The 56787-nt window shown below is 69.0% G+C and carries 55 protein-coding genes (2 of these 55 running past the window's edge); 38 read left to right on the forward strand and 17 right to left on the reverse strand.

Going from position 1 to position 56787, the window contains the following annotated elements; all coding sequences use genetic code 11:
* On the reverse strand, nt 1-781 hold the 5' portion of the coding sequence (locus tag ACQP1O_RS34235) for a class I SAM-dependent methyltransferase (protein ID WP_433562494.1). Its footprint begins 32 nt before the window's first position; the window shows 781 of its 813 coding nt (coding positions 1-781); it begins with the start codon at nt 779-781; its stop codon lies off the left edge, out of view.
* 121 nt (nt 782-902) lie between these two features.
* On the opposite strand from ACQP1O_RS34235, the gene ACQP1O_RS34240 reads away from it, so the two are divergent.
* Together ACQP1O_RS34240 and ACQP1O_RS34245 are read left to right on the forward strand one after the other, a co-directional pair.
* Entirely contained in the window at nt 903-1526 is a 624-nt protein-coding gene (locus ACQP1O_RS34240; protein ID WP_433562495.1) for a TetR/AcrR family transcriptional regulator, read from the forward strand.
* Between the two features lie 14 nt (nt 1527-1540).
* Entirely contained in the window at nt 1541-2950 is a 1410-nt protein-coding gene (locus ACQP1O_RS34245) for a sensor histidine kinase (RefSeq protein ID WP_433562496.1), read from the forward strand.
* Here ACQP1O_RS34245 and ACQP1O_RS34250 read toward each other — a convergent pair.
* Entirely contained in the window at nt 2864-3586 is a 723-nt protein-coding gene (locus tag ACQP1O_RS34250) for a response regulator transcription factor (RefSeq protein WP_433567888.1), read from the reverse strand. The genes ACQP1O_RS34245 and ACQP1O_RS34250 overlap by 87 nt on opposite strands.
* A gap of 120 nt (nt 3587-3706) precedes the next feature.
* Here ACQP1O_RS34250 and ACQP1O_RS34255 point away from each other — a divergent pair, with 120 nt between their 5' ends.
* Nucleotides 3707-4420: a phosphatase PAP2 family protein gene (locus ACQP1O_RS34255; protein ID WP_433562497.1), complete on the forward strand. Its 714-nt coding sequence runs from the start codon at nt 3707-3709 to the stop codon at nt 4418-4420.
* Between the two features lie 19 nt (nt 4421-4439).
* On the opposite strand, the gene ACQP1O_RS34260 is transcribed toward ACQP1O_RS34255, so the two are convergent.
* On the reverse strand, nt 4440-5618 hold the full coding sequence (locus ACQP1O_RS34260) for a cytochrome P450 (protein ID WP_433562498.1): 1179 nt from the start codon (nt 5616-5618) through the stop codon (nt 4440-4442).
* A gap of 120 nt (nt 5619-5738) precedes the next feature.
* Here ACQP1O_RS34260 and ACQP1O_RS34265 point away from each other — a divergent pair, with 120 nt between their 5' ends.
* Nucleotides 5739-6560, forward strand: coding sequence for an SAM-dependent methyltransferase (locus ACQP1O_RS34265; RefSeq protein WP_433562499.1), 822 nt, complete (start codon nt 5739-5741; stop codon nt 6558-6560).
* Nucleotides 6561-6584: 24 nt separating this feature from the next.
* On the opposite strand, the gene ACQP1O_RS34270 is transcribed toward ACQP1O_RS34265, so the two are convergent.
* The 4 genes from ACQP1O_RS34270 to ACQP1O_RS34285 form a co-directional block, all read right to left on the reverse strand.
* A complete protein-coding gene (locus ACQP1O_RS34270; protein WP_433562500.1) occupies nt 6585-7025 on the reverse strand; it encodes a hypothetical protein in 441 nt (146 codons plus the stop codon).
* A gap of 16 nt (nt 7026-7041) precedes the next feature.
* Nucleotides 7042-7374, reverse strand: a complete 333-nt coding sequence (locus tag ACQP1O_RS34275) for a hypothetical protein (RefSeq protein WP_433562501.1) — start codon at nt 7372-7374, stop codon at nt 7042-7044.
* A gap of 311 nt (nt 7375-7685) precedes the next feature.
* Complete coding sequence (locus tag ACQP1O_RS34280; protein ID WP_433562502.1) at nt 7686-7979, reverse strand: polyprenyl synthetase family protein; 294 nt, start codon at nt 7977-7979, stop codon at nt 7686-7688.
* Between the two features lie 46 nt (nt 7980-8025).
* Nucleotides 8026-10188, reverse strand: coding sequence for a terpene synthase family protein (locus tag ACQP1O_RS34285; protein WP_433562503.1), 2163 nt, complete (start codon nt 10186-10188; stop codon nt 8026-8028).
* Nucleotides 10189-10468: 280 nt separating this feature from the next.
* Here ACQP1O_RS34285 and ACQP1O_RS34290 point away from each other — a divergent pair, with 280 nt between their 5' ends.
* Together ACQP1O_RS34290 and ACQP1O_RS34295 are read left to right on the forward strand one after the other, a co-directional pair.
* Nucleotides 10469-11677 (forward strand): UDP-N-acetylglucosamine--N-acetylmuramyl-(pentapeptide) pyrophosphoryl-undecaprenol N-acetylglucosamine transferase, encoded by a 1209-nt coding sequence (locus tag ACQP1O_RS34290; protein ID WP_433562504.1) that lies wholly within the window; start codon nt 10469-10471, stop codon nt 11675-11677.
* A 136-nt stretch (nt 11678-11813) separates the two neighbouring features.
* Nucleotides 11814-12164: a ribosomal subunit interface protein gene (locus tag ACQP1O_RS34295; RefSeq protein WP_433562505.1), complete on the forward strand. Its 351-nt coding sequence runs from the start codon at nt 11814-11816 to the stop codon at nt 12162-12164.
* A gap of 52 nt (nt 12165-12216) precedes the next feature.
* On the opposite strand, the gene ACQP1O_RS34300 is transcribed toward ACQP1O_RS34295, so the two are convergent.
* Nucleotides 12217-13098, reverse strand: a complete 882-nt coding sequence (locus ACQP1O_RS34300) for a response regulator transcription factor (RefSeq protein WP_433562506.1) — start codon at nt 13096-13098, stop codon at nt 12217-12219.
* A 55-nt stretch (nt 13099-13153) separates the two neighbouring features.
* On the opposite strand from ACQP1O_RS34300, the gene ACQP1O_RS34305 reads away from it, so the two are divergent.
* The 7 genes from ACQP1O_RS34305 (at nt 13154) to ACQP1O_RS34335 (ending at nt 20182) form a co-directional block, all read left to right on the forward strand.
* Nucleotides 13154-14791 carry an AMP-binding protein gene (locus tag ACQP1O_RS34305; protein WP_433562507.1) on the forward strand — a complete coding sequence of 546 codons (1638 nt, stop codon included), beginning with the start codon at nt 13154-13156 and terminating at the stop codon, nt 14789-14791.
* Nucleotides 14788-16488, forward strand: coding sequence for an AMP-binding protein (locus tag ACQP1O_RS34310; protein ID WP_433562508.1), 1701 nt, complete (start codon nt 14788-14790; stop codon nt 16486-16488). The genes ACQP1O_RS34305 and ACQP1O_RS34310 overlap by 4 nt, the downstream gene beginning before the upstream one ends.
* A gap of 41 nt (nt 16489-16529) precedes the next feature.
* Nucleotides 16530-16721, forward strand: a complete 192-nt coding sequence (locus tag ACQP1O_RS34315; RefSeq protein ID WP_433562509.1) for a hypothetical protein — start codon at nt 16530-16532, stop codon at nt 16719-16721.
* 124 nt (nt 16722-16845) lie between these two features.
* Entirely contained in the window at nt 16846-17766 is a 921-nt protein-coding gene (locus ACQP1O_RS34320) for an AraC family transcriptional regulator ligand-binding domain-containing protein (protein ID WP_433562510.1), read from the forward strand.
* Between the two features lie 91 nt (nt 17767-17857).
* Nucleotides 17858-18730 (forward strand): AraC family transcriptional regulator ligand-binding domain-containing protein, encoded by an 873-nt coding sequence (locus ACQP1O_RS34325; RefSeq protein WP_433562511.1) that lies wholly within the window; start codon nt 17858-17860, stop codon nt 18728-18730.
* Nucleotides 18731-18739: 9 nt separating this feature from the next.
* Nucleotides 18740-19732, forward strand: coding sequence for an AraC family transcriptional regulator ligand-binding domain-containing protein (locus ACQP1O_RS34330; RefSeq protein WP_433562512.1), 993 nt, complete (start codon nt 18740-18742; stop codon nt 19730-19732).
* Nucleotides 19733-19990: 258 nt separating this feature from the next.
* Nucleotides 19991-20182 (forward strand): hypothetical protein, encoded by a 192-nt coding sequence (locus ACQP1O_RS34335; RefSeq protein WP_433562513.1) that lies wholly within the window; start codon nt 19991-19993, stop codon nt 20180-20182.
* A gap of 13 nt (nt 20183-20195) precedes the next feature.
* Here the strand turns inward: ACQP1O_RS34335 and ACQP1O_RS34340 are convergent, their stop codons facing one another.
* The 8 genes from ACQP1O_RS34340 to ACQP1O_RS34375 all read right to left on the reverse strand — a co-directional run bounded on the left by ACQP1O_RS34340 (nt 20196) and on the right by ACQP1O_RS34375 (nt 29791).
* Nucleotides 20196-20705 (reverse strand): DUF3558 domain-containing protein, encoded by a 510-nt coding sequence (locus ACQP1O_RS34340; protein WP_433562514.1) that lies wholly within the window; start codon nt 20703-20705, stop codon nt 20196-20198.
* Nucleotides 20705-21214 (reverse strand): DUF3558 family protein, encoded by a 510-nt coding sequence (locus tag ACQP1O_RS34345; RefSeq protein WP_433567889.1) that lies wholly within the window; start codon nt 21212-21214, stop codon nt 20705-20707. The genes ACQP1O_RS34340 and ACQP1O_RS34345 overlap by 1 nt, the downstream gene beginning before the upstream one ends.
* A gap of 127 nt (nt 21215-21341) precedes the next feature.
* A complete protein-coding gene (locus ACQP1O_RS34350) occupies nt 21342-22304 on the reverse strand; it encodes a DNA polymerase domain-containing protein (RefSeq protein WP_433562515.1) in 963 nt (320 codons plus the stop codon).
* Nucleotides 22305-22366: 62 nt separating this feature from the next.
* The gene (locus tag ACQP1O_RS34355) at nt 22367-23596 is read right to left on the reverse strand and encodes a vWA domain-containing protein (protein ID WP_433562516.1); all 1230 of its coding nucleotides are present in this window, start codon (nt 23594-23596) and stop codon (nt 22367-22369) included.
* The gene (locus tag ACQP1O_RS34360; RefSeq protein WP_433562517.1) at nt 23593-24840 is read right to left on the reverse strand and encodes an AAA family ATPase; all 1248 of its coding nucleotides are present in this window, start codon (nt 24838-24840) and stop codon (nt 23593-23595) included. Before ACQP1O_RS34360 ends, ACQP1O_RS34355 begins: the two co-directional genes overlap by 4 nt.
* 39 nt (nt 24841-24879) lie before the next feature.
* Nucleotides 24880-26286 (reverse strand): hypothetical protein, encoded by a 1407-nt coding sequence (locus ACQP1O_RS34365; protein WP_433562518.1) that lies wholly within the window; start codon nt 26284-26286, stop codon nt 24880-24882.
* A gap of 145 nt (nt 26287-26431) precedes the next feature.
* The gene (locus ACQP1O_RS34370; RefSeq protein WP_433562519.1) at nt 26432-27703 is read right to left on the reverse strand and encodes a glycosyltransferase 87 family protein; all 1272 of its coding nucleotides are present in this window, start codon (nt 27701-27703) and stop codon (nt 26432-26434) included.
* 144 nt (nt 27704-27847) lie between these two features.
* The gene (locus ACQP1O_RS34375; protein WP_433562520.1) at nt 27848-29791 is read right to left on the reverse strand and encodes a serine/threonine-protein kinase; all 1944 of its coding nucleotides are present in this window, start codon (nt 29789-29791) and stop codon (nt 27848-27850) included.
* Between the two features lie 597 nt (nt 29792-30388).
* On the opposite strand from ACQP1O_RS34375, the gene ACQP1O_RS34380 reads away from it, so the two are divergent.
* The 6 genes from ACQP1O_RS34380 (at nt 30389) to ACQP1O_RS34405 (ending at nt 38376) form a co-directional block, all read left to right on the forward strand.
* Nucleotides 30389-30790, forward strand: a complete 402-nt coding sequence (locus ACQP1O_RS34380) for a hypothetical protein (protein WP_433562521.1) — start codon at nt 30389-30391, stop codon at nt 30788-30790.
* Complete coding sequence (locus ACQP1O_RS34385) at nt 30790-32166, forward strand: hypothetical protein (RefSeq protein ID WP_433562522.1); 1377 nt, start codon at nt 30790-30792, stop codon at nt 32164-32166. Before ACQP1O_RS34380 ends, ACQP1O_RS34385 begins: the two co-directional genes overlap by 1 nt.
* Complete coding sequence (locus ACQP1O_RS34390) at nt 32163-33503, forward strand: vWA domain-containing protein (RefSeq protein WP_433562523.1); 1341 nt, start codon at nt 32163-32165, stop codon at nt 33501-33503. Before ACQP1O_RS34385 ends, ACQP1O_RS34390 begins: the two co-directional genes overlap by 4 nt.
* Before the next feature lie 13 nt (nt 33504-33516).
* Nucleotides 33517-34635, forward strand: coding sequence for an ATP-binding protein (locus ACQP1O_RS34395; RefSeq protein ID WP_354835976.1), 1119 nt, complete (start codon nt 33517-33519; stop codon nt 34633-34635).
* A gap of 158 nt (nt 34636-34793) precedes the next feature.
* Nucleotides 34794-37589, forward strand: coding sequence for a DUF5682 family protein (locus tag ACQP1O_RS34400; RefSeq protein ID WP_433562524.1), 2796 nt, complete (start codon nt 34794-34796; stop codon nt 37587-37589).
* 157 nt (nt 37590-37746) lie between these two features.
* Nucleotides 37747-38376 (forward strand): hypothetical protein, encoded by a 630-nt coding sequence (locus tag ACQP1O_RS34405; protein WP_433562525.1) that lies wholly within the window; start codon nt 37747-37749, stop codon nt 38374-38376.
* Between the two features lie 82 nt (nt 38377-38458).
* On the opposite strand, the gene ACQP1O_RS34410 is transcribed toward ACQP1O_RS34405, so the two are convergent.
* Nucleotides 38459-39328: an AfsR/SARP family transcriptional regulator gene (locus tag ACQP1O_RS34410; protein ID WP_433562526.1), complete on the reverse strand. Its 870-nt coding sequence runs from the start codon at nt 39326-39328 to the stop codon at nt 38459-38461.
* A gap of 255 nt (nt 39329-39583) precedes the next feature.
* On the opposite strand from ACQP1O_RS34410, the gene ACQP1O_RS34415 reads away from it, so the two are divergent.
* From ACQP1O_RS34415 to ACQP1O_RS34505, 19 genes are all read left to right on the forward strand, one after another.
* On the forward strand, nt 39584-40180 hold the full coding sequence (locus ACQP1O_RS34415) for a TetR/AcrR family transcriptional regulator (protein ID WP_433562527.1): 597 nt from the start codon (nt 39584-39586) through the stop codon (nt 40178-40180).
* A gap of 241 nt (nt 40181-40421) precedes the next feature.
* The gene (fabD, locus tag ACQP1O_RS34420) at nt 40422-41354 is read left to right on the forward strand and encodes an ACP S-malonyltransferase (RefSeq protein WP_433562528.1); all 933 of its coding nucleotides are present in this window, start codon (nt 40422-40424) and stop codon (nt 41352-41354) included.
* Between the two features lie 99 nt (nt 41355-41453).
* Entirely contained in the window at nt 41454-41879 is a 426-nt protein-coding gene (locus ACQP1O_RS34425; protein WP_354840754.1) for an acyl carrier protein, read from the forward strand.
* Nucleotides 41879-42658 (forward strand): SDR family NAD(P)-dependent oxidoreductase, encoded by a 780-nt coding sequence (locus ACQP1O_RS34430; RefSeq protein WP_433562529.1) that lies wholly within the window; start codon nt 41879-41881, stop codon nt 42656-42658. The genes ACQP1O_RS34425 and ACQP1O_RS34430 overlap by 1 nt, the downstream gene beginning before the upstream one ends.
* A gap of 21 nt (nt 42659-42679) precedes the next feature.
* A complete protein-coding gene (locus tag ACQP1O_RS34435; protein ID WP_433562530.1) occupies nt 42680-43129 on the forward strand; it encodes a hypothetical protein in 450 nt (149 codons plus the stop codon).
* The gene (locus tag ACQP1O_RS34440; RefSeq protein ID WP_433562531.1) at nt 43129-44433 is read left to right on the forward strand and encodes a beta-ketoacyl-[acyl-carrier-protein] synthase family protein; all 1305 of its coding nucleotides are present in this window, start codon (nt 43129-43131) and stop codon (nt 44431-44433) included. The genes ACQP1O_RS34435 and ACQP1O_RS34440 overlap by 1 nt, the downstream gene beginning before the upstream one ends.
* Nucleotides 44430-44948 carry a 3-hydroxyacyl-ACP dehydratase FabZ family protein gene (locus ACQP1O_RS34445; protein WP_433562532.1) on the forward strand — a complete coding sequence of 173 codons (519 nt, stop codon included), beginning with the start codon at nt 44430-44432 and terminating at the stop codon, nt 44946-44948. The genes ACQP1O_RS34440 and ACQP1O_RS34445 overlap by 4 nt, the downstream gene beginning before the upstream one ends.
* Nucleotides 44945-46219, forward strand: a complete 1275-nt coding sequence (locus ACQP1O_RS34450; RefSeq protein WP_433562533.1) for a beta-ketoacyl-[acyl-carrier-protein] synthase family protein — start codon at nt 44945-44947, stop codon at nt 46217-46219. Before ACQP1O_RS34445 ends, ACQP1O_RS34450 begins: the two co-directional genes overlap by 4 nt.
* Before the next feature lie 18 nt (nt 46220-46237).
* The gene (locus tag ACQP1O_RS34455; RefSeq protein WP_433562534.1) at nt 46238-48643 is read left to right on the forward strand and encodes a beta-ketoacyl synthase N-terminal-like domain-containing protein; all 2406 of its coding nucleotides are present in this window, start codon (nt 46238-46240) and stop codon (nt 48641-48643) included.
* A gap of 13 nt (nt 48644-48656) precedes the next feature.
* Complete coding sequence (locus tag ACQP1O_RS34460; protein WP_433562535.1) at nt 48657-49787, forward strand: 3-oxoacyl-[acyl-carrier-protein] synthase III C-terminal domain-containing protein; 1131 nt, start codon at nt 48657-48659, stop codon at nt 49785-49787.
* Nucleotides 49774-50313: an ester cyclase gene (locus ACQP1O_RS34465; protein WP_433562536.1), complete on the forward strand. Its 540-nt coding sequence runs from the start codon at nt 49774-49776 to the stop codon at nt 50311-50313. Before ACQP1O_RS34460 ends, ACQP1O_RS34465 begins: the two co-directional genes overlap by 14 nt.
* The gene (locus ACQP1O_RS34470) at nt 50310-51533 is read left to right on the forward strand and encodes an FAD-dependent oxidoreductase (protein WP_433562537.1); all 1224 of its coding nucleotides are present in this window, start codon (nt 50310-50312) and stop codon (nt 51531-51533) included. The genes ACQP1O_RS34465 and ACQP1O_RS34470 overlap by 4 nt, the downstream gene beginning before the upstream one ends.
* Before the next feature lies 1 nt (nt 51534).
* Nucleotides 51535-52242 (forward strand): bifunctional 2-polyprenyl-6-hydroxyphenol methylase/3-demethylubiquinol 3-O-methyltransferase UbiG, encoded by a 708-nt coding sequence (ubiG, locus tag ACQP1O_RS34475; RefSeq protein ID WP_433562538.1) that lies wholly within the window; start codon nt 51535-51537, stop codon nt 52240-52242.
* Complete coding sequence (locus ACQP1O_RS34480; RefSeq protein ID WP_433562539.1) at nt 52239-53204, forward strand: NADP-dependent oxidoreductase; 966 nt, start codon at nt 52239-52241, stop codon at nt 53202-53204. The genes ubiG and ACQP1O_RS34480 overlap by 4 nt, the downstream gene beginning before the upstream one ends.
* The gene (locus ACQP1O_RS34485; RefSeq protein WP_433562540.1) at nt 53194-53601 is read left to right on the forward strand and encodes a hypothetical protein; all 408 of its coding nucleotides are present in this window, start codon (nt 53194-53196) and stop codon (nt 53599-53601) included. The genes ACQP1O_RS34480 and ACQP1O_RS34485 overlap by 11 nt, the downstream gene beginning before the upstream one ends.
* Nucleotides 53602-53794: 193 nt before the next feature.
* Nucleotides 53795-54229: a DUF1772 domain-containing protein gene (locus ACQP1O_RS34490; RefSeq protein WP_433562541.1), complete on the forward strand. Its 435-nt coding sequence runs from the start codon at nt 53795-53797 to the stop codon at nt 54227-54229.
* A gap of 66 nt (nt 54230-54295) precedes the next feature.
* The gene (locus ACQP1O_RS34495; protein WP_433562542.1) at nt 54296-56104 is read left to right on the forward strand and encodes a BTAD domain-containing putative transcriptional regulator; all 1809 of its coding nucleotides are present in this window, start codon (nt 54296-54298) and stop codon (nt 56102-56104) included.
* A 2-nt stretch (nt 56105-56106) separates the two neighbouring features.
* Complete coding sequence (locus ACQP1O_RS34500; protein WP_433562543.1) at nt 56107-56610, forward strand: DUF2505 domain-containing protein; 504 nt, start codon at nt 56107-56109, stop codon at nt 56608-56610.
* On the forward strand, nt 56607-56787 hold the 5' end (the start) of the coding sequence (locus ACQP1O_RS34505; protein WP_433562544.1) for an SDR family NAD(P)-dependent oxidoreductase. 749 nt of this gene lie beyond the right edge of the window; the window shows 181 of its 930 coding nt (coding positions 1-181); its start codon is at nt 56607-56609; its stop codon lies beyond the right edge, outside the window. The genes ACQP1O_RS34500 and ACQP1O_RS34505 overlap by 4 nt, the downstream gene beginning before the upstream one ends.

Here is a 56787-nt window from a genome sequence, read left to right on the forward strand (position 1 = left end):
CACGCAGCCGGCCGTCGGCGAGTTCCCGGGTCAGGTTCTCGATCTTCTCCGGGAAGTTCGGCACGAAGGCCTGCAGCCCAACGGGATTCGGCGGGGCGGCCAGCACCGCCCGCATGATCGTGGCCGCCTGGTCGGTGAGGTCGTCCCAGTGGTCGAGGGCGAAACCGGACCGCTCCAGGGTGGCACGCAGGTGGTCCGGGGTCACCAGGTGGCTCTGCTCGGAGCGGTCGGCCCACGGGAGGGGGAAGTCGGGGCGGTCGCCGGCAGCGGTGGTGACGTCCCAGATGGCCAGCAGGCCATCGGGATTCAGCAGCCGCCGCGCTTCCCGATACAGCGCGTCCTTGTCGGCGATGTTCATCTGCACGTGCTGGCTGAACACCACGTCGAAGGCGCCGTCGGCGAAGGGTAGCGCGGTGACGTCGCCCTGCCGCACGGAGATCCGGTCATCCAGTCCGACCAGGCGATTGAGCCAGCGCGACGTCTCGCAGTAGTCCTCGGTCAGATCCACCGCGGTGACCCGGCATCCGTAGGTTTCCGCGACATACCGTGCGGTGCCGCCGATTCCGCTGCCGGCATCGAGCACCCGGGACGCCGGGGTGAGACCGGCCAGTTCCGCCAGCGCACCCGTGGCGATCCGGCCCATGGTGTGGAAGTCCTCGACCAGCGCCAGGTCGGCGAGCCGCAGCCGATCGAGGTCGTACCCGGCCGCGATCAGGGCCTTTTCGATATCCGTCCGGGAGTTGCCGGAGGAGTACGGGGTATCGATGGAAATGTCGTTCATATCAGCACTTTCATTCGAAGGCTGGGTGGCGGACCACGATGTTTCCATTGGTCACATCTACGAGTATGTGAGCTCATGTGACCGACGTCAACATCTCCGCCGAATGTGCAATCCTGACGTTATGAGTCGAGCCGCCCCCGACCGCCGCACCACCTATCACCACGGCGCCCTGCGCGCGGCGCTGGTCGACGCCGGGCTCGCACTGGCCGACGACGGCGGACCCGACCGAGTGGTCCTGCGCGAGGTCGCCCGCACCGCCGGAGTGTCGCATTCGGCCGCCTACCGGCACTTCGCCGATCGTGAGGCCCTGCTCGCCGAGGTGTCCCGTCGCGCCCGCGCCGCACTCGCGGCGGAGATGCGCCGGCGCATTGCCCGCACCGACGATCCGCGCGGCCGCCTGCACGCGGTCGGTACGGCCTACATCGATTTCGCGCTCACCCACACCGGCCTGTTCCGCACCGCCTTCGGCGCACACTCACCCACCGCCTCCGATGCCGCGGACGAGCCGGCCGACGACCCGCACCACATCCTCGGCCAGGTCCTCGACGAGACGCAGGCCGCCGGACTCCTCGACCCGAAGCTGCGGCCCGGCGCGGATATCGCCGCCTGGTCGGCGGTCCACGGCCTGGCCGCCCTGCTACTGGACGGGTCACTGCCCACCACCCGCGCCGACATCGATTTCGCGGTCGATCAGGTACTCGGTCTGGTCAACCGCGGCCTGTTGGACGACCCGGCGCGCGGGTGACCCATGATGGGTGCGTGAATCGGATCCGGGAATGGTTGCGGCCCGCGCACTGGGGGTTGCGGATTCGGTCGGCCGTCGCGGCCGCGCTGACAGTGGGGGCGGTCCTGCTGCTGGCGGCGGGAGCCATGCTCGGACTGCTGAATCGGTCGCTGCTGCGCGAGATCGATGCGGCGGCCGGCACGCGGGCCGAGGCCATCGCCAGTGAGCTCACCCGGAATTCGGCAGCGGAGCTGCCGGATTCGCTGTTCGAGGCGACCGGGCAGATCGGGGTGGTGCAGGTCATCGACGCGCAGGGGCGGATCGCGCGGGAGTCCAACGCGAAGCTGTCGGCACCGCTGCTGGACCCGGGGACCGTGGGCGCGCGAGAGACCGCGCGCCGGCCGGTCTCCGCGTACGACGAGGACCTGCGGGTGTCGGCCCGCACCCTGTCCGCACCGGACGGCCGGTACCTCGTGCTGGTCGCGGGCGACAGCGAATCGGCCGAGCACGCGGTGAAGCGGGTCGCGGTCCTGGTCGCGGTGGGCGGGCCCATGGTGGTCGCGGCGGCCGCGCTGGCCACCTACCTGCTGGTGGGGCGGTCACTGCGATCGGTCGAGGAGATCCGCAGCCGGGTGGCGGGCATCGGCGCGGCCGGACTGTCGGAGCGGGTGCCGGTGCCGGTGGCGCGCGACGAGATCGCCCGGCTGGCCGAGACCATGAACGACATGCTCGCCCGCATCGAGGCCGGGCACGCGGCCCAGCGGCGCTTCGTCGGCGACGCCTCACACGAACTGCGCAGCCCGCTCGCCGCGGTGACGGCCGCCCTCGAGCTCGCCCGGGACCGGCCCGAGGTGCTGGACGCCGAATTGATCGGCGGCACACTGCTGCCCGAGACCGAGCGCATGCGGCACCTCATCGAGGATCTGCTGACCCTGGCCGCCGCCGACGAGAGCGGGCTCGACATGCGCACCGGCGATGTGGATCTCGACGATCTGGCCGGCGAGCAGGCCGCTGCCCTGCGGGCCCGGGGCGGCCCGACGGTGCGCACGGCCATCGAGCCGGTGCGCATCCGGGGCGATCAGCCGAAACTGGCTCGGGCACTGCGCAATATCGTCGACAATGCCGCCGCGCATGCCCGCACCACGGTGGCGGTGACCGTCCTGCGCGACGGTGACACCGCCCGGGTACTGGTGGACGACGACGGTCCCGGCATCCCCGTCGCCGACCGCGAGCGCGTCTTCGGCCGCTTCGTGCGGCTGGAGGCCGACCGCGCCCGCGCCACCGGTGGCTCCGGGCTCGGCCTGGCCATCGTCGCGGAAATCGTGGCCGCACACGGCGGTTCGGTCACGATTAGCGAATCACCGTGGGGCGGAGCCCGATTCGTCATCGACCTGCCCGTCGCCGGAACAGTCGGGGTCGACCATCCGGTAGCCGACACCCCGTAGCGTCTCGATGCTGGTGCTGCCGAACGGTGCGTCGATCTTCTTGCGCAGGTAGCCGATGTACACCTCGACCACGTTCTCCGGGCCGTCGTAGTGGGCGTCCCACACATTGCGCAGGATCTCGGTCTTGGTCAGCGCCAAACCCTTGTGCCGCAACAGGAATTCCAGCAGCCCGAATTCGCGCGGGGTCAGCGTCAGCGCGGTCTCGCCGCGCCGCACGGTGCGCCGCGCCGGGTCCAGGACGAGATCGCCCGCCGTCAGCAGTACCGGCTGCTGCGGTGCGCGCCGGCGCAGCAGCGCGCGCAGCCGCGCGATGAGCACCACGAAGGAGAAGGGCTTGGTCAGGTAGTCGTCCGCGCCGAGATCCAGCGCGTCGGCCTGCTCGTAGTCGCCGTCCTTGGCGGTCAGCATGAGCACCGGCGTGGTCACGTCCCGGGCGCGCAGCCGGCGCAGCACCTCGTAGCCGCTCAGCCCCGGCAGCATGATGTCCAGCACGATCACATCGAAGCTGTCCTCGACCGCCGCCCACAGCCCGTCGGTCCCGGTGTGGGCGAGCTGCACCACGAAACCCTCCAGCTCGAGCCCGCGCTGCACCGTCCGCGCCAGCCGCTCCTCGTCCTCGACCACCAGCACCCGCACGGGCACCAGCATGCCCGACGGTCCGGTCCCCGGTGGCCCGCCCCCGTCGTGCGCCGGGCGCGAAGCCGCCCGTCGCGCCTCTCAACATTCTCTCAGCGATGCCATGGCAACCTCGGTGGCATGCTGTCCTCACCGCCCGTACCGAAGGAAGCGCCCACCACGAATCCACCGACGGAAGTCACCGGCCACAGCCGGGCCGGCGTGTTCATCGCGCTGGCGCTGGCGGCCGCGATCGGCGTCCTCACCTGTTTCGTGGCCTGGGCGAATGGCCCGGCGGGACCGGATTCCTCCTGGTTGCAGTGGTTCATCGAGCAGCGCACCCACACCTGGACCACGCTCGCCAAGGCGGTCAGCGCGGCCGGGGACACCACCTCGGTGGCGATCTACTCGATGCTGGCGTGCGTCGTGCTGGCGTGGCGGAAGTACTGGGATCAGGTGGTCCTCGTCGCCGTGGCGGCGGCCGGCGCTGGGTTGCTCGTATTTTTCGGCAAACTTCTGATCGGCCGCGATCGGCCGCCGGTGATCGACCATCTGGTCACCGAGACCAACCACTCGTATCCGTCCGGACACGCCCTCGGTTCGGCCGTCGTGATCGGGATTCTGGTGGCCGTCCTGCTGCCCGCTGCGGCCCACCGCGTGATCCGTGTCCTCGTGATCACCGTCGCCACCCTGTTCGTCGTGGCGGTCGGCCTGTCCCGGCTCTACCTCGGCGTGCACTGGCCGACCGATGTGCTCGCCGGGTGGCTCATCGGCGCGTGCTGGCTCTCGCTCTGCCTGAGCCTGCGCCCCTACACCCGCCTGGTGACCGACCGGCTGCCCGACTCGGTGCGCTGAGCCGGGCAGACGGCACCGCTCAGCGCAGCGTGACCGTAGTGGGCAGGCTGGCGAAGCCGCGATTGTTGGAGGCGTGGATGCGCTGCAGCCCCGCCGGGTCGACCTCGAAATCTGCTACGCGCGAAGCGATTTCCTGCAGGGCGGTGCGCAGTTCCAGCAGCGCCAGGTTGGAGCCGAGGCAGTGGTGGCGGCCGCTGCCGAAAACCAGGGAGGCGGAGGTGTCGCGGTCCAGGTCGAAGGTGTCCGGATCGGCGAAAACCTCCGGGTCGCGGTTGGCAGCGCCGGTGAGGAGCAGGATGCGGGCATCGGCGGGAATCGACACGCCGTGCAGTTCGACCGGTTCGGTGGTGGTGCGCAGCTGGGTCTGCGTGGCCGGGTCCCAGCGCATGGCCTCGCCGATCCAGTCGTCGATGCGACCGTCGAGGGCCTGCCGGCGCTGATCGGCGTGCAGCCAGGCGGCATGCCAGGCATTGCCGAAGGTGAGCATGCTGGTCTCGATGCCTGCTCCGACCAGCAGGATCAGGACGCCGACGATTTCCTCGGGGGTGAGCCGGTCATCGCCGTCGGCGGCATCGAGCAGACCCGAGAGCAGATCCTCCTGCCGGGACTTGCTGCGCTCGATGGTGAGTTCGGTGTAGTAGCCCACCAGCGCGCCGATGGCCTGCATCGCCTCCGGCCGCAGATCGGTGGACTCCTCCTCGGTGTACATGATCTCCATGCCGAGCTTGCGCAGCATCTCCCGATCGTTCTCGGGCACGCCGACCAGTTCGGAGATCACCTCGGTCGGGAAGGGCCCGGCGAATTCGGCCATGAGGTCGAAGCTGCCGCGCTCCAGCAGCGGTTCCAGCAGGCCGATCGCGATCTCGCGTAGCCGCGGCTGCAGCGACTGCACCCGGTGCGCGGTGAACGCGCGCGTCACCAGGCCGCGCAGCCGGGTGTGCTTGGGCGGGTCCATGGCGACGAAGGAGAAGAACCGTTCGGCCTGCGGCCCCCAGAAGGCCGGTTCCATACGCAGGCCGTTCACGCTGGAGAAACGGTCCGAATCGCGGAGTGCGGCGAGGACGTCGGCGTGGCGCGAGAAGGCCCAGAAGTCATCGGTGTCGTTCCGGTAGACCGGGGCCTCGCTGCGCAACCTGGCATAGTAAGGGTACGGATCGGCATGGACATCGAAATCGAACGGGCTGTAGCGCAACTGCATGACGAACCTTCCGGCAATGCTGCGGGGGCGGGCGCACGGCTCTGCCGGTTTCCGAAGGTACAGAGTCGCTACCGATCCGCAACTGGAGCTGACAGATTCAGACAGTAGCCGAAAAGGATTGTGAGCGTTTTGAACTCGGAATCAGCGGCGGACCGCGTCGACACCACCAAACCGCATCCGGCGCGCCGGTACGACTACTGGCTGGGTGGCAAAGACAACTTCCCCGCCGATCGCGAGTCCGCCGACGCGGTGGCCGAGGCGTTCCCGACGGTACAGCTGTCCGCGGTGGAGAACCGCAACTTCCTGCGCCGCACGGTCGCCTATCTGACCGGTGAGGCGGGCATCCGCCAGTTCCTCGATATCGGCACCGGCCTGCCCACCGCCGGGAACGTGCACGAGATCGCACAGGGCATCGCCCCCGAGTCCCGCATCGTCTATGTCGACAACGACCCCATCGTGCTGATGCACGCGCGCGATCTGCTCAACAGCTCCCCCGAGGGCCGGACCGCCTATCTGGACGCCGACCTCCGCGACCCGCAGCACATCCTGACCCATCCCGACCTGCTGGCCACCATCGACCTGAGCAAGCCGGTCGCGCTCATGGTGGTCGCGGTCGCGCACTTCATGACCGACGAGCTACGGCCCTACGAACTCCTCCGGCAGCTCACCGACGCCCTGGCCCCCGGCAGCTACCTGGTCATGTCGCACGCCACCAACGACTACCTCGACGAATACGACCTGGCCCGCTCCGCGGAGGCCAATGCCCGCAGCGGCGTGCCGTTCCAATTGCGTTCCAGCGCCGAATTCGCCAAGTTCTTCGACGGATTCACCCTGATCCCGCCGGGCATCACCGCGGTCACCCTCTGGCGCCCCGAGGAGTACCGGCCGCATCCGCGTCCCGAGGCGGTGTCCGTGCTGGGCGCGGTGGGCCGCATTCCCTGATCCGGCGACCCGCCCCGCGCACGGTCAGAGCCTGCCGGCGTCCTCGAGCACCCGCCGGGTCTGGGCGAACAGCATGCCCACATTGACCGACTTGCGGCACACCACCACCACGACCACGTCCTCGTGACTCTCGGCGCGCACGAACAGGTGGGTGAGGTTGTCGCTGTTGACCAGGATCTCCTGGAAGTAGTGGCGCTCCAACCGGATTCCGCGCCGCTCCTTCCAGATGTTCTCGATCTTCACCACACTGCGGCCCTGGAACAGCTCCAGAGTGGCAGCGGCCAGCAGATCGAGGACCTCCTGGGGATGATTGTCGACGGTCTCCACCGCCAGCAGCATCCCGGTGGCCATGTCGATGGCGCCCGCGGCAATGCATTCGGGCACCTCCGAGCGCACGACCTTCACCAGCGTCGACACCCGGTCGGTCATGCTGCCGGGGGCACCGGCATTGCTCGATGTGTTCATTGCGTCCTCTCTGGTTTCATCGGGGTGAGGGTTCGTTGACCGCATACAGGCCGCGGCACAACAGCTTCGCGATATCGCGGCAGCTGCGCCGGCCATTGGCCCAGGGCAGAATCTCCCGGCGCTGGCCGCCGCCCGGACCGCTGAGCAGCACCGGCCCGCGCTCGGTGCGCAGCAGGTAGTTGCGATGCGCCCGGCTCCCCGGTCCCCGCAGCACTCGGGTACGCGTGGCGACCGCGGCCTGCGTCGATTCCTGGGCCAATTCCCTGGCGGATTCGCGGCCCAGCGCCGGCAGTCGCCAGGGGCGGCGACGACGCCCGTAGTCATGCTCGAACTCCTGGGAAATAGGCACGGCGAAATGAGGCGTATCGCAGCCGGAAAGCACCCGAATGTGAAAGTTGCACGCCTGATCGACAATTCGACGGCGAATCGCACCGAACCCGCTCACCGCGTGTGGGATATCGTGACAGCCCAGCAGTTTTGGAGCAATGGATTCCGGTGAATTGATTACCAAAGTCCCACGGCATTGCGCAACCCAGCGCCCAGGGAAACCAGCATCACCAGCGCAAGCGATCCGCTACGTGCGCCAAGGATGGGTTAAGCGCACTTGACGGTTACATCACGGAAAGATATTTCCGTGCAATATGAACCGTCCGGTCGAATTCATTTGTCCGAATTCAATTTATCCCTGCCCGGCACAACCGGCCAGCGCCGGCAGATCCTCGGCGGACCACCCGGCGAGCATGGCCCGGCGGAGCGTACATGCCGCAGGGATTCCGCTTGCGCCCACGCCTTTCCACCGGCCCGGATGATGAGATCGGCGGCCCAGGCCGCGCAGACCGTCCCCAACCAGGGCCGCGTCATCGATGCCCCCAGCCGCCACGCCACCGGGCGGCCGCGGCGCAGCGGGTCACCGTCCATGACGTCGTCGTGAATCATGGTCAAGTTGTGCACCATTTCGACCGCCGCGGCCGCGCGGTGTGCGGCTCTGGGCCGCCGCAGGTCAGCGCCGGCCCGCCCGATCGGCGAGCACGCTGACGAACGGGCCGAGCGGACCGGCGATGACCGGCCTGGGACGGGAGGCCCGCAGGGCCCGCTCGGAATAGCGGGCGGTGCCGGTGTGCCAGTGCAGATTTCCGGCCATGTGATCCCGCAGCCGGTCGACATGGCCGAGCAGCGCCGCACGCACCTCGCCGGGCAGCTCGTGGTCGGCGAAGAACTCGGGAAGCCGTTCGCGCGCAACGAGTTCGAACTGCGTCAACCGTTCATTGGCGAGATCGACGACGATATCGGCCGCGTGCTCACGGGAACAGCCCAGGAACGACTGGGTGAGATACACGAGATTGTGGATCTCCTCATCGTATTCGATCTCCTTCTGATAGGAATAGAGATCGTTGACGAGTGCCGCATAGTCGTGGGCCGAATTCTGCAGCTGCCGAACAATACTGGACTCAGATATTTCCGAAATACGTGGGTCGGCAGCGATTTCAGGCGAATACAGTGCGTCCAGTGCGCAGAACAGCGGCCCGCCCGAGGTGAGGCGACGCTGCTCGAGATAGTCGACGGGATCGGGCAGCCGGTGCCGAATCTCGTTCTCCAGCACGCACTCCCAGCCCTCGAACAGCTCGATCAGGGCCGTCCGCAGGCGCTCACGCCCCGCCTCGTCACAGCCGGCGGCGGTATCGCGCCACAGCGCGGCCAAGCCGTACTCGAGTGCGGTGAGCGGTGCGGGCGGACTCCCCGAGAGCTGAAGCGGCAAGCGCCGCAACTGGTCTCGGCCGGATACCGGTTCGACCCGGAACACCCGGGTGGCGAGGTCGTCGGCGTAGGTGCCCCAGGTACACCAGCGGGTACGCAGCATCAGCGCGGCCGCGTCGGCCCCGGGATCGAGCATGGCCATCAGTCCCGCGAAATCGGCGGCGGCCACGGTCTCGGCCGTCCAGCCGACCCGCGGATCCAGTAGTCCCACGGCCGCGGCCCATCTCGGCCCGTCCGCGCGAGCCGGCGCCACCTGCGGATTCATCGACACCGGATACGGCATCACCAGCCCGCGCACCGGCAGCCGTCCGGGTGTTCGCGGCGGCGGAACGTGCTGCTCGAGCTGGATTCGCAACCCCGGCGCGAGCCGGGCGGCCGCGCTGCCCAACCCGGTCGGACCGCGATCGACGCCGCTGTTCATGTAGCGGCTCGACCGCAGATGCCACTCGTGCCCGCCGGACTGCCAGTCCTGCAGGCCCCCGGTGTACCGCGCGACGGCCAGCTGTTCGGCCGGGGTGGCCGCGCGTTCCACGAACAGCTGCGGAACCTCGACCGACGCGGTGTCCTCGAACTGCTTCAGCCGCGAGGTCAGCATGTCATTGGTCAGCTCCGCGGCCGCCTGCGTGGGCAGGCCCAGGAACCGTTCCAGCACCAGCACCATATTGGCGTTCTCGCCCTCGACCCGGACCTCGCGCTCGTAGGAGAACAGGTCGTTGCGCAGATGCACCGCGTCGGAGAAGGTTTCGCACAGCACCCGCAGCGGCCGCTCGGCGGCGAGCCGGCCGGGCACCTCGGCGCCGCAGGCGAACTCCACCAGATTGGCGGACCAGGGCGCGCCGCCCACCCGGCGGCGCATCTCGATGTACTCGACGGGATTGGCCACCCGGTCGCGGGCGATATTGTCCAGTTCCCAGAGGGATTCGACCATGAGGTTGTGGGTGGAGCGGCGCATGCGCTGCCGCCAGCCCGGAGACATGACCGGCACGGTCCGGGCCCAGCAGTCGGCCAGTCCGGCCTCCGACGACGTCTCGGGTTCCGGTGCGGGACAGCGGGGTTCGGCCATGAACAGTTCCAGGCGCGCGAGATAGCGGGTGGCCTCGGCCCGGTTGCCGGTGTACTTGTACTCGGCCAGGAACCAGTCGTCGAAATAGAAGACCCAGATGTACCACTCGGTGAGCAACGCCAAAGCCTCGGCGTCGCAGTCGGGATGGGTGTACGCGCACAGCAGCGCGTAGTCCATGCGGTCCAATCTCTCGGCGTCCCAGATGGCTTTGCCGTCGACTCCGAGCTCGCCGAGCATGCCCATGCGCTGGGCCCATGCGGTGGAGTGCGCGCGAGCGTACCCGTGATGGGGATTGAGCCGGGCGGGATGCGGGGTATAGAAATCGGGCAGGGTGAAGGGCTTCAATTCAGGGCCCTCTCGCTGGGGGTTGTGCACTCCGGTCGCCGGGGGCGACGTGCCGGTATTGCGCTGCTGTTTGCGATATGTCGAACGAACCGCGTCAGAACTCTCACTGCGACAACGTGATCAGCGTCACAACCATGGTAGAGGTCCGTCGCCGTCTCGCCAACACCTCGCAATCTTCTCCGACCGACCGGTACCTCCCGAACCGGCCGGCCCGTCCCCGCCCGAGATAGCCTGGGCGCTGCGCCACCCGCACCCGCCACCCACACCAGGAGGATCGCCCATGCCGAATCCCGCCGCCGACCGCGCCCCGATCCTGCAGCGACTGGGCGACCGTGGCCGGGTGCGCGTGATCGTCGCCGGTGGCGGCACGGGCGGCCACACCTATCCGGCGGTGGCGGCCGTGCGGGCGCTGCGGGATCTGGCGGCCGAGGCAGGGGCCGCGGCCGACGTGCTGTGGGTGGGCGTGCCCGACAGCCTGGAGCAGCGGGTCGCGGCCGAGAACGACGTCGACTTCACCGGCATCAAGGCCGGCAAGCTACGACGCGACCGCAATCCGCTCAAGATGCTGAACAGGGACAATGCTCGGGATGCCCTGCGCGTGCCGGTCAGCGTCCTCACCGCACAGGGCGTGGTACGCCGGTTCCGCCCGGACGCGGTGCTGTGCACCGGCGGCTACGTGTGCGCCCCGATCGGTATGGCCGCCGCGCTGCGCCGGCGGCCGCTGGTGATCCACGAGCAGACCACCGGCATCGGCAAGGCCAACCTGCTGCTGGCCCGGATGGCCGACCGCATCGCGCTCAGCTCCGAGGCGTCGATCGCCATGCTGCCCGCGCGCGTCCGGGACCGGGCCGTGGTCACCGGCAACCCGATCCGCCCCGCCCTCACGACCGGCGATCCGGCAGCGGCGGTCAAGGCTCTCGACTGGGAGGGCTACACCCCCGGCCTGCCGACGGTCTACATTACCGGCGGCGCGCAGGGCGCGGTGCAGATCAATGATCTGATCGGGCAGCTGCTGCCCGAACTCCTCCACTCCGCCAATGTGATTCACCAGTGCGGACGGCTCTCCTTCGAACAGGTTCGCGACCACGCCGCCACCCTCCCGGAGGATGTGCGCGGCCGCTACCTGGTGCGGGAGTTCGTCGGCCCCGAGCTCCCCGATGTGCTGGCGCTCACCGACGTGGTCGTATCCCGTTCCGGCGCAGGAACTCTCGCCGAGCTCACCACGCTGGGCAAGCCCTCGGTGCTGATTCCCTACCCGCATTCGGTCGGCGGCGAGCAGATCCGCAATGCCCGAATCCTGGCCGACCACAATGCCGCTCGCGCCCTCGCCGGTGACGATGCCACCGTCGCGAACCTCCGCACGGCCCTCACCGAACTCCTGACCGATGCCGAGACCCGCGCCGCCGTGTCGGCCGCCGCCCGCGCCCTCGGCCACCCGGAGGCCGCCACGGACCTCGCCCTCACCGTCCTGGATCTGACCACCCGCTGAGCGCGAACCACGAAAAACCTTACGGCGCCACGCGATCTATTCCACATACCCACTCTCAGCCGGAGTGGGTATGGTCGGAGGTGTCAGCAAGCCCTCGGCTACTCGGGGGATTGCTACCCGAGAGATTGGAGATGCCATGCAAATCCAGGTCTTCGCCGACAAGCACGTCGGCGGCGGCGCGATCGCCCAGGAAGCAACGGACACCATCGCTTCGATTCTGGACAGATTCGCTGATCACCTCACCCGGGTCGAGGCCCATATCACCGATGTGAACGGGCACAAGGGTGGTTCCGAGGACAAGAAGTGCACCCTCGAAGCACGGCCCAAGGGCCAGCCACCGGTGGCGACCACCCACCGTGCGGCCACCGCCGAGGACGCCTACACCGGAGCCGCCGACAGCATGGCTCACCTGCTCGACAGCAAGTTCGGGCGGCTACATCACGCCAAGGGCGGCGAATCGATCCGCCACCTGGTGTCGGACCGATAGCCGGCTCGAACTCTCAGGGGCAAGTCCCTGAAAACCCCAGCGCGGGTACACATTACGGAAGGAGCCCGAGGCGGCGTGCGCGCACGACCGCCTCGTGGCGGTTGTGCGCACCGAGTTTGGTCATGGCGCTGCGCAGATAGCTCTTGACCGTCTCCGGCCGCACCGAAAGTCGCTGCGCCGCTTCTAGATTCGTGCAGCCCAGCGCAACGTGGGCGAGGACGTCCAGTTCCCGGGGCGCGAGGCTCACCGCGTCGTCCGGGGCCGCGACACCCGACACCAGGCGCGCGAGCTTCTCGGTCACCTCGCGCAGGCGCAGCCGGGCCGACGCCTCCGAGACCACCTGGGTGATGCCGCGCAGCTCCGCGTGCAGATCCCGGAGTTGTTCGGTGACAACGGCATTGGCCTCGGCGACGAAGGCATGGGCGCTCGTCGTGGACTCCCGCGCGAAGGACAGGCGCAGCCGCCGATCCACTTCGTCGCGAATGGCCAGTTCCGTCGCGAGCCGGCGCCCGGCCTGCACCATCTCGTCGGCGATGCGGTCGCCGATCACCCCCGAGTCCCGATTGGCCACGTACAGCACCGCCCGCGCCTCGCCCTTCACCACCACCGGCACCGCCACCACCGCGCGCAGGCCCTCGCCGAGCACCGGGGCGTCGTAGTGGTGGGTGATGGTCGAGGCCGAGCGATAGTCGGACACCGAGCGCGGCTTGCCCGTCGACACCGCCGAGCCGCCCAGCCCGGAGCTGGGCGCGACGGCCAGGCCGCGCATGCCGTTGGTGCGGGTGCCGACGAACTCGCTGAGCACCAGCATGCCCGCGTGCACCTCGCCGCCGAAGACGACCGGAAGCTTGCTGGCGGATGCGAGAATGCGCAGCTCAGCGCGCAGAGCGTCACCGTCGCTGGGGCGCAGGAGCCCGTCCGTGGCCGAAGTCATCGGTCAGCCCCTTTCGGGGGTAGTCGAGGGTGAGTGTGACGTAGATCCTACTGGTGTGAGCGAGAGCACGAGCTACACCTTCGGAGTCTGGGACGCTCCCCTGCTGGGCGACACCATCGGCGCCAACCTGGACCGGACCGCGGCCGCGCATCCGGACCGCGAGGCCCTCATCGACTACACCACCGGTATCCGCTGGACCTACCGCGAATTCAACGCCGAGGTCGACACGCTGGCGCTGGGCCTGCTGACGGCCGGCATCGGCAAGGGCGACCGGGTGGGCATCTGGGCGCCGAACTGCCCGCAGTGGACGCTGATCCAGTACGCGACCGCCAAGGTCGGCGCGATCCTGGTCAATATCAATCCGGCGTATCGGGCGCACGAACTGCGCTACGTGCTGCGCCAGGCCGGAATTCGGATGCTGGTAGCGGCACCGTCGTTCAAGACCTCCGACTACGCGGCCATGATCACCGAGGTGCGCCCGGAGTGCCCGGAGCTCGAGCAGGTGGTGCTGCTGGACAGCCTCGAATGGCAGAGTCTGTTCACCAGCGGCCGGGCCGCGAATCCGGATCTGCTGGCCGCGGCACAGTCGACGCTGTCCGCCGACGATCCGATCAATATCCAATACACTTCCGGCACAACGGGTTTCCCCAAAGGCGCGACCCTCAGCCACCACAATATTCTCAACAACGGCTATTTCGTGGGCGAGCTGTGCGGCTACACCGAGCAGGACCGGATCTGCATTCCGGTGCCGTTCTACCACTGCTTCGGCATGGTCATGGGGAATCTGGCCGCCACCACGCACGGCGCGGCCATGATCATCCCGGCCCCGGCCTTCGACCCGCGCACCACTCTGGAAGCCGTTGCGGCCGAACGCTGCACCTCCCTGTACGGGGTGCCGACCATGTTCATCGCCGAACTGGCCGATCCGGAGTTCGACACCTACGACCTGTCCTCGCTGCGCACCGGCATCATGGCCGGATCTCCGTGCCCGGTGGAGGTGATGAAGCAGGTCATCGAGCGCATGGGCATGCGCGAGGTCAGCATCTGCTACGGCATGACGGAGACCAGCCCGGTCTCCACCCAGACCCGCGGCGACGATTCGCTGGTGCAGCGCACCGCGACGGTCGGCCGGGCCGGGCCGCACATCGAGGTGAAGATCGTGGACCCGGTGACGGGGGTGACCGTGCCGCGCGGCGCGGCCGGCGAACTGTGCACCCGCGGCTACTCGGTCATGCTCGGCTACTGGGGCGAACCGGAGAAGACCGCCGAGGCCATCGACGCCGCGCGCTGGATGCACACCGGCGACCTGGCCACCATGGACGACGACGGCTACGTGGCCATCACCGGCCGCATCAAGGACATGGTGATCCGCGGCGGCGAGAACATCTACCCGCGCGAGATCGAGGAATTCCTCTACACCCATCCCGACATCGTCGACGCCCAGGTGATCGGCGTGCCCGACGTCAAATACGGCGAGGAGCTGATGGCATGGATCCGGATGCGTACGGGCGCAACGCCTTTGACCGCCGAGAGCTTGCGTGAGTACTGCACCGGCAAGCTCGCCCGCTACAAGATCCCCCGCTATGTCCACATCGTCGACGAGTTCCCGATGACGGTGACCGGCAAGATTCGCAAGGTCGAGATGCGCGAGATCGGCGCGCGACTGCTCGGCCTGAACGAGGAGAACGCATGACGAACACCGAAGCCTACCGCGCTGCCCGCGACGGACTACTGGCCGTGTCGACGGACTACGACGCGGCTCTGCGCGAGTTCGAATGGCCGCGCCTGACCGGTGAATTCAACTGGGCGACCGACTGGTTCGACCACATCGCCCGCGGCAACGACCGGCCCGCGCTGTGGATCGTCGAGGAGGACGGCTCCGAACAGCGGATCAGCTTCGCCGAGATGGCCGAGCGCTCGGACCGGGTGGCCACCTGGCTGGCCGGGCTGGGCGTCGGCAAGGGCGACCGCGTCGTGCTCATGCTCGGCAATCAGGCCGAGCTGTGGGAGGCCATGCTGGCGGTGGCCAAGCTGGGCGCGGTCATCATGCCCACCACCGGGGCGCTGGGTCCGGCCGATCTGAGCGACCGGATCGAGCGCGGCGGAGCCCGTTTCGTCATCGCCAATCACAGCGACACCGGCAAGTTCGACGAGGTGCCGGGAGACTACACGCGAATCGTCGTGGGCGAGCCGGTATCCGGCTGGCACGACTACGCCGAGGCGGCGTCCGTCGAATCGGCGGGGCCGTTCCGGGCCGTCACCGAGGTGACCGATCCGCTGCTGGTGTACTTCACCTCCGGCACCACCAGCAAGCCGAAGATGGTGCAGCACTCCCAGATCAGCTACCCGGTCGGTCACTTGAGCACCATGTACTGGATCGGGGTCCGCCCCGGCGACGTGCACCTGGCCATCAGCGCGCCCGGCTGGGCCAAGCACGCCTGGAGCTGCTGCTTCGCACCGTGGCTGGCCGAGGCGACCGTATTCGTCTACAACTACTCGCGTTTCGACGCCGCGGCCCTGCTGGGGCAGCTGCGCCGGGCCGGGGTGAACACGTTCTGCGCGCCACCCACGGTGTGGCGCATGCTGATCCAGGCCGATCTGGGCGAGCGTCCGGCCGGGCTGCGCGAAATCCTCGGCGCGGGTGAGCCCTTGAACCCCGACGTCATCGCGCAGGTCGAGAAGGCGTGGGGCCTGGTCATCCGCGACGGCTTCGGCCAGACGGAAACCACCCTGCAGGTGGGCAATACGCCCGGGCAGCCGCTCAAGCCCGGCTCCATGGGCCGGCCCGCGCCGGGCGTGCCGGTGGTACTGGTCGATCCGATCACCGGGCAGCGCGCCGAGGAGGGCGAGATTTGCCTGGATCTGGCTGCGGCGCCGGTCAATCTGATGACCGGCTACCTCGGCGATCCGGAGCGTAATGCCGCGGTCATGGACGGTGGCTATTACCATACCGGCGATGTGGCCGTGCGGGACGCGGACGGGTACATCACCTATATCGGGCGCACCGACGATGTCTTCAAGTCCTCCGACTACAAGGTGTCCCCCTTCGAGCTGGAGAGCGTGCTCATCGAGCATCCGGCCGTGGTGGAGGCAGCCGTGGTGCCACAGCCGGATGACACGCGGCTCGCGGTGCCCAAGGCGTACGTGGCACTGGCCGCGGGATGGGAGCCGAACCGTGAAACCGCCCGCGCCATCCTGGAATACGCCCGCGATCACCTGGCTCCCTACCTGCGTGTCCGCCGGCTGGAGTTCACCGAGCTACCGAAGACGATTTCCGGCAAGATCCGCCGCGTCGACCTGCGCCAACGCGAGGAGCAGGCGCACGCGGCCGGCGAGACCATCCCCACCGAGTACCGCTACGAGGAAGTACTGAGCGACACCGCCCGCTGAAACCGCACCGCCCCATGCCCCTACGACAGATCGGAACTCCCATGCCCCACACCGTGGAATCCGCGACCGCCTACGTCATCGCCGCCCTGGAGTCCAAGGGGACGGCGACCCGTGAGGACTTCGATATCCCCGGGATCGTCAGCACGACGCACAGCATCACGCAGACATGGGATTTCCAGGCGGTGGACCGCCGCCGGTTCTGGGGCATAGCGGCCACCTACCTGCGCGCCTGACCCGCAGAAGAACAGGGAGTGACACCCCGCTCGCCCGGACCCGCAGGAGATCGGGACGAGCGGGTTGTCTCACAGTTCGGTGAATTCGCGGTTTCCGGCCGTGAATTCCCCGCACCATTGGCTGATGCACACCTCCGACTCCGTGCTGCTGCCACGTTTCGTCCTGTCGCGCGCCGCGGCCGCGGGCCTGGACCCGGCCCGCCTCGCCCGCGAGGCCGGCATGCCGGGCTGGCTGCTGGAGGACGGCGATGCCCGGGTGTCCAGTGACTACTTCCCGCGGCTGTGGGAGCTGCTGGAGTACGAGATGGACGACCCGGAGGTCGCCCTGCGGGCCACCGGCAGTTACCGGCTCGGGGAATTCGGGCTGATCGACTATCTGATCTCGACGGCCGAGACCGTCGGCGCGGGTTTCGGCGTGCTGGGTCCGTTCATGGGGTCGATCTCCACCAACTTCCGCGTCGAGCCCGGCGCGCAGACCGAGACCGAGTCCACCTTCGACATCTACACCATCAATACCGAGGGCCGCGGCCGCGACCTGTCGGTACAGATGGCGCTGGCCTCCCTGATCTCGCGCATGCGCCAGACGACCGGCCGCCCGATGGATCCGGTGCGCATCCGGTTGCGCGAGCGCGCGCCCCACCGCCTCGACGCCTTCACCGAGCAGTTCGGCACGGCGCGGCTGGATTTCGGTGCTCCGGTCGACCGGATCACCTTCCGCAACGCGGACTTCGAGCTGGCCCAGATCACGGCGGACCCGCTGCTGGCAGTGATACTGCGCCGCCACGCCGCCACCATGCCGCCCCCGCCGCCGCGCACCACCGAATGGCCGGACCGGGTGGCCGCGGTGCTGGCCGAGGTCCTCGACGGCACCGACGCGGTACTCGACCAGGTCGCCCGCCGCCTCTACACCAGCCCGCGCACCCTCCAGCGCCGCCTCGCCGAATCCGGCACCACCTGGCGCCTCGAGGTCGACCGCGCCCGCAAACGCCACCTCGAAGATCTCGAATCCGGCTGGGCCGCCGAACACCACGGCGATACGCCATGATTCGCCGAAGTCCCAGGGGGTACCCACCCCGGCGAGGTGACCCGAGGTGGCGCGGGCGAGGCGGTGCGGACGGGCGAATGGAGCAGCGATCATGACCGCCTCGGACAGTGTGCTGCTGGCCCGGTTCGTGCTGACGCGAGCCCGGGCGGCGGGCCTGGATCCGGTGGAATTGGCGCGGGCGGCGGGAATCGGGGCCGACACGCTGGAGGGGCCGCCGGGAAGCGTTCCGGGGCAGTGCTATCCGCGATTGTGGGAATTGTTCGAGCGCAGGGCGGAATTGCCGCACGTGGGACTGCGGGCGGCCGAACGGTACGGAATGGGGGAACTGGGGATGATGGATTATCTGCTCGCCACGGCGTCGACCGTGGGCGAAGGGCTCAGGGCCGCAGGGGAATTCGGATCCGCGCTATCGACCTCGCGGCGCTTGGTGTTGGTCGGCAAGGACGACCGGCACGTTATCATCGCGGCGGAGACGGCCGAGGAGGGCCGGGGCGCGGAGGTCGCGGCACAGGCGAGCTTCGCCTTCCTGACCGGTCGCGCGCGGCTCGGCGCCCGGACACGGATCGCGCCGGTCGCGGTGACCCTGCGAGAACGCGCGCCGCGCCATCACGCACCGTATACCGAGTTCTTCGGCACGGCCGCGGTCGATTTCGGCGCCGATGCCGACACGCTCACGCTGCACCACGCGGACCTGGACCGGCGGCAGTTCACCGCCGATCCCGGGCTGGCGGCCGTGCTACGCCGGGCCGCCACGGTGGCGACCCTGTCCACCCCGCCCGCACGCGCCTGGGCCGATCTGCTTGCCGCCGAGCTGAATTCACTACCGTCGCTGGACACGGTGTCGATCCACGGCATGGCCCGGCGGCTCGATACCAGCCCGCGCACCCTGCAGCGGCGACTGGCCGCGGCCGGAACAAGTTGGAGCCGGGAGCTGGCGAGCGCGCGCCGCCGGGCGGTGTGGTGACGGGCGGCCGTGACTACTCGATCCGACTCTCACGACAGCATTCTGATGGCCCGGTTCGCACTGGAGCGGGCGGCCCGGGCCGGGCTGGACCCGGAGCGGATCGCCCGGCTGGCCGGGGTCCCCGCCTGGCGCGAGGGGGGCGAGGAAACGAGGGTGTCGCCCCGGTACTGCCTGCGGGTGTGGGAGCTGCTCGAACAGGAAACCGGTGACCCGGATATCGCCCTGCGCGTGCCGGAAGACAGTACGACCGGCGAATTCGGGCTGCTGGAGTACCTGTTCCTGTCGGCGGAGACCCTGGGCGCGGCACTGGACGCCTGCGTGCACCACACCGGCAGTCTGACAACGAGTTACAACTTCCGGATCACGAATCGCAACGAATACGAGGTCTGCTACGAGGTGCTGTCCGGGGTGGAGGACTGCCGCGGGCGGGAACTGTTGGTGCAGGCGGCTTTCGCGCTCCTCGTGGGCCGGGGCCGAGCGGCCACCCGCTCCCCGATCGTGCCCGCGCGGGTGACCTTCCGGCAGGCCGCGCCGGTCGACCTGGCCGCCATCACCGAGCTGTTCGGCACTCGCGCAATCGATTTCGGGAGCCCGGTCGACTCCCTGACGCTGCGGGCCGCGGATCTGGCGCTACCCATGAAGTCGGCCGATCCCGAGTTGACGGCCGTGCTGCTGTCCTACGCGGCCACACTGCCGGCCACTCCCGAGTCCGGCGTCAGCTGGCTGGAACGGCTCGGCGACGTCCTCGACGGCGCCCTCGACGAGGGCGCGGCGACGCTGGAGGTGGTAGCGCGGCGTCTGCTGACCTCACCAAGATCACTACAACGCCGCCTGACCGAGGCCGGAACCACCTGGCGCCGTGAGGTGGACGGGGCGCGGCGCCGCAGATTGCAACGGGCCGAACACCTTCCACGCGCTCAGCAGGCGGAATTCCTGGGATACGCGGATCCGGCCAGCCTGCGGCGTGCCGTACATCGCTGGCGCGAGCGCGACGATTCCTGAAAGATGGACCCCGCGCGCAGGCCGAAATCGCACCTACCGTACGGTATTCCGGCAACCACACAGCAAGGTTGGCGTGTACCGGCCCGGTTTGGCGTCTTCGGAACTCCCGCGCGACGCGGGCGGAAATGAAACTGGACGGAAACGCCACGATGTGCCTGCCGCGAGGCTCGCCACGGCGTTTGCGATGCGTGGTTGTGGCCGACGCTGTCCACGGCCACGCGCCCCTATCTGGTCCCGGTCCTCGATTGGAGCTTGATCGTGCCCCACACCGCAGAAACCGCCACCGCCTACGTCGTCACCGCCGTGGAGGCCAAGGGCACCGCCACCCGGCACGACTTCGACATCCCGAGCATCGTCAGCATCACGCACAGCCTCACCGAGAGCTGGGATTTCGACAGCGTGGACCCGAACATGTTCTGGAACATCGTCGCCACCTTCCTCGAGCACTGAGGACCGCGGGGCGCTAGACGCCGTCGACGGAGAGCGTGGCGTCCATCAGGTTCATGGCGGCCGCGCACGGATCGGGTTGCGCGGTATGACCGCGGTTCTGCACCCACCAGGTGACGGTCCCGGTATCGGCGACCGTCACCGCGCAACTGCCGGGATCCTTCGGATCGCGCCAGTACATGCCGCCGAAGTGTTTCACCAACACCCGCTCGATCTGGTAGCCGAATTGATCGGCGATCCGGACCTCGCGCGCGAGGGTGTCGTCGCGCAGCCAGGCATAGGTGAGGTCGACCGCGCCGCCACCCGAATTGGTGGCGGTCCAGTTGCAGACGGTGGGCGCGCTCTGCTGCCGCAGTCCGGTGACGGTGATGGCGCTCGCCAGCTTCTGGTCGTCGAGCGGACCGCAGCCCGCCAGCAGGTTCGGATCCTCGGCGGGCCGCACCCGGGTCTGCTGATCGCCGTGTGAACAGCCCGACAGTGCGGCGATCAGCAATGCCGCCACCGTGATTCGCGCGCCGAGCCCCATCAACCCTGCCCCGCCCTCGTCAGGGTGGCCGCCGCCAGCTGTTCCACACCCTGGCAGGAGGGTGCGCCGACGGCGCGCTCGGACCAGTCGATGAAATCGGAGTTGCCGAATGCGACGGCCACCTCGCAGGATTGCGCGCCCTGCCACTCGATGCCAGGCTGCCCGCCGACCTGGACGGTGGCAGGCTTACCGGTGGTGACCTGGCCGCGGCGATCCTCGAGCGCGCTGCCGCGGAACCAGTGGAAGGTCACCGCGTAGTCGCCGCCCGTGGCCGGCTGCCAGGCACAGCTCACCGGATTCTCCGAAACCCGTCGCGCATCCCCGGCTCCCGTCGCCTGGACCACCTCGGTGTCGGACACCCCGCCACACAGCCCGATCGTGTTCGGCGACGGAACGACCGCCTTGGCCGCGGTCGTCGTGGCCGGCGCCGCCTGCCGATCGGAGGAGCCGCAGCCCGCGACCACCATCCCGATCAGGGCGATCCCCACCGCCGTGCCCACCGCTCTCATCACGCCGACCAGCGTAGGCGAACCGCCCGAATCGTGCGATCGGCGACGCACCGACACATTGCGCCCCGATGAATCCGCGGATGAGCACTGCGACGAGGTCCGGTCGCATGACAACCGATGGCCTGAGTCAGTTCTCCCGGCGGGCGCGGGCGCGGCGCTTGCCCTCGTGCATGGCCTGCACCCGCGCCACCGGGATGGTGTGCCCCTCGGCGATCAGATCCGCGGGGAGCGACTGGGGTTCGGGCATGGCCTCGGCCCAGGGATCGCGGTCGCCGAGCAGCTTGGCCGCCGTGCGAATCGTGAAGTCGTGCGGGTCGATGTCGGGCAGGTCCGCCCAGGCGACCGGGAACGAGACGGTCGCGCCCGGACGGATCCGCGGGCTGTAGACCGACACCACCGTCGCGCCGCCGGCGCGGGTCGAATCGAGAAAGACCTTGCCGCCCCGGTCTTCTCGAATGAACGCGGTAGTGGCGAGCTGCGGATCGAGCCGTTCGGCGCGCGCGGCGATCGCCCGGGTCGCCGCCGCGGCATCCTCGAGGTCGACGCCCGGCACGACCGGGACGAAGATGTGCACGCCCTTGGAGCCACTGGTCTTCACCACACCCGCCAGCCCGTCCGCCGCCAGCGCTTCCCGGATGAGCTGCGCGGCCCCGACCACCTGCGCGAAGGGCTGATCCGGCGCCGGGTCGATATCCAGCACGAGATGCGTTGGGCTGCCGGAATAGTCGGCGAGACCCTCCGCGTACAGCAGTGTCACGTGGTACTCCACCGCGCGCTGATTCCCGAACCACAGCAGCGTCCGCACGTCATCGCACAGCGCATAGGACACCTCCCGTTTCGAGCTGCCCGCCCACAGCGTCACCCGCCGCACCCACTCCGGCGTGTACTTGGGCAGATTCTTCTGCATGAACGGCTCCTGTCCCGGCCGCACCCGCACCACCGACAGCGGCCGCTCCCGCAATGCCGGCACCATCCGCTCGCCGATCGCCTCCAGATAGTCGATCAGATCGCCCTTGGTGGCCTCGGCCCCGTCGAACAAGGGACTGTCGAGACTGGAGAACTTCAACCCGGCCCGCACGTCATCGCCCATCGGCCCACCATGCGCCACACCCGTACCGCCGTCAACCATCGCGGCCGTGACGGCCCGCGCCGTCACCCGATATCGACGACGCTTGCCCAGCCGGGCGGGCGGTCCGGCACGTACTCCGGATCGTCTTCCCGCCAGGCGGGGTCGCGGCGGAACAAGCCCACGACCGTACGGCACCCGGGGCGGGCGGACGGCCAGGGTGTCTGACCGTCCGTCAGCACCACGATCACATCCGGACGGGGTTGCGCGCGTAGCGCTTTGGCGAAGCCGCTGCGCAGATCCGTTCCCCCGCCGCCGATCAGCGGGATGTCCTCGGCACGGCACAGGGGATCCGCGATCCGGGCCGCGGCGTCGCACGACAGCACGGTGACCGAGTCGCGGCGGCCGCCCACGGTCCGGGCGATGGCCGCCGTTTCGAGCAGCGCGCTGCCCAGTTCGGCGTCGCTGACCGACCCCGACGTATCGATGATCACGGTGACGCGTGGCGGGGTGCGCCGCAGGCTCGGCAGGACGACGCCGGGCACTCCGGCCGAGCGCCGCGCGGGCCGCCCGTAGGTGTAGTCCTCGCCGACACCGGGGGCGGAAGCCGCCGCGCGGATCGCCGCTCCCAGCAGATCCCGCCACGGCTGCGGCGGGTGCACCGCCTCCTCCGCCCACCGGCGCCACCCCTCGGGTGCATGCCCCGGACGGCCGATAATGCCCTGCGCCACGCGAAATCGGACGGCGTCGCGTTCCTGTTCGCTCAGCCCGTCCGCGCCGTCCGGCCCCAGTTCCCATTCCCGGTCGAGGCCGTCGGCGCCGCTGCCGCAGTCCAGCCACGCCAGGTCCGCGGTGCGCGGCCCGAGGCGGAACTGACGCAGGTAGTCCTCCATGAGCTCACCGGAGCCCAACCCCAGCGTCGACGGCAGCACCGCCCCGTCGGGCTGGACCAGGCCGTCACCGAACGCGTCGTCGTTGATCTCGGCATCCGCGGCGATATTCATCCGCAGTCGCTCCGCCGGGCCGGTCAGGTCGTGCTCCCGGGCGAATCGGTCACTGCGCCTGTGATGTTCGCGCAGCAGATGCGACACCTCGTGCACCAGGACCGAGGCCAGGTCCTCCACCGGCGTGTAGTTCACGAACGCCGGCGACACATAACACCGCCAGTACCGGTCCACGCCCATCGTCGGCACCCGCGGCGACTCGACCAGGTGCAGCGCGAACAGCGCCGTCGCCAGATACGGCCGGGCCCGGGCGGCCAGCAGCCGGGCGGCGAAGAGCTTGTCGAAATCGAGCCGCGCGGTGTCCGGTGTCATCGGCCCGCCCGCACGGCGACCCGGGCAGCGGCGCGATCCGCACCCTGCGACACCGACACCATGCCGGCCAGTCGTTCGATCGAGGCGGGCACGTCCCAGTCGTCCCGGCGCAGGGTGGCGAGGGTCGTGGCGGGGACGACCACCAGGTCCGGCGCACCGGATTCCACGGCCTTCACCAGCAGCGCCCATGCCGCGTCCCAGCGGGATCGCTCCGGCCGCAAGCGGACTGCCGCCACCACACCGTCGAGCACGGCCTGACGGAGATCGCCACGCTCGGGCAGCTCGGCGGCGGCCGGATCGGCGAGCAGCACCTCAGGGTCGGGCAGGTCCATCCGGTCGATGCTGGTCAGCAGTTCGAAACCGGGACCGTCACCGACGGCGCCCCGGACCAGCAGGGACAGCACGTTCGGTCCGGAGCCGGCCGCGGTGGCGAAGGCGATCAGCCGCACCGTCATCTCCCAGCTGCGCGGCGACGGCCAGGCACCACCCCTGCGGGTTTCGGTGCTGGGCAGTCGATGGACGAGTTCGGGACGCGCCGCGAGCAGTGCGCACACCGCACGGCGTGCGAAAGACACTGCCTCCGTGACCTTTTCCGGAGCGAGCGTGGGCAAGGTCGCGCGCGGCCAGGTGCCGCCGAGGCCCCGGACGACCACATCGTGATCGTGCGTCCACTGCAGGTGCACGAAGCGGTTGGCCAGCGGCGGACTCAGCTCCCAGCCGTCGGCCGCCGAGGAGCGCGGGTTGGCGGCGGCGACGATGCGGACACCGTCCGGCAGGCGCAGTGCACCGATCCGCCGTTCCAGGACCAGGCGGAGCAGGGCCGCCTGCACGGCCGGCGGCGCGGTCGACAGTTCGTCCAGGAACAGCAGCCCGCGACCGGCCCGCACCAGCCGGACGGCCCAGTCCGGCGGCGCCATCGGCACGCCGTGCGTCGCGGGGTCGTCTCCGATGATGGGCAGGCCCGAAAAGTCCGACGGCTCATGCACACTCGCGATCACCGTGGTCAGTGGAAGATCCAGGGATGCGGCGAGCTGGGTCAGGGCCGCGGTCTTGCCGATCCCGGGCTCGCCCCACAGCAGCACCGGCAGGTCGGCGGCCACCGCCAGCGTCAGCGCGTCCAATTGGATGTTCGGGCGCGGCTCGGTGGTCACCGCGCCCAGCAGGTTCAGCAGTTCGCCTGCGACGTCGAGTTGAGAAGGGTGGGGGCTGTTCACGGTCGGAGCGCATGGGGTATCTACGGACATGTGTGAATCACCTTTGGGTGTAAAGGAATTGGATAACGCTCAGCGTGAGGTCGCGTGGCGCGGATGCGCGCGACTTCCGCTGCGGCATCGGCGGGCATGATCGCGTGTGGCCGCCGGTGGGCTCAGCGCCGGTGTGGTCAGCCCGGCTCGGAACAGTCCGTATCCGATCCGCCGTCGTGCGGAAGCCTCGAGTTCGTCCCGCAGCGCTCCCGCACGCAGCAGCGCGTCGGGCCCGAGCAGACCGTTGACAATGGCCAGCGCACCGGCGGTGTCGCCGTGGTCCAGCCGTTCACGAACGCCGACAAGACAATCCGGATGCCGATGCGCCCGGTCGATGGCCTGCAGACAGGGCAGCGGAGTGCCGGTCAATGCGACCAGCAACTCCTCTCTGCGGATCTCCGCCGGATCGTGGTCCAGTGCGGACAGCACCCCGTTCACCAGTCCGATGCGGTGCAGCTCGCCCCGGCAGTCCACCAGGTGCGGCCCGCCCGCCGGGTCGGCAATCGGGGAGATATCGGCCGGCGAATGATCCGTTACCAGCGCCGACGCAACCAGTGGGTGCAGCCGATCGGGCGTGATGGCGCCGGCACGAAGCAGTTCCAGATCGGGCAGCACCCAGGTCGCCGCGTCCGGCAGCACCGGCAGCGCAGACATTCCGCCCCGCGGAAACCTCTCCTCGATCCGCAAAACCGGCGAATCATCCATGGGCACCGACACATCGACGACGAACCGCCGCCGTGCGCCACACCGAACCAGGACCGGCCCGGCCCGGCGCCCGTGGGCCTGCAGCAGTATTCCCGCCTCCGCCGCCCATCGGTCGACGGCGCACCCCGGCGGCACCAGCTCCGACAGCCCGGAGCCCGGCCTGTCTTCGTCGGCGAATCGCGCAGCACCGGAACGCATCCGCAGCTCATCACTGCTGCGGGCATCCCACAGATGACGGTGCAGATCGAGCCGGAACCGCCGGTTGGGACGGGAATGCGGGTGCAGGCCGGCACCTGAGCGGGATCCGTCCCAGAGTCCGAGGCTGACTCGCTGGCCCGCATCCGCCCAAGCGGGCGCGGTACGGACGACCAGATACACGGAACACTCTCTGCCGCAACGGCTTCCGGAGTCTCCCGGATCGTATCGTGCCAGGGCGATCGTCAGCCCCGGCCGAAGCAGACCGTCAGGAGCAATCCGCGGCATGTGCCAGCGCAACAGGTCCGGTGCCAGATGGCGTAGATCGGCCCGCACCCGGGCGGCGAGTTCCCGGCCGTGGGCGCGCACCAGCGAACGCATATCGATATCGACATCGAAACCCGCTGCGGCACAGGCCCCAGCCCAATCCCCGACGCAACGCCGGGCAGTCGCGGTCTCGATCATGGACGGCGGCACGGCGAATTCACGCACGCGCAGCCAGAAGGAAAAGCGGGAATCGTCCCTGTTCGTACTCGAAGTGCGCATCAGCACTCACCTGGCACGAACGGGACCCCCAATCTTTGTTCAGAAGGAGTCAACACCTGGCCGAGAATAACCCCTTCCCCCGATCCGGTCCAGCCACGGCGCACTACCGCGAGCTGAAACAGGAAATGGTGAAACAGGAAGGGGCCTAACGTACCAGCGCACCAACCGCGTGGTTCTGGTCGACGGGCCGCGCACGCCGCCGGGTGCTGAACAGGAACAGCACCACCAGCAGCACGCTGAACCAGACATAGGTGTTGCCGATGAGGTGCTGCCAAGGCGTCCAGTGCGATTCGCGATGTTCACCGTCCGGGAGCCAATTCTGCGGGCCGATCACGAAGATCGCGGTCGTGACAGCGGTGACCACGTACCAGCCCGCGGCGCGGCGCCAGGGCAACCGGGTCGCGTAGCCGAGCATCGCCAGCAGGGCCGGGGCGATCCAGATCCAGTGGTGCGACCAGGAGATCGGGGACACCAGCAGCGTGAAGACCGCGTTGATTCCGAGAGCCAGCGGCGGGAAGTCCGCCGCGCGGCGCATAGCGGGCACCACCAGCGCCAGCAGTGCGGCGCTCAGCACCAGCCACAGAATCGTGAGCAGTGGCTTGTGGATCTCGAACCGGGACAGCACCGCCTGAATCGACTGATTGGTGTGGAATGCCGAACCGCTGAGTCCCGACACATTGCCCAACCCGCCGAACCAGTACTTCACCGAGGCGTGCGGCAACACGGCAAAGGTCAGCGCGGTCGCCACGGCACCGGTGATCGCGGCCGTGGCGGCGGCCTTGTAATCACGCCGGATCAGGAAGTAGAGGATGAACGCGGCCGGCGTCAACTTCACCGCGGCCGCGATACCGATCAGCATGCCGCGCCGCCACTTCGGCTTCTCCGTCAGGCAGTCGGCCACCACGAGCACCATCAGCAGCAGATTGACCTGCCCGAAATCCAGCGTCGAGTGCGTCGGCTCCAGCAGCAGGGCCAGCGGCGTGGCGCAGGCGGTCACCCACAGCCCGAGCCGCTGCCGGCTCTCCCCCGGCCACACCCGCAGCGCCACCAGGTAGAACGAAATCGCCAGCGCGGCCACCGAGGTCACGAAGAACCCGGTACGAGCCACGTCCCAGGGCAACGCCGCGAACGGCGACAGCACCAGCGCGGAGAACGGCGGATAGATGAAGGGCAGCCCGATCCCGATCGTGGTCTGCGGCAACTGCCCGTACATATCCCCGCCGTGCCATAGCGTCTGCACGCCCAGCCGGTACACCTGCAGGTCGATGAACCCACCGGTGATCTGTTTGAAGGGCCACACGGGCAGCATCAGGCACAGCGCGGTGAAGGCCACACACAACGCCGGAACCAGCCACATCACCCGCCCGAAACGGCGGCCCAGCGACTTGGGGTCAGCAACAGCGGTAGAACAACTCATCCGCCATCACATTATCGGCGTCCCCTCCCATACGTACACCCGCACCCTCCGAGACTCGCCGATGAGGATCGACGGCGATCGCAGACGTCCGCGCGAACCGCTCGGACCAGCGCAACCGCCGTGCCCACCTAGGACTTCCGCCCCCTAGTCCTGCCGCGTGGACGTCGCCAAGGCCGTATCAGGGCTCGGCCCGTCCGTGCCCTCGGCACACGTGTCGGATGCGGAGGCAACGCGTTCGAGCGCCTCGATGTCTTTCTCGATGACGCCGTACAGCAGATAGGCGAGCACGAAGCCGATGATGCCGCCCACGCACAGGATCCGGACCGCCCAGATAATGGATTCGATCTCCGCGCCCGGAAGGAAGGTTATGCCGGTCACGCCGACCAGCGGCACCGCGGCGGCCACGGTGAGGTAGAAACCGGTGCGCCCGGCGAGGCGGCCCAGATGGTCGATATCGGCGGCGTCGGACCGTCCGTGCACCAGGAAAACGGGATACAGGCACCGCACCACGTACCAGGTGACCGCGAAATACGGATACGCCACCGCGATTGCCCCGCACACGACCACTGCCAGCAAGGAATGCACGTACGTGCCGCGTGGAACGCCGCCGGCGATCAGGTTCAGCATCACCGGGATGATCACTCCGCAGAGCACCCAGAACACGAAGGCGATCCACACCGCCCGATTGCCGAGCCGCAGGGCATCGATGCGCGTCCGAGTGAGGGTCTTCTCGCTGTAGTTCCAACCCAGGCGCAAACCAATGGGTACGAGAATCAGGCGGCGTGACACGTAGAGAATCAGAATTCCGCCCACCGCAATAGCGAGCGGAATCAGCACCGACGCGACATAGTCGAAGGACCGCTGAGCTGCGGGCGTGAGCTTACTGATGATGAGCGTTTTGTTGTAGTAATAGTTGTACCCAGCCGCCACCACGTTCGGTATTCCGATCGCGATCGCGATCATCGGCAGCGGCCACAGTGGTCCGGTCGGCCGCCGGGAGCGCTGTGGCGGGTCGACCAGATCCCGGGCCCGGGGGTCGAGGCACAGCTCGAATTGCTGAGCCAGCTCCGCGCCATTGGCCCACCGATCATCCCGTCGTGGCGACAGGCAGGTCAGCAGCACGCGGCGCAGCGAGGCCGGGCAGTCGGCGGGCAGGTCGCCCAGGAATTCCTCCGCGATCGGGCGGCGGCGGAGCGCGAGTTCCTGCTCGACATAGTCCAACGAATCCTTCGCCTCGACCCGGGGGAACGGTCGCCGCCCGGTCAGTAGCTCCCACAACACGACGCCGAGGGCGTAGATGTCGCTGCGCGTGTCCAAGTCGCCGACCGTGCCGCGCAGCGCCGGGTGGCTCGCCGCGAGATGCTCGGGCGACATGTAGGCCAGGGAGCCGCCGAAGTACGCCACCGGACTGCTGCCCGCGAGGTGGTTGCTGAAACTGATGTTGAAATCGGCCAGCTTCGGCACACCGTCGGCGGAGAGCAGGATGTTCGCGGGCTTGATGTCGCGGTGCAGGACGCCCTGTCGCTCGGCGTAGTCCAGTGCCTCGGCGAGCCGGCGTCCGAGCCAGGCCACGGTCTCCGGCCACGACAGGGCGGCGATTTCCTCGCGCACCCGCAGGCCCGTGGTGCGGATCTCGCCCTTCTCCTCCAATGCCGCGTCGACGGCGTCCAGCAGCAACCGTCCACTGCGTTGCTCCGGCGGGGTCTCGCGGACACGTTTCAGCACCGCCGCCAGCGTTCCCCCCGGCAGGTACTGCATGTACAGAAGTTTCAGCCCGCGGTCCGGCAGCACCCGCTGGTCGTAGACCCGGACGATGTACTCGTGCTCCAACCGGGCGAGCGTCTGGGGTTCGATGCCGTGGTCCGTGGAAACCTTCACCGCCACCAGCCGCTGCATCGAGCGCTGCCGCGCCAGGAACACCCTGGCGAACGAGCCGTGGCCCAGCTCCAGCAGCAGATCGAAATCGTCGATCCGATCCCCCGGCTCGAGCTCGTCACTCGCGATCGGCGCGCTCGACCGATCACTCACCGCCCGATCGGCCAATGGATCGAAGGCAGCGGTGGCATCGCCGGTCGGCCGATCACCCATCGCACATCACCCCGAGCTGAAACCCCGAGCCATGATCGATTTTATCGCGCGGCGAGTTGGCAGAGCGCACCGTCAATTTCGCCGGCGCAGTTCTCACCCGATCGGTGACGAAACCGGTTCGAGCGGGCGATCCGACCGACCCCGCCCTTCGGATCGTCGTGGAGCCGAGGGGACCACCGCTGTGCACGGATTCGATGGAAATCCGAGAACCCGCCGACGGTGGACGAGCCGGGTCTCACGGCACAGGGCGATGTGAATGGCGCTGAATTGCACGGATTCCCGAGTCAGAAATCTGAATTACGTTGCAAGTCAGTGCAATACGGCTGCTTCCGACGGCGAGGCTCCGTTCACAACGGTCGCTGTCGCCGTCCGATGGGCTCCGGATCCGCCGCGGGAAGGGCTCCTCACCAGCCGGTTCGGGGGTGGAACGGGACTTGTCGGTGGGGTCACATACCTTGGGCGCATCGTGATCGACCGGGAGGGAGAACGATGGCCTCGAATCCGAGTGCCACGCCGGGTGAACCGGCTTGGGAAAGCGCTTCTGTGGTGCGGGTTTTGCCCGCTGTCGCGCCGCGGAAATTGAACAAGGTGCCGTTCGTGGAACTGGCCGACGGACGCCTGCAAGGGGTGGTGTCGAGTGGCTCCGATATCTCACGGGTGTACGTGGCATCGGTGACCGCGGGGACGCACGGGCTGAGCTGCAGCACCAACAACAACCGGCCGTGCGGTGGGTTGAATCAGGGGTGGGCCTGCAAGCATCTGGACGCGCTGATCGATGAAGCGGTGCTCCAGTACGGGCAGGATCGGGTGGCGCGGTTCCTGCGGGTCGAGGTCCCGGAGGGTTCTCGGCTTGCACACTGCCTCAATGGAACTCGCGATCCGGCTCCGGCCGCCGCGGTGTTCAGCCGGTTCCTGCGGCATCTGACCTACCTGGAGCTGCCGGGTAGCGCGACGCCGATTCCGGAGCTGCACTGGTTCCCGGCGGGGGTGGGTCGCTGATGCAGGCTGTACAACTGGCCGCACTGGCGGATGCGCCCACCGGCGTCGAGGCCGCTCTGGACGCGGTGAACGGCTTCGATTCCGCTCTGGTCAATGGCTTCGCCCGGGTTTCCGAACCGCAGAGCGCGGCGCTGGCGGCGCTGGCCGCGGCAGTGGCGGGTTCGCCTCTGGCCGAGGCGGTTTCGGCGGCGGTGTCGAAGGTGAGCACGGGGGCGATCGGCGCGGATGAGCTGTCGGCGCTGGCCGCCGCCCGGGCCGCCCTGCTGGGCGCGGTGCACGACGCACTGGTGGACCAGGCCGATACGGCCATGGGCCGCAATCGATCCGAGTGGGCGGCGTCGCCGGATGCGGCCGCACCGAGCCCGCTCGCGGCGGGTTCGCGCGCCTGGCTGGCCGAACTGGCCATCGCCGGATGGCGGGGCGTGGACCACGACCTGGTGGCGGCCGCGGATCAGACCGTGGAATCGCTGCTGGCCGAACCCGCGCTGCGGCGGCTGGCGATGCTGCTGGACGGCTTCACCGCCGAACTGGGCGCGTCCGCACCGATCGCCACCATGGACCGGGTACCCGCGCGACGCTGGGCCGATCTGTGGACGCGCGCCCTGCTGCTGTCCTGGCGCGGCGCGGAATCCGCTGCCACCGAGCCGGTTTCGGGTCGCCTGCTCCCGCTCGGCGTGGACCTGCACGAGCACGGGACCGCGGTACAGGCCCAGGTGCACGGCGTGCTCGAGATCGCGGGCGCACCGGCCCGCCGGGTGCGGGTGTCGGTGGCGGCGGCCAAGGTGGACACCATTGTGGGACCGGCGGTGTGGCAGCTGTTGAGCACCCATCGCCAGTTGCTGACCGCGCTGGCTGGGCACCGCGCGCTGGAGCTCACCGATATGCCGCTGACGGCGACCGGTGACCTGCTGTGGGATGACGATCGGGCGAAGGCCGGGGAGGCCGCCGATCCGTTCGTCACCGCCACCGTGCAGCTGCCGCAGGCACAGGCCCCGGCCGTCGCGCCGCTGGATCGCGATCCGGTGCACATCGCCGAACCGGTTGTGCTCGAGGGGTACCGGTTCCGTGACGGTGTACTGGAAATGGGTGAGCAGCGGATTCGGGTGGAGCTGGACGCGCTGCCGTCCGCCGGTCCGGTCACTCCGGCCGGCGTGACCGGTTCCGGCGCCATGATCGGATTGCTGCGCTGGGATGCGGGCGTCTGGTCGGTGCGGCCGCTGGCCGTGCAGCGCAAGGTCAAGGGCGCGCTCACCACCTTCCACAACGGTGATTGGGCGCTCGGCCCGACGGATCCGAAAGTCGCCAAGGCACAGGCCCGGTCGGGCGATGCCGTGGCAGTGCTGCGCGAGCGCGCGGGACGGTTGCTGCGCAAATGACGAATCATGAAACGCGACGCCAGATCCTGTACTGGCGTCTCCTGGCCGGTGTCTTCACCGGAGATCAGCAACCGACGCTGGAGCAGGCCGGCGCGGGCATCGTCGACGATCTGGGTTTGCCGCTGGCCGTGCTCGATCCGGGCATCTCCATCGACAATGTGGTGCAACGCTATCCGGAGATGCGGGCGGAGTTCGAAAGCCTCGACTTCTCCGAAACCGGTGACTCCGCGACCGAGGAAGCGGCAACCGAAGCCGCCGGGAACGAAACCGAAGCCGCCGCGCCCCAATCCATCGACGCGGCCGATGTCCGCACCGCCGCACTGGTTTCCAAGCTGCTGCTGAACGTGTTCGCCACCGGCTCCGGCCAGGTCAGCGCCACCCAGTTGGCAGGTTGGCAGTCCGATGCGAACTGGCTGCGGCGCTGCCTGGGCGAGGAGCAGGCCGGCGCCGTGCAAGGCGTGCTCACCGGTCTGGAAGGTGAGCTGGTGTCCCGCATGCGGCTGCGCGAGGTGCTCGCCGATCCGCACCTGGCCGCCCAGCTCACCCCGAGCATGTCGCTCATCGAACAACTGTTGCGCGACAAGCACAATCTGTCCGGCGTGGCCCTGGCCAATGCCAAACGCCTCATTCGTCGCTATATCGACGAGGTCGCCGAAGTGCTGCGCACCCAGGTGCAGCAGACCAGTGTGGGCACCGTCGACCGCTCGGTCCCGCCCAAGCGCATCCTGCGCAATCTGGATGTGGACCGGACCATCTGGAAGAACCTGCCCAACTGGAACCCCCGGGACGAGCGCCTCTACGTCGACCGGCTGTACTACCGCCAGACCGCCAAGCGCACCGTCCCCGCCCGCATGATCGTGGTGGTGGACCAGTCCGGTTCCATGGTCGACTCCATGGTGAACTGCACCATTCTGGCGTCGATATTCGCGGGCCTGCCCAAGGTCGATGTGCATCTCATCGCCTACGACACCCGCGCCCTGGATCTCACCCCGTGGGTGCACGACCCGTTCGAGGTGCTGTTGCGCACCAATCTCGGTGGCGGCAACGACGGCCCGGTCGCCATGGCCATGGCCCAGCCCAAGATCACCGACCCGAAGAACACCGTGCTGGTGTGGATTTCGGACTTCTACGAGTTCGATCGCTCCCAGCCGCTGTTCGAGGCCATGGAGGCGGTGCACCGCTCCGGGGTGAAGCTCATCCCGGTCGGCTCGGTGAACAGCTCCGGCCACCAGAGCGTCAACCCGTGGTTCCGCGAACGGTTCAAAAACCTTGGCACCCCGGTGATTTCCGGACGCATCCAGAAGCTCGTGCACGAACTCAAGAACTTTCTCGACTAGGAGACCTGCCATCATGAACGACGTTTTGCGCGCCCCCGCCGAGGTCAAGTACGCCGAGGAACTGGATTGGCTGGAGTCCATCGACGACGGCCCCAAGCCGTTCGCGTGGCGGCTGAGCCCGAAGATGGTACGGCTTTTCATTCTCGGCTCCGAACGCGCCGACGGATTGGACCGCGAGGTGGAGCAGAAGTGGTTCGGTGACCGCAGTTTCGTCGAGCGCAGCATCGTCACGCTGGCCTCGGACCGGGGTCTGCTGCTCATCGGCGATCCGGGTACCGGCAAGAGCTGGCTGGCCGAGCTGCTGTCCGCGGCCATCAGCCGCAATTCCACGCTGGTGGTGCAGGGCACCGCCGGCACCACCGAGGACCACATCAAGTACTCCTGGAACATCTCCATGGTCATCGCCAAGGGTCAGTCGCGGGAGTCGATGATCCCGTCCCCGATCATGACGGCCATGGAGCAGGGCGTGATCGGCCGCTTCGAGGAGCTGACCCGCTCCACCAGCGATGTGCAGGACGCGCTGATCTCCATCCTGTCGGAGAAGTACGTCTCGATCCCCGAACTCGATGACGACAATGTGGTGTTCGCGCAGCCGGGCTTCTCCATCATCGCCACCGCCAACAGCCGCGACCGCGGCGTGAACGACCTGTCCTCGGCACTCAAGCGGCGCTTCAACTTCGTGCGAATCCCGGTGGTTTCCAACAAGAAGAGCGAGGCGGAGATCGTGCGTTTCCGCACCGCGGAACTGCTGCGCCGCCATTCCATCGAGCTGGAACTGCCGCCCACGCTGCTGGACATCCTGCTGGAGAGCTTCGCCGATCTGCGCGCCGCCGCGGCGGCCGCCACCAGCGACGACGACAAGCTGGAGTCGGCACTGTCCACCGCCGAGCAGATCGGCGTGCTCGAGGACGCCATCCTGCACAGCCAGTTCTTCGGTGCGAAGGAACTGCGCGCGGAGACCCTCGCCGGTTCGCTGGTCGGGTCACTGGCCCGGCGCACGCCCGAGGACCTGGCGATTCTCAACAAGTACCTGCACGGCGTCGTCGAGCCCCGCACCAAGGACAAGAAGGGCGATGCCGCCTGGGGCGAATTCCTCGAGGGCGGCCGGGCGGCGATCGCGAGGCTGTCGTGAGCGAGCTTGCGAGCGAACCATCGACACAGCGCGCCGACGCGCACGGCGGAACCGAGCGCCAGCGAGGTGGAGCCGTGAGCGAGCTTGCGAGCGAACCATCGACACAGCGCGCCCACGCGCACGGCGGAACCGAGCGCCAGCGAGGTGCAGCCGTAAGCGTGTCCGACACCCGGCCCGCGCCGAATACCTTTGCCGCGCTGCGGGATCAGCTGGCGGACGCGGCCGTCGCGTTCGCCGGCGCACCCGGGGCGGCGGGCGACATCCTGGCGGGCATCGTCGACGATGTCGACCGGGCGCTGTCGGAGCGGCTGGAGATCTTCCCGGTCTGTCATCACTCGCCCGCCTCCGGTCTGGCCATGGTGCGACGGCTGCGCGAGAAGCAGCCGAGCGTCATCTACCTGGAATTGTGCGAGGACATGCGGCCGCTGCTGGACGAGCTGCGCAACTGCCGCCTGCCGATTGCGCTGCAGGCCTTCGCCACCGAGATCGAGGGCTTCCCCGCGGAATGGGCGCCGCTGTCCGTGGTCGCGCCCATCACCGAATCGTCGGCCGAGTACCAGGCCATCGCCTACTCGCTCGATACGCCGGGCGTCGAACTGGTACTGGTGGATCGGTCCACCGATCACGTCTTCCAGTGGGCTCCCGAGGCGGAGAAGTCGGAGACACCCGCCGACGGCGAGCAGCCCGAGGACGACGGCCTGCACGGCGGCGCGGTCGGCCTCGAAATCGGTGACCTGCGACCGCGTTTCGCCGAACTGGAAGAACATCTGCTGCACCACGGCAAGGTCCGGCACTGGTCGGAGTGGTGGGACCAGTACGTCGAGCAGCCCCTCGTGGACGCCGATTACGACACCTACCGTCAGGTCATGGTGATGATCGGCAGCCTGTTCCGGCGGCTGCGGCGCGGCAGCACCGTCGAGGACGAGGACCGCGAGCGGTACATGTGGACCCGCATGCGGGAACACCTGGCCGCCAACGAGATCGATCCGGCGCAGGCGTTGTACGTGTGTGGCGCGGCCCATGCGGCCAGCCCGGTCGAACAGTTCGGACTGGCTGCGTCGGAGCCGTTCGAGATCTCGCCGCGCTCGGCCACGAAATGGCACTACGGGCTGATCCCGTCCAGCCATTCCGCCATCGAGGCGCAGTTCGGGCTGGCCGGCGGCGCGGTCTCGATCGCGGCGGCCACCTGGGCGAAGGGATTGCGGCGCGGCAAACTGCAGTCGTTCCAGCTGGAGGGCCAGCAGGGAGCGAAGAAGCGCGCCAAGCAGCCGCCACTGCCATCGGAACCGGAAACCGCAGTGACGGACCGGCTTTCGGGCTTCCTGTCCCGGCCACCGGTCCTGGACCCGCTCGACGAGGCCGAACTCCTGGAATGGTCGGTGGATATCGTCCGGCTGGCCCGGCGCAACGGCTACCTGGCCAGCACCGCCGACGCCATCGCCATCTTCGAGACCTCGATCCTGTTGGCGGGCTTGCGCAATCGCGCCCGTCCGACGCCGTACGACTTCCAGGACGCGGCCGTCACCTGCCTCGAGAAGGACCGGGTGCCGGGGCGGCGGGATGTGCGGCGGCTGTGCGAGATCCTGCTCGGCGGCGACCGCATCGGCCAGGTCGGGTACGCGGCGCTGCCGCCGCTCGCCCGCGATGTGCTCGACCGGCTGGCACCGCTGGGTCTGGATCTGTCCAAGCGGACGCTGCAACGCGCACTGCTCGACCTGAAGACGAATCCCGACCTGCGCCCGTGCTCGGATCTGCTGTGGCTGCTGCGCAGGCTGCTGCCGCAGGACGCGCTGCGGCCCATCATGGGCTCGCGAGGACTGGGTGAGACCTCGATCCAGGAGAGCTGGGACGTCGGGCTCGGCAAACACCAGCGCTCACTGGTGGAGCTCGGCTACGAGGGTGTGTCGGTGGAGCAGGTGCTGGAGCAGCGCCTGCGGCGCGCGGTCGCCGCACCGGACGCGACCGCGGCCGTGGCGCTGGGTGCGGTCGAGGACGCGCTGGTGTATCTGCGATCGGTCCGGCTCGCCGATGAGCTGGGCCATCGCGCGGTCGAACTCCTCGCCGCCGAACGGACAGTGGACGACGCGCCCGTCGTGCTGCGGCGCATCCGCGTACTGCTCAACTACTTCCGCTCCACCGAGGACGGCTTGCCGGCCTGGTGCGAACGGTTCGTGACAGCCGGGTACGCGCACTACTGCACGCTGCTGCCCACCGCCTTCGCCGCCGAGGAGAGCGGGCCGGCGCAGGTGGCGGCCATGCTGGGCTTCCTGTTCGGGATGGAGAACCTGGCGCTGTCGCTGGGCTGCGATCACACCCAGCTGGAACTGGCGGTGCTGCAATCGCATCCGGAGGCGCCGGCCAAGGTGGCCCTGCTGTGGGCGGCGCGGTTCCAGCTCGGCCTGCTGACCATGGCCGAACTGCGCGCGCGGTGCGACGGGATGCTGGCCAATCCACTGGTGCTGCCGACGGTTCCGCAGTACGTGAGCGGTTTCGTGCAGGCCATCGACCCGGCTCCGGCACTGAAACCCTTTGTGGTGGAACTGTTGTCGAAGGCCTTCGGCACGCTGCCGGACGCGGTGCTACTGCCCTGGCTGCCGAAGTTGATCACCACCCTGAAGGATCAGGCGGGCGATCTGATCCCGGGACTGGTCCGGGAAGCGGGCCGCACCTTCCCCGGCGCGCTGCCCGCCGTGGACGCCTTCATCCCGCCCTGGTCGGTCGAATTCACCACGGCCGCACCGCCGGTGGTGGCCGCACCGCGCGGGCCGGTCACCGAACTGCTGGCCGCCCACCCTGCCGCCTGCGACGCGCTCAGCGGACTGCTCGGCATCGAGGGCGGCTGGCAGGAGGCCGGCCCGGCCGGAAACCACGAGGTAACCGGCCTGCTCGAGCGATTCCCCGACACCGCGACCGCGCTGGCCGGGCGGCTAGGAGTGGAGGCCGCGCGAAGCTGACGCGGGTCCGGCCGGCTCGCTCGTTCAACGGGCAGCCGGCCGGACAGTCATTCGCACCATGCATTGCTGGTCGGAGGCCCGCATCACAATTCATACGGTTCGGTATCGAATTCCTGCGCGTCTCGCGAAGGGCGCGAGAACACGTTACAGTCCGCCCGTGAAATATCTTGTGGGATGCGCAATGGCCCTGTCATTCGCGACGGGTTCACCGGTGGCGCAGGCGGATTCCGCACCGACCTGTACCGACACCCCGAACGCCTATACCGCCGGTTGGCAAACCGGCTGGGCTACGTATCAGGCCGCCCAGAAGAGTCCGTCGTCCGGCACGGCGACACGAACGGCCGATCTGCCGATCACTATCAACGCGCCACTCGCCAAGGTATGGACGGTGTACTCGAACCTGCGCAACGATATCGGACGGCATCCGTTCCTCCAGGACATCATCGTGCATCGCACCTGCACCGACGGCGTCACCGAGACCATCGATTTCACCGCGCTGGAGAACGTTCCCATGGGCTCGGTCGACTATCCCGCGAAAACCCAGGCGGAACAGCGCCTCTACCCGGCCGATCACTACTACCTCACCGACAGCTACGACTCGCCGGGCATCATCACCCATCAGAAGATCACCTTCGTCGACAACGGCAACGGCACCACGACAGTGAACGAGCACCTCACCTTCATCGCGAACCCGCTGCTCATCGGCTTCACCGCCGACAACGGCATCTCATCCCACCAGGCGTACCAGGCCGCCCTGAAACGCGACATCGAGAACGGCACCCTCTGAATGCGACAGGCCCGGTCCTGATGGACCGGGCCTTCTCGCATGAGCTGGGTTGCGCGGGTTCGGGCGCGCTCGCCCTCCGCGGTCAGACGATCGAGCCCATGCGATTCGAGACGCCGTCGCGAGCCCGGCGGCCCGCACGGACCGGGCGAGCGCCCTCCAGAAATTCACTGCCGAGCAGGCGATGCCGCAGCGACCGCGTGTCCTGGTTGGGATCGATTTCGAACTGCTCCCGCAGACGTTGCGCACACAGCGCGTACCACTGTTCCGCCTGCTGCAACTCCCCGCGCCGGGCGTGGATCGTCATCAGCCGGCGAAAAGCCGCCTCGTTCGCCGTGTCGATGGCCAATGTGCGGCGGCACGCGTCGGCCGCATCGGCGAGTTCTCCTGCCTCGAGCGCGTATTCGGCCAGCGTGTTCAATGCGCTCAGGATCATCGAACGCAGCCAGTGCCTGTGTTCGATCACCCAGCTGTCGGATTCGCCGTCGAGAAACTCGCCCGAGTAGAGTGCGGCGGCCCGTCGATAGAGGCCCAGTGCCTCCTCCCGCAGGCCCCGCGCGACGGCCTCACGTGCGGCCGCCGTATACCGCTCGAATTCTTGGCAATCGACGATCACGTCGTCACTCACGTCCATGATGTAACCGAAATCCCGGAACTCGATGTGCAGGTCTCGCCGCTCGGGTCCGAAGTGAGTATCCAACGTTCTGCGCAGGGCGTGCACCGTAACCTTCAACGACGTACTGGGCCCATCGATGCCCGGCCACAACAGCTCTCGCAGCCGCTCCTTACCCACGACGCTATTGCGGTTCACGAGCAACACTCCGAACAGCGATCGAGCCTTGCTCGCGCGCCACCGGACACAATCCGCACCGGAGTCCGAAATGGCGAACTCCCCCATCAGTTTGACATGGATCGCCCGTTCACCTGATGGCATCAATGAAACTCCTTGCGTCATAGGCGAACCGCAGAAATATTCAAATGCATTTCACCACAATCAATCTCGCATCCAATTTCCGCTGGCGGCTATGTTCGCACGGCCAACTTGCCTGCGCAAGTGGATGTTTCGTGAATCGACTCCAGTCGCGAGACTTCTTCGCGCGACCCACGAAACAGTAATGTTTCCTTCACGCCGCTACCTGGGCGATCGGGCGAATAATCATGTTCCGCTCATGTTTTGCCGCCACGCCGAGTCGTCTGCGATCATGATCCGGTGTCCGAGCTAGGGCGCCTCCGACGCGCACCTGTGCAGTCGCGCAGCAGGGAACGTGTCGAGCGCATCCTGGACGCGGCACGGGAACTCGTGGACGAGCACGGCATGGACGTCGTGACGACCCGCGCGATCGCCGAGCGCGCCGCCGTGCCGATCGCGACGCTCTACCAGTTCTTCGCCAATCGGGAGGCGGTGTTCCGCCAGCTACTCGACCGCGACATGGAACAGATCGACCAGCGGGTCGCGACGGAGATCGAAACGCTTCGCGCGGACAGCATCCCGCACGCGATCGACCTGTTCGCCGCCGTGCATCGCACCCACTTCCTGCGGCATCTCGAATTCGTCGCGCTCTACTTCACCTACGGCGACAGCGACGTGGTCCAGCTCCATCAGCGCCGTTGTGCGCACTCGTTCGGCCACCTGCTGCTGAAGTCCGGGGTGATGCCCGCACACACCGATCCCCGCGTGTTCGGGGTCGCGATCGCGATCGCCGAGGGCACCATCGAACACGCCTACCGGGACGTCCCCCGCAACGAGTGGGCGGTCAGCCAGGGCCGGCTGGTACTGCAGCTCTACCTCGAAAGCCATTGCGGCTGAGCTCGATCGCGCCCGCTGACCCCTAACCCGCTCCTAACCGCCCCTGGTTAGCGTCGCGCCATGTCCAGTTACCGCACGAGCAGCGTCCAGCCGGAAAGCCGACGTCGCTCAGATAGTTACTGCGTGTTTGGTTTTCCTCGAGGACTGCTCGAGCCTGGATTCACATACTCGGGGCGAGAACAGCGACGTTCGGGATTTGTCTCGCAGTAGCCGTGGCTACCAGCAGGATTCGGAAGACAACATGAACGCCAGTGTGATCGCCATGTTTCCCGGCCAGGGTTCCCAGCGCGAGGGCATGGCCGCCCACCTGATCCGGGAACATCCCGGCACGGCGGGGGTGGTATTCGAGCGCGCCGACGAGGTGCTGGGCCTGCCCCTGGGCAAGCTGTGCACCGAGGGTGACGCGGAACAGTTGCGGGCCACCGAGATCGCGCAACCCGCGATCCTGGCCACCTCCTTCGCAATCTTCGAGGTGCTGCGCGCCGAGGGCTTCTCCCCCGACATGGTGACCGGGCACAGCCTCGGCGAGTTCACCGCGCTGGTCGCGGCCGGGGTGCTGGACCTCGCCGACGCGTTGACCCTGGTGCGACGCCGGGGCGAGCTGATGGCCGGTATCGCCGCGGCGGTGCCGGGTGCCATGACGGCGGTGTCCGGGGTGCCCGCAGCGCGGATCGAGGAGATCTGCGCGGGAGTGGCCGGCGTGGTCGAACTCGCCAACTACAACGCTCCCGATCAGTCGGTCATCTCCGGCACGGCGGAGGCGGTGGACGCCGCCGCGGAACTACTGCGCGAGGAAGGCGCGGGCTCCCTGGTGGCGCTGCGGGTCGGAGCGCCGTTCCATTGCTCGCTCATGGCCTCGCTGGAGGAGCAGTTCGCGGCCGACCTGCAAGCCGCCGAATTCCGCGACCCCGCCATCGATGTCCTCAGTTCCGTTACCGCGCAGAATATTTCGAGTGGCAACGATGCCCGCGACCTACTGCGCCGACAGCTCACCGCCCCGGTCCGCTGGATCGAGGTGATGGGCACCGCCGCCGATCTCGGCTGCACCGACTACCTCGAGATCGGTCCCGGACGCGTCCTGTCCGGGCTCGCCAACCGCATGCTCGACGCGGCCACCGTGCGCAGCACCCAGGACGCCCGCCGCATCGCCGCGGCCATCGCCGCCTACGCCTGATCCGCCGAATCCGACCGATTTCCCGGCCGATCCCCACCCCTGTGGCGTCCGCGCCCCAGGGGACCCAACGGTGTCCCCACCACGAAGGAAGAGATAACCATGCCCGAAACCAGCACCGATTTCGCTCCCGCCGTCATCGACGCGATCGCCGACGCCCTGGGCATCGACCAGTCCGAGGTGACCCTCGACGCCACCCTCATCGACGAGCTCGGCGCGGAATCCATCGACCTGCTCGACATCCTGTTCCGCATCCACCGCGACACCGGCGTGAAGATCGCCGTCGCCGATGTCCAGGAGCTGCTGCAGGGTGGCATCCCCGATGACGAGTTCGGTGACGAGAACGAGATCGTCTCCGACATCGGCCTCGCACACCTGGAAAAGGTGCTGCCGCAGTTCGATCGGACCAAACTGAACGGCCCGCTGCGCGGTGAGCAGGTGCTCGGCCTCGTCACCGTGCGGAATCTGGTGGACCTGGTCGCCCAGCGCGCCGCCGCCGGTCCGGCCGACGCCGAAGCTGTCGCCTGATGTCCGGCGACTTCGCCGACCGGGTCGCGCTGGTCACCGGCGCGTCCCGGGGCATCGGGCGGGCCGTGGCCCTGACCCTGGCCGGTCGCGGCGCGGCCGTGGCCGTCAACTACCGCTCCCACAAGGACGAGGCCCTCGAGGTGGTCGCCGAGATCGAGCGCTCCGGCGGGCGCGCGGTCGCCATCGGGGCCGATGTCGCCGACGTCAGCGCGGCACGCGATCTGGTCGAGCAGACGCGAGAACAATTGGGCGGCTTGCACATTCTGGTCAACAACGCGGGCATCACTCGCGACGGCCTGTTGCACGACATGGATCCCGCCGTGTGGTGGGAGGTCATCCGGGTGAACCTGGGTGGCGCATTCAACTGCACCCATGCCGCGGCCGGGCACCTCATGGCCCAGGGCGAGGGCTCGATCGTGAACGTGTCGTCGATCATGGGCGAGAAGGGGCTCACCGGGCAGTCCAACTACTCCACCTCCAAGGGCGCGATGAACGCCTTCACGCTGGCCTGCGCGGTGGAGATGGCCCGGTTCGGGGTTCGCGTGAATGCCGTTCTGGGCGGGGTGATCCCGACCGATCTGATCGGTGACCTGCTGCAGCGCGACGGCGGGCGCGGGCGCACCCATGTCCCCATGCGCCGCTACGGGACCGTTCAACAGGTCGCCGAGGCGGTGGCCTACCTGGCGAGTCCGGCCGCCGACTACGTGACCGGCGAATTGCTGCGCGTGGACGGCGGACTGGCGGTACAGCTCAGCAATGGCCGCCTGGTCTCCCGCTGAATCGGAAAAGGAGTGACTGCCATGCGATTTCATCTCATCGACCGCATCGAGTCCTGGGAACCGTTGCAGCACATCACCGCTCGCAAACTCACCTCGGTCTACGAGAACGTCTGGCAGCCCTCCGCCACCGGCCCGGTGCTGCCCTTCGGCCTGGCGCTGGAGGCGCTGTGCCAGGCCGGGGCCTGGCTGGTGCTGCTGAGTTCGGCGCACACCCGCCGGGCCGCGCTGCTCACCGTGGGTGAGGTGACCGTGTACCGCGACGCGGTGCCCGGTGACGTGCTGCGCATGACCGCGCAGGTGGTGCACGCGACGCCGGAGGCGGCGGTGGTGGACGGCTGGATCGAGGTGGACGGCGAGCGAATCCTGTTCGCCCGCGACATCATGTGCGCCCTCATCGAGGCCGATCGGCTCGACGATCCGGTCGACACCGAACGGATGGCGCGCCAGCTGCTCGGCGAGGAGCTGGTCTGATGCGTGCCACGAACGCGGCGGGACTGCGGCGGGTGGCCGTGACGGGCGTGGGAGCGGTCACCCCCCTGGGCGTCGACGCGCCGACCACCTGGGCCGGAATGATGGCGGGCCGCAATGCCATCGGGAAATTGACCACCTTCGACTGCACCACCTTCCCGGTCCGGATCGCCGGGCTGGTGCCCGACTCCTTCGATCCGGCCACCGCCGTCCCGGCAGCCGCCGATCGGCGCTGGGTGTCACGGCCCGGGCTGTTCGGCCTCGCCGCGGCCGGCGAGGCCCTGCGGTCGGCGGGCCTCGACCCGCTCACCGAAACCCCCTACACACCGTCGGATCGCGGTGTCGCCATGGGCGCGAGCGTGGGCCGCCCGGATCTGAACCTGGTGCTGAAGGTATCCGAATTGCGCTCTCGCACCGGGCAACCCGATGCCTTCGTGCGGCCCGCGCCGTCGGCGACCCTGACCGGGAATCAGAACCTGGCGCTCAATGCCATGGTGCGGCTGATCGGCGCGACCGGGCCCATGGTGGGCATCCACACCGCCTGCGCCGGATCCGGGCACGCCCTCGGCGAGGCGTTCCGGCTGATCCAGGAGGGCGATGCCCGCATGATGGTGGCGGGCGGCTACGACTCGCTCACCACCTGGGCCGACATTCTCGGATTCGGTCTGCTGGGCGCGATGACCGACCGCCACAACGACAATCCCGCCCAGGCGTCCCGGCCCTTCGACGCCGACCGCAGCGGGTTCGTCATCGGCGAGGGCGCGGTGGCCTTCGTACTGGAGGACCTCGAGTCCGCGCTGGATCGCGGTGCGCCGATCCTGGGCGAGTTGCTCGGTTACGGGTCCACCATGAACGCCTGGCGCATCACCGACTCGCCACCGGACGGCTCGGGCGCGATCGAGGCCATGGAGTCCGCGCTCGGCGAATCCGGCTCGAGCACCGCTGATATCGACTACATCGCCGCGCACGGCACCAGCACGCCCGGCAATGACATCTCCGAGACCCGGGCGATCAAGAAGGTCTTCGGCGACGACGCGTACCGGCTGGTGGTGTCCTCCCCGAAATCCATGACCGGGCATCTCACCGCCGCCGCGGCGGCGCTCAATCTGCTGGCCGCGCTGGGCGCTCTCCGGGATTCGGTGGTGCCGCCCACCCTGAATCTCGACACCCCGGACCGGGCACTGGATCTCGACTACGTCCCCCATCGCGCGCGCTCCATGCCGGTGCGCGCGGCCATGATCAATGCCCTCGCGTTCGGCGGTTCCAATACCTGCCTCGTGGTGGGCACACCCCAGGAGCTGCCATGACCGCGTCCTACACCGTGCCCACCGCACTCCCGACGCCCGCCGAAGTCCCGGCCGCGGGTATCGGCACCCCGGGATTCGATCGAATCCTGGAGGTGAGTCCCGGAATTCGCGCCGAGGCCCTGCTGAACGTGACCGGCACCCTGCCGTTCTTCGACACCCATTTCCCGCGCCGCCCCATCCTGCCCGGCGTGCTGCTGACCGAGAGCATGATCGCGTTGGCCGTGCTCGCGGCCGGTGATCCGCTGCTGCGGCTGCGGGCCGCCGAGGGGCTGCGCTTCCGGCGCTTCGTGACGCCCGGTGACCAGGTGCGCATCACCGTCGAAACGGCCGGTGCCGGCGCGGATCCCGCCGAATCGCGGTGGAAGGCCACCGCTCGCGTGGGCGAGGTCACTGTCGCTGCCGTCCGCACCCTGCGCCTGGTCCGCGGGCCAGTCACGGAGGCGATTGGGAGTACTGCGGAGCCGAATCGGCGCACTGCGGAGCCGAATGGGCGCACCGCCGAGGCGAAGTCGTGAACGCGCGGCGGGTCATGATCACCGGGATCGGTCTGGTCACGGCGCTCGGCGAGGGTGCGGACGACACCTGGTCGGCGATCGTGGCCGGGCGCACCGCCATCGGCACCCTGCGCGCCTACGACCCGTCACCGCTGCGCACCCGGCTCGGCGCGGAGATCCCCGACTTCGATCCCAGCCGGTTCCTGTCGCTGCGCTCCATGCGCACCTCCACCCGCGGCGACCAGTACGGTGTCGCGGCGGCCACCCTCGCGCTGCGGGACGCGGGACTCGAGGAACGCGACCTCGGCCACCGCACCGGCCTGTATCTCGGTGGGAACAAGGACATCTGCCAGCGCGACGACTCGATCGCCGATATGGAGGCCATCCGCGGCGCGGACGGCGAACCGGACATGCGGCGGCTCGGGGAGCTGGCCCGCTCGATCGTGCCGCCGCTGGCGTACGTGGAGGGTTTGCAGAACGGCGGGACCTACCACATCTCCTCGCTGTTCGGCCTGCGCGGACCCAATGCCTTCTACGCGGGCGCGGCGGATTCCGGGGCGACCGCGATCGGGCGGGCCATGCGGGCGATCCGCCGGGGCGAGGCCGATATCGCGGTGGCGGGCGGGTACGACGACGCCACCAACTGGTGGGCCATGGCCAAGCTGGACGGGCTCGGGGTGCTCTCGCCGCGCAATGACCTGGGCGACAAGGCTTTTCGCCCGTTCGACAGGGAGCACAGCGGTTCGGTCATCGGTGACGGCGCGGCGATCCTGATCCTCGAGGAGCGTGATCGGGCACTGCGACGCGGCGCACGCTGTTATGCCGAGCTCGCGGGCTACGGCATGGGCAACGACTGTGTGCGCGTACCCGCCTCCGATCGGGACGGACGGGGACTGGCCCGCGCCATCTCGACAGCCCTGTCCGACGCCGGAGCATCGGCGGTGGACGCCGTGTTCTCCCACGGCTGCGCCACCGCGCTCGGCGATGCCGGCGAGGTGCGCGCCCTGCGCACCGCCCTCGGTCCCGAAGCCCACAGGGCCGCGGTGACCAGCGTCAAACCACAGACCGGTCACTTGGTGGGCGGAGCCGGTGCGCTCAATGCCGCGCTCGCGGGACTTGCCCTGGACTCCGGCGTCGTGCCCGCCACCGGCAACCACGAAACACCCGCGCCCGGCTGCGATCTCGACATCGTGTCCGGCGCCGCGCGCCAGGCGAATCCCAGGGTCGCGCTGGCCCTGGCCCGCGGCCTGGAGGGCCAGGCCGTGGCGCTCACCCTCACCGCATCGAACTGACCGACAGGAACTTCGGCCATGCACGAAACCCCTCATCCCGCGCCGCACCGGCGCATCGTCATCACCTCGCTCGGCGCGATCACCGCGCACGGCGTCGGCGCGGAGGAACTGTGGCAGCGGGTACGCGGCGGCGAGGTGGCCATTCGGCCGCTGCGCGAGCTCTCGGTGCCCGGACTCGCCGGAGCCATCGGCGGCGAGATCCTCGACCCGCCGCGGCCCAAATACGACTACCTCGCGCCGCTGGGTCTCACCGACCCGGAACCCGCCGTCGACTACGCGCTCATCGCGGCCGAGGAGGCCATGGCGGGCGCGGGTCTGGGCGTGCTCGAGGACGGCGCGCCACCACGACCGGACGCCCTGCCCGCGCACCGGTGGGGGGTGGCGTTCGGCAGCTGCAACGGCGGAATCCGCAGTGCCGAGAAGGCCGTGCGCCGCGCGGTCGCCGCCGGCCGGTCGGTCGACGCGGACGAGCTGGGTCTCGGTGACGACCGGCATCTGCTGCTGGTGCCGCCGCAATTCTGCGCGGAGGCGCTGAGCGCGGCCTTCGGCCTGAAAGGTCCTGTGCTGTCGGTGAATACCGCGTGCGCGTCCAGCGCTCACGCGCTGGCGCACGCGGTCGAACAGATCCGCGCGGGCCGAGCCGACGCCATGCTGGTGGGCGGCAGCGACGCGCTCACCGAGATGGCCTACTACGGATTCACCAGCGTCGAATCTCTGTCCGCGCGCCCGGCCCGGCCGTATTCCCGTGATCGCGACGGGCTTTCGCTCGGCGCGGGCGCGGGCATGATGGTGCTGGCGGCCGCCGAGGTGGCAATCGCGGCCGGTGCGCCGATCATCGCCGAGGTGCTCGGCTACGGCATGTCGGCCGACGGCTACCACGCCACGGCCCCGCATCCGCAGGGCGCGGGCGCGGCCCGGGCGATTCGCGCGGCCATAGACACCGCCGGTCTTGCGCCCGAGGACGTGCCCTACATCAACGGCCACGGCACCGGCACCCCGAAAAATGATGCGGCGGAGAGCAATGCGGTGCGGGCCGCATTGGGCGAGGCCGCGTCGACGGTGGTGCTCAGCAGTACCAAGTCCATGATCGGCCATCTGCTGGGTGCGGCCGGGGCGGTCGAGGCCATCGTGACCATCCTGGGGCTGCGCGATGAAATGGTCCCTCCGACAGCCGGTTTCGCCGAGACCGACCCGGCCTGCGGCCTGGACCCCGCACCCGCGGCGCGGGCGCTGCCCATGCGGGTCGCGGCGTCGAACAACTTCGCGTTCGCCGGAGCCAATGCCTGTGTCGTGTACGGCCGGCCCGGCACCGCCCGCACCGAGGTCGATCCTGTCGCCGCCGACGAGGTGGTCGTCACCGGAATCGGGGTGCTGATCGGCGGGGCATCCGATGCCGATCAACTCTGGGACGCCTGGACCGGTGACACCGTGACGACGGAGCCGCACCAGGGATTACGGCTCTCCCGGGTCGGCACCGACCCGGGCGCCGATATTCCGGCCAAGGCCCGCCGGCGTATGGACCGCCTCGGGCAGCTGGCGGTCGCGACCAGTCAGCAGGCGCTCGCCGCGGCCGGACTCACCGCCCACGAGGGCGTGGGTGTGGTCGTCGGCACCGGTATCGGGCCGATGAGCAGCATTTCCCGATTCTTCGAACCGACCGTGCTCGGCGGACCCACCCAGGGCAGCCCCGCCATCTTCCCCAACACCGTCTTCAATGCCGCCGCCGGACAGGTGGCCATGGCATTGGGGGCCAAGGGCCCGACCTCCACCCTGACCTCGGGCCACGCCGCCGGGGCCGCCGCCCTCGGGACCGCGTTCGACCTGCTGCGTGCCGGCCGCGCGGACGCCGTGCTGTGCACGGGCGCGGACGAGCTGTCCCCCTACGCCCTCGACGCGTACCGGGGCGCGGGGCTTTTCACCGGCCGCCACGGCCGGGATTTCCGGCTCGCCGAGGGTAGCGTCACCCTACTGCTGGAGCGGGCCTCGGTGGCGCGGCAGCGCGGAGTCACCCCGATCGCGGTGCTCGCCGGGTACGCGACCACCTCCGATGCCCTGGGCATCGCCCGGTGGGATCCGCGCGGCCGCGGGGTGGAACGGGCCATGCGCGACGCCCTGGCCGCGGCCGGGGTATCCCCCGCCGACCTCTCCGCCGTCTGGACCGCCGCGGCGGGGCTGCCCGTGGTGGACGGCCCGGAGCGGCGTGCCATCGACCGGCTGGGTCTCAGCGCGAATTGCGCCCGGCCCGAGCCGAAGCGGGTCCTGGGCGACCCCATCGGCGCGGGCGCTCAACTGGCCGCCGCGCTGGCCATCACCGCCTGGCAGCGCGGCGGCGACCACGGCCCGGTGCTGGTCAACGCTTCCTCGCTGGGCGGCACCCACACCAGTTTCGTGCTGCGGCATCCCGCCGCGGTCATCCACTCGTGAACGGAGACACCACATGCCGAATCCCGAACCACGTCACGTCTCGATCCTGGCCACGGGCTCGTTCCTGCCCGGCGACCCGATCGATAATGCCACCCTGGAGCGCCTGTGCGGCACGCTGCCCGCCGAGGTGCTCGACAATATCCAAGTACGCCGGCGGCATTGGATGATCGATCCCGCCACCGGCAAGCACTCCACCGGCACCAGCACCATGGCCACCACCGCCGCACGACGCGCCCTCGCCCGCGCGGACATCGATCCGGCGGACGTGGACCTGCTGGTGGTGTCCTCGGCCAGCCCCGAATACCAGCTGCCGGCGGTGGTCACCTACGTACAGGAACAGCTGGGACTGGCGCACTGCGCGTCCATCGAATTTCGTGCCGCCTGTACGGGTTTCGTGCAGGGACTGGACTACGCACGGCGCATGCTCGCGGACGGCACCTACCGCACCGCCGTGGTGATCGGCGCGGAGGCGATCTCCCCGCTGCTGGTCCCGATGTACCTGGGCATGGACCCGGAGTCGGTGCGCATGCGTGACCGGCTGGTCATCAACTCCTTCGGCGACGGGGCCGGGGCGGTCGTGCTGCGTGCCGGGGAACCGGGCAGCGCCGACCCGAAGGGCGAATTCCAGTTCGCCACCGCCTGTTTGGGCGGCGACCGCAAGCCCGGCATGCAGATCGTGGGCGGCGGCACCCACGAGCCCGTGGCCGATCAGGCCAAGCGCAAGCGCCTGGTGGAGATGAAGCTCGATGTGGCCGGAACCGCCACCTTCGGGCCGAAGGTCTTCGTGGCGGGCATGCGCGACATGCTGACCCGTACCGGGCTCACGGTGGCCGAGATCGACGCCTGCGTGCTGCCCGAGGGCAATGCCGACTACTTCACCGCCGAATTCGATGCCGCCGGAGTCTCTCCCGAGGACCAGGCGGTGCTGGCGAAGAACATCGTGGAGAACCTCGCCACCGTCGGCGCGACCGGCTCCGCCGCCGTGCCGCTGGCCCTCGACGAGGGCTGGGTACAGGGCCGCGTCCGGCCGGGCGACCAGGTGCTGCTGCTGGCCGTGGAGGCCAGCCGCTACCTGTACGCCGGCCTGTCGCTGCGCTGGGAAGCGCCCGCACCCGGTGAGGAGATCACGAATGTCCACGCCTGAGCCCGTTTTCACCCCCGAGGACAATGCCCGCGTCATCCGGCGCGTGTTCGACGAGTTCGTCAACGAGGGCGACTTCTCCGTGGTCGACCAGATCTACGCGCCGGACATGGTCGATCACCAGCCCCTGCCCGGCGCGCCGGAGGGCACCGAGGGCGTCAAGTACACCATCGCCGGTCTGCGCCAAGGCTTTCCGGACCTGCACGTCACCATCGAAGCGCTCAGCGCGCACGCCGACCACGTGGTCATCCACAACACCTGGCGCGGAACCTTCACCGGTGAGTTCCTGGGGATGGACCCCACGGGGGAACGGATCGAATTCCGCGGTGTCGTGGTGTGGCGGTTGGCGAACGGACTGATCGCCGAGCGCTGGGGCATCGGCGTCGAATCCTCCATGCTGGAGGCGCTGGGCCTGGGCTGGCTGATGTCCGGCGGGTTGGCCCGCAAGGGCCGACGCCGCGGCCGCGGGATGGATCTCGCGGATCTGGCGGCGGCCGCCGGCGCGCTGACCGCGACGGAACAGCCGTGACGACCCGGCCGCTCACCGTCCTCATCTCCGGCGGCGGAATCGGCGGCCTGGCCGCCGCACTCGCCCTGCGGGAGCGCGGCCTTCGCGTGCGGGTGTTCGAGCGGGCCACCGAACTGCGCGATGGCGGTGCCGGACTGCACATCTGGACCAATGGCACCATCGCATTGCAACGGCTGGGCGTTCTCGACGAGGTGCTGGAAACCGCGCCGATCCAGCACATCACCCACTTCGGCACCTGGCGCGGTGACCTTTTCGGCGCGTGGCCGGTCGGCGACTTCGTCGACCGGTACGGCGCTCCGACCATCGCGGTCGAACGCTCGGTGCTGCATCAGGTGCTCAGCGCGGCGGTGTCGGCGTATCCGGCCGACACCGAGATCCGCACGGGCGCTGGAGTTGTCGGCTTCGAGCAGGACGACGCCCGCGTCACCGTGGAGCTGTCCGACGGTGAGCGGGTGCGCGGCGACGTCCTCATCGGCGCGGACGGCATCAACGGCGCGGTGCGCCCCGGACTGCTCGGCAGGCGCCCGCCGAGCTACACCGGCTACATCGCCTGGCGCGGCAAAGCCGAACTGCGACACGAGAAGATCCCGCCGGGCACCTTCTACGCCCTGTTCGGTCCCGGTACCCGCTTCACCTTCTACGATGTCGCGCCCGGCGTCGTGCACTGGATGAGCGTCGCCAACGGCGCACCCGGCGGTCGCGATACGGGCGATGTCCGTGCGATGCTGCTCGAGCGCCATCGCGGTTGGATGCCGCCCATCGCGGACATCCTGGAAGCCACGCCGCCCGAGGCCATCATCCGCAGCGATGTCATGGACCGGCCGCCGGACCGGCGCTGGGGGTCCGGCCGGGTCAGCCTGCTCGGCGACGCCGCCCACCCGATCACCTTCAATATCGGCCAGGGCGCGTGCCAGGCGCTCGAGGATGCGCTGGTGCTAGCCGAGGAGCTGGGCACCACCGATCCGGTGAACGCGTTGCGCCGCTACGAGAAACAGCGCCGCGCCCGCACGGCCGGTTTGCAGCAGGTCGCCCACCGCATCGGCCGACTGGGCGCGCTGGAGAACCCCGTGCTCATTCGGCTGCGGGAACTCGGCATGCGCGCGGTGTGGCCGCGGCTGGTGTTCCGGATCGCCGAGCGCGACCAGATCGCCTACGCCACCCGCTGGCGTTCACCCGCGAAGTCACTGCCGGACAAAACTTTTCAACCAGACGGAGCATGACATGAAGCAAACCCAGACGGAGAGCGACTTCTTCGGCGACTTCGCCGAATCCTGGTGGGACGACGATTCCGCCATGAAGGGACTCACCTCCTTCCAGCGCCCGCGCTTCGAGTACTTCGATCGATTCGTCGAGGACTGGTCGGGCAAGAAGGTCCTCGACGTCGGCTGCGGCGGCGGCTTCACCACCGAGTTCCTCGCTGGACGCGGGGCCGTGGTGAGCGGGATGGACCCGTCGGCCCGCCTGGTGGCGGCCGCCCGCGCGCACGCCGAGGCGACCGGCAAGACCATCGAGTACGCGGTCGGGCGGGCCGAGAAGCTGCCGTATGCCGACGCCACCTTCGACGTCGTCACCTGCGTGGACGTGCTCGAGCACGTCGACGATCCGGCGCAGGCGGTCCGTGAGATCGCCCGCGTGCTGCGGCCCGGCGGAATCTTCTGCTACGACACCATCAATCGCACGCTCATGGCCCGGATCGTCATGATCTGGATCCCCGAGTACCTCACCGGCATGGTGGCCCGCGGCACCCACCATCACCACCAGTTCATCAAGCCCGCGGAGCTGCGCCGCCACCTCGACGCGGCGGGCCTGACACCGTTGGCGAAGCAGCGCGGGCTGACCATTCTCGGTAAGCGGCGCGACGGCAACCTGCTCATGTTCACCACCCCGGACCTGTCCTCCACCTACATCGGCGCGGCGGTGCGGTCGTGAAGGCGGTCTTCTACCGGCGCTACGGCGACGCGTCGGTCCTCGAATACGGCGAACTGCCGGTGCCCAAGATGGCGCTCGACGGGGTGTTGCTCGACGTCAAGGCGGCCTCGGTCAACCCGATCGACTGGAAGGCGCGCGAGGGCTATCTGGATCCCTTCGCCGACACCGTGTTCCCCATCGTCCCCGGTGCCGACGTATCCGGGGTGGTGCGCGAAATCGGCATCGGCGTCACCGAATTCGCCGTGGGCGACGAGGTCGTCGGCTGTGTCCGCGAGGACTACCTGAGCCGGGGCGCCTTCGCCGAGGTCATGCCCGCCCCGGTGCGAGCGCTCGCGCTCAAGCCGCCGAATCTGGGCTGGGCCGAGGCCGCCGCCATGCCGCTGGCCGCGCTCACCTCCTACCAGGCACTGGTGCGGGTGCTGGATGTGCGACGCGGCGAGACGGTGCTGGTGCACGGCGCGGCGGGCGGCGTCGGCAGCGTCGCGGTGCAGCTGGCGGTGCACCTGGGCGCGCGCGTGATCGGCACGGCCAGCGACCGCAATCACGCCTTCCTGCGCGAACTGGGCGTGGAGCCGGTGAATTACGCTGTGGGACTGTCGGATTCGGTGCGCGCGCTCGCGCCGGCCGGGGTCGATGTGCTGCTCGACGCAGTCGGCAAGCGCATTCAGCGCACGGTGCTGCCGCTGCTCGCGCCGCACGGCCGGTTCGCCTCGGTGGTCGATCCCAAGGCCCGCGAACTCGGCGGCGCATACGTGTTCACGCGACCCGACACCGGGGATCTGCCGGTGGTGGCCGCGCTCGCGGGCAAGGGCGTGTTCCGGGTGCCGGTCGGCGCGGTCTATCCGCTGCCCGACGCCGCGCAGGCGCACTTGCTCAGTCAGGGCGGGCATGCCCGCGGAAAGGTGGTGGTGGCCGTGGACGTGGCCGCCTGTGCGGAGGAAAGGCCTTACGATGAACGGTAATTCGATGCTCGCCCGCCGTACCCAGGCGATGGTGCGGCAGGCGGCGTGGTCCCAGGCACTGGCCCGCATCGCGATCGGCACCGGCATGCTCACCGCGCCCGCGGCCGTCGCGAAGTCCTGGTCCGGTGAGTACGACGAGGACGCCTCCTCCCTGCCGACCCGCGCGTTCGGCACCCGGGACGTGGTGATCGGGCTCGGCACCCTCTGGTCGCTGCGGCGCGGACATCCGGTGCGGCACTGGTTCGTCCTGGGCGTCGCACTCGAACTGGTGGATGCGACAGTGACGCTCAACAAGCGCGCACGCCTCGGCCGCACCGGGCCTCCGGACACCTGGGAGTTGCTCACCGCGGCCGGATTAGCGGGCGGAATTATGGTAGCCGCGGCCTTACGCGAGTAATACCCTACCGGCTCCGGTTATATCGGATCACAGCCCACACCGGGCGGGAACTGGCCATCGTGACAATCACAGTTCGGTGAAACCTGTTGTGCCGCAAGGTGCAACATACTATTCACGACACCTTGCGACGATAACTACGCCGAGGATTCTTCCCATGAATTATTTCTTACTGTCCGCCATCGGAATTTCAATTATGACGACAGCGGTTGTCTACGGGACGGATTTTTTCTGCGCCCTGGTGCTGCGTACGGCGCTGGCCCGCATCGACGACCGCGCGCTGACCGCCGCCACCGGCCGCATTCACGAGGTCGCCGACAAGCGCATGCCGATTCCCGGCGCCGTCGGCGTAGTCGCGGCGGTCGTCGCCACCGGGGCCGCCTTCCTGGACGGGAAGGCGGCCGCCGGCATTCTCGCGGCGGCGGCCGTGGTGGCCCTGGCCATCTGGCTCGGCATCTACGCGCGGGTCAGCGCGCCGGTCAACAAGGAACTCACCGCCGCGGTGTTGGCCGACCGGGTGCCGGTCGACGTCCGGGACATGCAGCGCACCTGGGACAGCGTCATCGTGGTCCGCGTGATCCTGCAGGGAATCGCCCTGGTCGCACTATTTCTCGCGGCGCTCTCGGTGTAATCGAGTGCACCGCACCACAACCCGCCCGCGCGTATGCGCACGACGGCGGGAAACGAAGGCGTGGCAATGATTCAGTTCAAACTCCTGGGACCCGTGCAGCTGCACGTGCACGGCAAGATCGTGGACCTGGGTCCGCCCCGGCAGTGCAGCCTGATGGCCGCGCTGCTGGTGGATTCGGGCCGGCCGCTGTCGATCGACACCCTGATCGACCGGGTCTGGGGCGACTCCCCGCCGGCCGCCGCGCGCGACGCCGTCTACACCTATGTCGCCCGGCTGCGCGGTCTGCTCACCGAGGCCACCTCCGGCACCGGCGCGGAGCCGGTCCAGGTGCACCGCGGCCCCGGCGGCTACATGCTCTCCACCCCGCCGGAATCGGTTGACCTGTGGCACTTCATGGATCTGGTCGACCGGGCCCGCGCCACCGACATCGACGATCCCGACCGGGTCGAGCGGTTGTCGGCCGGGCTGAACCTGTGGAACGGCAGTGCCATGACGGGTCTGGACAGCGAATGGGCCCGGCGGCTGAGCGAATCCCTGCACCGGCTCAAGCACGAAGTGACCGCGGATTGGGCCGACGCGGAGATCAGGCGCGGCAATCATTCGCTGGTCATCAACCGGCTGCACACCACGCTGCTCGAGGATCCGCTGGTGGAGGGGTTGCAGGAGCGGCTGATTCGCGCCTACTTCCTCAATGGCGAGACCGCCCAGGCGCTGCGGCAGTACGAACTGGCGCGCCGGCTCATCGCCGACGAACTGGGCGCGGACCCGAGTCCGGGGATGCGGGATCTGCACAGCCGCATCCTGCGCGGCGACCCGCCCGAGCTGGACGCACCGGCCTACCCGCCGATCACCGTCCGCGCCGAATCCGGTGGACTTCGGCCGCACGGCCTGGCCGTCGCGCCCGATACGCTGCCGCTGGCTCCGCTCGGATTCAGCGGCCGGGACACCGAATTGGCGACGCTCACCGGCATGCTGACCGACGATCCCGCACCGCGGCCGGTGCTGGTGACCGGTGGCGCGGGGGTCGGCAAAACGGCGCTGGTCCTGCAGGCGGCCGACTGCCTGCGCGACCGCTTTCCCGAAGGACTGCTGTACGCCGACCTCGCCGAGGGGCCGTGCACCACCGCGGAGACGGTGCTCGGACGGCTGCTCACGGCGCTGGGCATACCGGCCGACGCCATGCCGAAGTCCTTGGCCGAGCGGGTCAACCTGTACCGGGCGCGGCTGGCGCATCGGCGGGTACTCGTCATTCTGGACAATGCCGCCACCGAATCCCAGGTCATCCCGCTGCTGCCCCCGGGCGGCGTGGGCACCGCTCTGATCACCAGCCGATTCGCCCTGGGGCTCACCACCGTTCGCACCTTCGTCCTGCACGAGCTGTCCCGCACCCAGGGGCTGCAGATGCTGGTCGCCACCGTCGGGCGCGCCCGCGTGCTGCCCGAATGGGAGGACGCCGGGACGGTCGCCGACCACTGCTCCGGCATTCCGCTGGCCTTGCGCGCCGTCGCCTGCCGCATGACCACGCGGCCCCATTGGACCTTCGCCCACATGCTCGCCCGGATCAGCGATGAACAGCGCCGCCTCGAAGTGGTGTCGTATCAGGCGCTGGACATGCGAGCGAGCCTCGATCTCACCTTCGACCGGCTCGACCCCACCGCCGCCGGATTGTTCCGGGAGCTCGGTCGCCGGTTACCGGCCGGAACCGAGTTCACCGCACCGGCATTGGCCGATCTGCGGGTCGATCAGGTGGAGGACGCCCTGGACCGTCTCGTCGACGCCTACCTGCTGTCCGAGGTCGGTCGCGACGATGCCGACCGCACCCGTTACCGAATGCTCGACATCCACCGCATCTATGCCAAGAACCTCGGAGACTGATCATGTCGCGTTCCGTGCAACACACCACCCCCTATCCATACCCGGACACCCTGTTCCATCGTGTCCTCGGCTCCCGCGACTATTGGGAGCAGCGCATTCGCGAAATCGACGGCCCCGACGCGGAGTTGGCCGCCTTCGATGCCGCGGACGGCCTGGCGATGGTCACCGTGAACACCGTCATCCCGGCCTCGGCGCTGCCCGGTCCGGCCGCGACCTTCCGGCCCCACGGGGTGCGCTACCGCTACAGCGAGTCGTGGAGCGAACCCGAGGACGGCGTGGCCCGGGGACGGATGCACGGGCAGGTGGAAGGTATGACCATCTCGCTCAACGCCGATCTGGTGGTGCGCCGCACGGAGATCGGTTGTGAGTTCACCATGTCGGGCTCGATCGAGGCGCGAGTTCCCTTGATCGGCAGGCTGATCGAGGCCGATATGAGCAAGACCTTCGCGAGCACCGCCGCCGCCATCGACGAATTCACGATGAAGTGGCTGGAGAACGCGGAATGAACGACCCGGTGCTGATTACCGGGGCGACCTCGGGACTCGGTCTGGAGACCGCGAAATGCCTGGCCGCCGAGGGTATTCCGCTGATCCTCGGATGCCGCGACCCACAGCGGGCCGAGACGGCGGTTCAGCGGATCCGCGCGCACGCGCCCGATGCCAGGATCGAACTGGTCGAACTGG

This window comes from Nocardia sp. CA-151230 (genome assembly GCF_050942175.1).
In the GTDB taxonomy this organism is placed as follows: Bacteria; Actinomycetota; Actinomycetes; order Mycobacteriales; family Mycobacteriaceae; genus Nocardia.

Bases quoted from the DNA above. Each gene is read 5' to 3' on its own strand.
- ACQP1O_RS34240 (WP_433562495.1), top strand. From the start codon at position 903: ATGAGTCGAGCCGCCCCCGACCGCCGCACCACCTATCACCACGGCGCC.
- ACQP1O_RS34255 (WP_433562497.1), top strand. From the start codon at position 3,707: ATGCTGTCCTCACCGCCCGTACCGAAGGAAGCGCCCACCACGAATCCA.
- ACQP1O_RS34260 (WP_433562498.1), bottom strand. From the start codon at position 5,618: ATGCAGTTGCGCTACAGCCCGTTCGATTTCGATGTCCATGCCGATCCG.
- ACQP1O_RS34270 (WP_433562500.1), bottom strand. From the start codon at position 7,025: ATGAACACATCGAGCAATGCCGGTGCCCCCGGCAGCATGACCGACCGG.
- ACQP1O_RS34280 (WP_433562502.1), bottom strand. From the start codon at position 7,979: ATGGTGCACAACTTGACCATGATTCACGACGACGTCATGGACGGTGAC.
- ACQP1O_RS34290 (WP_433562504.1), top strand. From the start codon at position 10,469: ATGCCGAATCCCGCCGCCGACCGCGCCCCGATCCTGCAGCGACTGGGC.
- ACQP1O_RS34295 (WP_433562505.1), top strand. From the start codon at position 11,814: ATGCAAATCCAGGTCTTCGCCGACAAGCACGTCGGCGGCGGCGCGATC.
- ACQP1O_RS34300 (WP_433562506.1), bottom strand. From the start codon at position 13,098: ATGACTTCGGCCACGGACGGGCTCCTGCGCCCCAGCGACGGTGACGCT.
- ACQP1O_RS34310 (WP_433562508.1), top strand. From the start codon at position 14,788: ATGACGAACACCGAAGCCTACCGCGCTGCCCGCGACGGACTACTGGCC.
- ACQP1O_RS34315 (WP_433562509.1), top strand. From the start codon at position 16,530: ATGCCCCACACCGTGGAATCCGCGACCGCCTACGTCATCGCCGCCCTG.
- ACQP1O_RS34320 (WP_433562510.1), top strand. From the start codon at position 16,846: ATGCACACCTCCGACTCCGTGCTGCTGCCACGTTTCGTCCTGTCGCGC.
- ACQP1O_RS34325 (WP_433562511.1), top strand. From the start codon at position 17,858: ATGACCGCCTCGGACAGTGTGCTGCTGGCCCGGTTCGTGCTGACGCGA.
- ACQP1O_RS34340 (WP_433562514.1), bottom strand. From the start codon at position 20,705: ATGGGGCTCGGCGCGCGAATCACGGTGGCGGCATTGCTGATCGCCGCA.
- ACQP1O_RS34345 (WP_433567889.1), bottom strand. From the start codon at position 21,214: ATGAGAGCGGTGGGCACGGCGGTGGGGATCGCCCTGATCGGGATGGTG.
- ACQP1O_RS34350 (WP_433562515.1), bottom strand. From the start codon at position 22,304: ATGGGCGATGACGTGCGGGCCGGGTTGAAGTTCTCCAGTCTCGACAGT.
- ACQP1O_RS34355 (WP_433562516.1), bottom strand. From the start codon at position 23,596: ATGACACCGGACACCGCGCGGCTCGATTTCGACAAGCTCTTCGCCGCC.
- ACQP1O_RS34360 (WP_433562517.1), bottom strand. From the start codon at position 24,840: ATGTCCGTAGATACCCCATGCGCTCCGACCGTGAACAGCCCCCACCCT.
- ACQP1O_RS34365 (WP_433562518.1), bottom strand. From the start codon at position 26,286: ATGCGCACTTCGAGTACGAACAGGGACGATTCCCGCTTTTCCTTCTGG.
- ACQP1O_RS34370 (WP_433562519.1), bottom strand. From the start codon at position 27,703: ATGAGTTGTTCTACCGCTGTTGCTGACCCCAAGTCGCTGGGCCGCCGT.
- ACQP1O_RS34375 (WP_433562520.1), bottom strand. From the start codon at position 29,791: ATGGGTGATCGGCCGACCGGCGATGCCACCGCTGCCTTCGATCCATTG.
- ACQP1O_RS34385 (WP_433562522.1), top strand. From the start codon at position 30,790: ATGCAGGCTGTACAACTGGCCGCACTGGCGGATGCGCCCACCGGCGTC.
- ACQP1O_RS34390 (WP_433562523.1), top strand. From the start codon at position 32,163: ATGACGAATCATGAAACGCGACGCCAGATCCTGTACTGGCGTCTCCTG.
- ACQP1O_RS34395 (WP_354835976.1), top strand. From the start codon at position 33,517: ATGAACGACGTTTTGCGCGCCCCCGCCGAGGTCAAGTACGCCGAGGAA.
- ACQP1O_RS34410 (WP_433562526.1), bottom strand. From the start codon at position 39,328: ATGACGCAAGGAGTTTCATTGATGCCATCAGGTGAACGGGCGATCCAT.
- fabD (WP_433562528.1), top strand. From the start codon at position 40,422: ATGAACGCCAGTGTGATCGCCATGTTTCCCGGCCAGGGTTCCCAGCGC.
- ACQP1O_RS34425 (WP_354840754.1), top strand. From the start codon at position 41,454: ATGCCCGAAACCAGCACCGATTTCGCTCCCGCCGTCATCGACGCGATC.
- ACQP1O_RS34430 (WP_433562529.1), top strand. From the start codon at position 41,879: ATGTCCGGCGACTTCGCCGACCGGGTCGCGCTGGTCACCGGCGCGTCC.
- ACQP1O_RS34435 (WP_433562530.1), top strand. From the start codon at position 42,680: ATGCGATTTCATCTCATCGACCGCATCGAGTCCTGGGAACCGTTGCAG.
- ACQP1O_RS34440 (WP_433562531.1), top strand. From the start codon at position 43,129: ATGCGTGCCACGAACGCGGCGGGACTGCGGCGGGTGGCCGTGACGGGC.
- ACQP1O_RS34445 (WP_433562532.1), top strand. From the start codon at position 44,430: ATGACCGCGTCCTACACCGTGCCCACCGCACTCCCGACGCCCGCCGAA.
- ACQP1O_RS34455 (WP_433562534.1), top strand. From the start codon at position 46,238: ATGCACGAAACCCCTCATCCCGCGCCGCACCGGCGCATCGTCATCACC.
- ACQP1O_RS34460 (WP_433562535.1), top strand. From the start codon at position 48,657: ATGCCGAATCCCGAACCACGTCACGTCTCGATCCTGGCCACGGGCTCG.
- ACQP1O_RS34465 (WP_433562536.1), top strand. From the start codon at position 49,774: ATGTCCACGCCTGAGCCCGTTTTCACCCCCGAGGACAATGCCCGCGTC.
- ubiG (WP_433562538.1), top strand. From the start codon at position 51,535: ATGAAGCAAACCCAGACGGAGAGCGACTTCTTCGGCGACTTCGCCGAA.
- ACQP1O_RS34485 (WP_433562540.1), top strand. From the start codon at position 53,194: ATGAACGGTAATTCGATGCTCGCCCGCCGTACCCAGGCGATGGTGCGG.
- ACQP1O_RS34490 (WP_433562541.1), top strand. From the start codon at position 53,795: ATGACGACAGCGGTTGTCTACGGGACGGATTTTTTCTGCGCCCTGGTG.
- ACQP1O_RS34495 (WP_433562542.1), top strand. From the start codon at position 54,296: ATGATTCAGTTCAAACTCCTGGGACCCGTGCAGCTGCACGTGCACGGC.
- ACQP1O_RS34500 (WP_433562543.1), top strand. From the start codon at position 56,107: ATGTCGCGTTCCGTGCAACACACCACCCCCTATCCATACCCGGACACC.